Below are 56,149 nucleotides of genomic sequence, written 5' to 3' on the forward strand. Positions count from 1 at the left end.
GGACGACGTCCTTCACCACCAGTGCGCTGATATTGTTGGCGCGCATCAGCTTGGCGGCGATACCCACCGTTTCGTTCATTCGCACCGTGACAACGCGCGGTGTCTTCTTGCGCAGAATGTCTCCGACCAGCATTGCAACCTCCCTGGGTGAATGATGCGGCAAGTGTGGTATACATAATGCCAATCGTCAAGCCTTCGATTTGGCTGATCCGAAAAATCTTGCGGCAGCAATGCTGACGTTTGCCGTCAGCCAAAAAGAAAGGGGCGCATCGCTGCGCCCCTGTCTCACCCGTGCAAGGTGCGTGTTCGTTATGCCGTCTCGGTCTTGGCGTTCCCCGTCGCGGCGCTGGCGCTCTCGGCTTCCTTGCCGAGGATGAAGGAGCGGCGCATCGGCTTGATCACGAACAGCGCCATCAGGGCCGCCGTCGCGTTCAAGGCCCCCGCGACCACGAACACGGCCTTCCAGCCATACGTGGCCGAGATCACGCTGGCGAGCGGAACGAGCAGGGACGCCGTCCCCTTCGCCGTGTAGAGCATGCCGTTGTTGGTGGTTGCGAACTTCGAGCCGAAGGTGTCGCCGCAGGTCGCCGGGAACAGCGAGTAGATCTCGCCGAACACGCCGAAATAGACCGCGGTGGCGAGCACGAAGACGACCGGCACGTGGCCATAGGCCGACAGCGTCAGCAGCATCAGCGCGGCGGTGCCGAAGGCGATGAACATGGTGTGCTCGCGGCCGATCGTGTCGGAGACGAAGCCGAAGAAGGGCCGTCCGAAACCGTCGAAGATGCGGTCGAGCGAGATCGCGAACGTCAATGCCGCCATCTGGAAGCCGGCGAGCGTGACCGGCGTGTCGGCGATCTTGAAGTCGTGCGCGATCGGGGCGATCTGCGCCGCGGTCATCAGGCCGCCCGAGGCGACCATGACGAAAACGAGATACATCACCCAGAAAATAGGGGCGCGCAGCACCTGGGGCGGGGTGAAGTCGATCTTGGTTTGCGGCAGATTGAGCTGCTTCTTCTTCGGCGGGATCGAGATCCGCGGCGGCTGGATGAAGAAGGCGAGCACGAAGACGATCACGCCCTGGCCGATGCCGAAGGTGAGGAACGCGTGCTGATAGCCGCTCGTTGCGATCATGGTCGCGATCGGCACGACGGTGAGCGCGGCGCCCGCCCCGAAGCCGGCGGCGGTCGCACCGGCGGCAAGGCCCCGGCGATCGGGAAACCATTTCAGCGCGTTGCCGACGCAGGTGCCGTACACCGCGCCCGCGCCCATGCCGCCGATGATCGCGGCCGCGTAGAGCAAAGTGAGGCTATCGGCATAGGAGTTGAGAATCCACGACAGCGCGATCATGACGCCGCCGAACATGATGACGATGCGCGGGCCGTATTTGTCGACGAACCAGGCCTCGATCGGCACCAGCCAGGTTTCGGTGACGACGAAGATGGTGAAAGCGAGCTGGATCGCGGCGCGTCCCCAATGGTGCGCGTGATCGATCGGATCGACGAACAGCGTCCAGCCATATTGCAGATTGGCGATCATCGCCATGCAGACGATGCCCATGACCAGCTGGAGCCAACGGAAACCTGTGCGGAGAGGCGCGGCCGTGACAGCGCCATCGGTGCTGGAAATCATCAAAAACCTCCCGAGCGCCTGTCTGGTTCGACACCGGCCGCAAGATGACCTGATGTCGCAATATTGTGGCTTATCGTCGCAAGCGCGGTGACGAGCTTGGTATACCATATTCCAGATTGCAAGCCCTAACTTGACGCGGCGCTGACAAAATATGCGGAGTTCCGTTCGGAACGGCGGGTTCATGAAAACATCGCGCACAACGGAAAACGCCCGGCCGCGAGGCCGGGCGTCTTGCGCGAGAAGCGCTTTTGGAGTGCGTCAGACGGTCGATTGCGCGACCACGACCTTGCGCCAGGGCTTGAGCACCGCGATCGCCAGCGCCGAGGCCAGGATATTGGCACCGGCCGCGATGATGAACACGTTGTCCCAACTGCCTGACGACTGCTGCATGTAGTTGCCGATCGGGACCAGCAGCGCGGCCGTACCCTTCGCGGTGTAGAGCAGGCCGGCATTGGTGGTCGCGAACTTGGCGCCGAACGTGTCGGTGCAGGTCGACGGGAACAGCGAGTAGATCTCACCCCAGGCGAAGAACACGAAGCCCGAGAGCAGCACGAACCAGAGCGGATCGTGGCCCCAGAGGTAGAGCATCCAGATGCCGATACCTTCCATGCCGAAGGCGATGAACATCGTGTTCTCGCGGCCGATCATGTCGGAGATCCAGCCGAAGAACGGACGCGTCAGCCCGTTGAGCACGCGGTCGATCGTGGCCGCGAAGGTCACCGCGGTCATCGTCACCGCCATCAGCGTGACCGGCACGTTGTCGACCTTCCAGTCGGCCGCGATCGGCTTCAGATTGGCCGTCACCATCAGGCCGCCGGCGCCGACGATCACAAACATGAAGTACATCAGCCAGAAGATGGGCTGACGCAGCACCTCGGTCGGCTGGTAGTTGCGGCGGGTCTGCAGCAGATTGGCGTTCGCCACGATGTTCGGCACCTGGCCCGCCTTCGGCGCCAGCAGGAAGAAGGCGAGGATGCAGATGATGATGCCTTGTCCGAGGCCGAAATAGAGGAAGGTGGTCTGGAAACCGCTGTCCTTGATCATGGCCTGGATCGGCGCGACGGTCAGCGCAGAGCCTGCACCGAAGCCAGCGGCCGTGATGCCCGCGGCAAGACCGCGCTTGTCCGGAAACCACTTCAAGGCGTTGCCGACGCAGGTGCCGTAGACGCCGCCGGCGCCGATGCCTGCGATGATCATGCCGAGATAGTAGCCGTTGAGCGTGGTCGCCTGCGCGTTGATGGCCCAGCCGATGGCGCAGAGCACGCCGCCGACCAGCACGACGAGGCGCGGGCCGTATTTGTCGACGAACCATCCTTCGATCGGGACGAGCCAGGTCTCGAACAGTACGAACAGCGTAAAGGCCCATTGGATCGACGCACGATCCCAGCCGAATTTCTTCTGGATGTCGGGGACGAAGAACGTCCAGCCGTATTGGTAGTTGGCGATCATCACCATCGCCGCGACACCGACTGCCAATTGCGCCCAGCGATACGTGTCGCTAACGCGCGCGGCTGTCGGGGCGGTTGCTTGCACCATGTCCGTCATAAAGCCTCCCGTGGCGCCTCTCATTTTTCTGCGAGCGCTGGAACGGCATTCTTGTATGCATTATGCCAAGCTTCAAGCGCTGGTCCGGCCACCGTGCGCAAATGCCGCAGGACCTTGCCCGGTTGCGGCTGTGACTCAGGACAGCACAAGTAGAAATGGCCCCGTCATCCGGGGCCATTCATCAAAAGTAGTATGCGAACCGATCTAAAACCGTGCCGGTGCGCGGCGGCGCGGGAGGGGGCCGGCTTAGAGGCCGAAGCGCGGCAGGTCGCCGTTGTGATTCGAGATCTTGGCGCTCGCCATCAGGAGGCGGTCGATCGTGGCCATCAGGCGGACGAACAGCGAGGAGGAGGGCGCGAGAGCGACGGAAGCGGTCTTGGACATCGGAAATCCCTTTCTTGAGACGGTCAGCAGTGCTGTCTCATTTCGAAGGGCAATCTATGTATACCAGATGCCAATGTCTATGCATGTCATTGCATAGCAGTATTTAGCTCTTCGCATTGCAGCATAATAATCGTTAAATCGGCCGATTTGAGCGGGATGTGCCCAAACCCCGCCGAAACTGAACCATTGGCCGCCGATCTCCAAAAACGGAGCCTTGGCAGCGGCGTACGGAGCCGCTAGTGGTCTGCCCCCTTCCAATCATCTGTCAGAGTGGTTCATGTCGAGCGCCTCGCCCGCCGTCTCGATCGGCATCGATTTTGGGACCAGCAACACGGTCGTAGCCCTTGCGGCGGACGACCGCCGGGTCGAGGCCATCCGCTTCGACCATGGCGGACAACGCCACAGCGTCTTCGTGTCGGCGCTGTGCTTCTGGGAGGACCGGCCGGGAGCCGGCGCCCAGGCCGAAGGCGGCCCGTGGGCGATCGAGCAGTTCCTCGAAGGCCGCCATGTCTACCGCTTTCTCCAGTCGTTCAAGACCTTCGCGGCGAGCTCCAGCTTCAATACCACCCAGGTGTTCCGGCAGCGCTACAAGTTCGAGGATATTCTGGCGGCGTTCCTGCGGACCTTGGCGCGCCATAGCGGCGACAAATTCGGCTTCGAGACGTCCACCATCACGGTCGGCCGCCCCGTCCGCTTCGCCGGCGGCAATCCCGACGAGGCGCTGGCGATGCAGCGTTACCGGGCCGCGTTCGAGCGCCTTGGCGCCGGCCATGCGCGCTATGTCTACGAACCCGTGGGCGCCGCGTTCTCCTTCGCCCGCCGGCTGGAGCGCGACGCGACCGTGCTGGTCGCGGATTTTGGCGGCGGCACCAGCGATTTCTCGGTGATGCGGTTCTCACGTGCCGGCGGCGCCTTGCGCGCCGAGCCGCTCGGCCATGCCGGCATCGGGATTGCGGGCGACACGTTCGATTACCGCATCGTCGATCACGTCGTCTCGCCGCGGCTGGGCAAGGGCTCCAGCTTCCGCTCGTTCGACAAGGTGCTGCCGATCCCCACCGGTCACTACACCAACCTCGCGCGCTGGCATCAGCTCGCGATGATGAAGAGCAACGGCGACCTGCGCGAACTCCGGGAGCTTGCGCGCACCGCGGTGAAGCCGGCTCTGCTCGAGGATTTCATTACCATCGTCGATCTCGACCTCGGCTTTTCGTTGTACCGCGCGGTCTCCGACGCCAAGGTCGCGCTGTCGGCGCAGGACCAGGTGGAGTTCCGTTTCAAAGGCGGCGGGGTGGACATCGGCTCGACCATCACACGGAAGAATTTCGAAGCCTGGATCGCCGACGATATCGCGAGGCTCGGCGCCACCGTCGATAAGGTGCTGGGCGAAGCCGGCATCACCGCGCGCGAGGTCGAGAAGGTGTTTTTGACCGGCGGCACGTCCTTCGTGCCGGCCGTTCGAAAACTGTTCGCCGAGCGGTTCGGCAACGAACGGCTGATGTCGGGCGATCAGTTCGAGTCGATCGCCTACGGCCTTGCTTTGATCGGGCACAGCCCGGACCCCGATCGCTGGACCGCAAGCGGCGGCATTGCGCCGAGGGCGGGCGCGTAGGCTCGCTGAGATGACACTTGATCGCTGGTCCCGTTCGTGAGCTGGCCATCGCACTTGGCGACCGTTTCGGCGGCCCATCCTTCGAGACGCCCGCCTTTGGCGGGCCCTCAGGATGAGGTCGGAATATGTGGCCGCAGTCTTGACGAACGCTGTTGCCGCTAGCCTCATCCTGAGGAGACCGCGGAGCGGTCGTCTCGAAGGACGAGGCGCTCGCTCCGCTTCGGTCGCTATTGCTTGATCTCAGGCTCGACGAGCTTCGCCAGATTGCGCAGCGATTCCTGCCAGCCGAGATAGCAAGCCTCCGGCGGGATGACGTCGGGGATGCCGGCCTGCGTGATATCCACCTCGGTGCCGACGGATACTTTCTTCAGAATCACGGTGACCTGGATCTCGCCCGGCAGATTGGGGTCGTCGAACCTGTCGGTGTAGCGGAGACGTTCGCCGGGGACGAGCTCGAGATATTCGCCGCCGAAGGCGTGGCTGTTGCCTGTCGTGAAGTTGCGGAACGACATCTTGAACGTGCCCCCGACCTTCGGCTCGAAATGATGGACGGTGCAGGTGAAGCCGTTCGGCGGAAGCCATTTTGCCAGCGCATCCGCCTCCAGGAAGGCGCGATAGACTTTCTCAGGGCTGGTCGTCAAAACACGGTGCAGGCGGACAGTGCTGGGCATGATCATTCTTCCTCGTAATTGCCGGGCTCGACGTCGGCGTCTATTGCCCGTTCATGTCCAAGATGACGAAGGAGATACCCCCGATCCGACAGGGCGTTTCGAATTTTTTGATGGATGACTGGCAGACTGCCGCCACGTCCTGCGGCGTCATGGTGAACGCGAGACTGTAGCCGGGGATCGTCGGATTGTTCCGTCGGCCTGCGGTGTGAAGCGCCGACGGCGAAAGCTGGCCGGCGATCACGCGCTCGACTGCATCGGTTGCACTTATTGATCGAGTCGGATCTGCGCGGTTTTGACAATGTCCTGCCAACGCGCGATCTCTTCGGTCATCCGCCGCTTGAGCGGTTCGGGGCCTCGCTGGTCCGGCGGTGGCAGGATCAAGCCTACCAGTTCGAGCCGTTTCCGCACGCCGTCATCGTCGAGCGCTGAGCGAAGCGCATCCGAGAACCGGTCGCGAATGGCGTCAGGGGCGCCTTTCGGCAGGTAGAACGCGAACCAGCTCGATGCGACAAACTGTGGAAGCCCTGCTTCCCTGGCCGTCGGTGTGTCCGGCAATTGCGGAACACGTGCGGCGGCCGAAACGGTCAGAAAATGCAGATTGTTGTCACCCAGGAAGGGAAGAACGTCGCCCAACAGTCCACAACTGAAGTCGCTGCGGCCCGCGACCAGGTCGGTCATCGCCAGCGCTGATCCTCGATATGGCACCTCCACCGGTTTGAATCCGATCACGGAGGTGAACAGCAGACAACTGATGTGGCTGATCGAACCGACACCCGCATGGCCCAAGGTGAGGTCCGGGCCACGCGCCTTGGCGATCGCGATGAACGACGCCATGCTATCTGCGGCGAGGTCGCGGCGAACGACGACGAGGATCGGCGTTTCGGCGACCAGGCCAATCGGCGTGAAATCAACCAGCGGGTCGTAACGGAGGTTCGGATACAGCGCGACCGATGCCGCATGCGTCCCGACGTGACCGCTGACGAGCGTATAACCGTCGGGCGCGCTTTTCGCGACGCGCGCTGAGCCGGTCGTGCCGCCCGCCCCGGCGACGTTCTCGACAATGATCGGCTGCCCGAGTTTTCGCGCCATGTGTTCGGACACGATCCGGCTCATCACGTCATTGGGGCCGCCAGCCGCGAACGGGACGACCAACGTGATCGGCCGTGACGGGAACGGCGACTCGGCCTGTGCCGCATTCAATAGCGTCAGCACCGCGGCTGCGACGAGGGCCGTGTGCTTGCGTTTCAGAATCATATGGCCTCACTCCGCATCGATGGCATCGCCTTGCACCGCATTGGCCGGTCGATCGGCACAGGCCGCGAGGACACGGTCGACCTCACGGCCGGACAGGCCGATGTATCGAGCCGGGTCCGCGGCCGCCTCGATCTCATGGGGCGCGATGTGGGCCGTCACGGCCGGATCTCGCGAAAGGCTCTGGGCTAGTGTCAGGCCCGAAGCGATGGCGTGCGTGCATGCCGCACCCACCATTTCGTGCGCATGATGGCGCCCGACGTGCGGAGCCAGCGCCATCATGACGGCCTCGGCGGCGATGAGCCCCTGTGTCCGCCCAAGATTGGCCTGCATCGCATCGGGTCTGACGACCAGTCCGCTGCAGAGGCGAACAGCGTTGTCCATGGCCCGGGAGACCAGCACGAATGCTTCCGGCAGCAGCAACCATTCGGCTTGCCACGGTCCCGTCGCCCGTTCGTGGTCGTGGACCGAAGCGTCGAGCATGGCGCTTGCCAGCCGGCGCAGCGACGGTCCGGTGCTGAGAATTTGCTCGCAGATGATCGGGTTGCGCTTGTGCGGCATGGTGCTGGAGGCGCCATGGCCTTGGCCGCCTGGCTCTAGCACTTCGCCGACCTCGGTCTGCGCCATCAACACGACATCGGTCGCGATCTTGCTCAGGGTCGCCGAGATCAGGCCAAGCAGGCAAACCGTCTCGGCCAAGCCGTCGCGTGCGGCATGCCATGCCACCAGGGGCTCGCCGAGTCCGAGTTCGCGGGCCAGTGCAGCGCGGACGCTGTCGCCATCGTCGCCGAGCGATGCGAAAGTGCCGACCGCACCGCCGAATTGGACCTGAAGGACTCTTGGTTTGAGTTCGGCGAGACGTTGCCTGTGGCGCAGCAGGCCCGACAGCCAGACGGAAACCTTGAACCCGAAGGTGATCGGGATCGCGTGTTGTAGCTTGGTCCTGCCGACCATGGGCGTATCGCGATGGGTACGCGCCAGATCCGCAAGCGTCGATATCAGGCGCTCCAGATCGCGGTGGATGAGCTCGAGCGCGTCGCGTATCTGCATCACGAGCGCGGTGTCCATGATGTCCTGACTCGTGGCGCCCCAATGGACGAATTCGCCATGGGGTTCGCCGGTGAGCCGGATCAACTGCTCAACCAGATTCACGACCGGCAAGCCGGCGCGCAAAGTGCCCGCGGCCAATTCATTGAGATCGAGTAGTTCAGTCCGCGCAGCGGAGGCGATCGCAGCAGCAGCCTCGGCAGGGATCACGCCGAGCTGCCCTTGAACCTTCGCCAGCGCGACCTCGACCAGAAGCATGGACTCAAGTGAATTGCGCTCACTGAAAATAGCGCGCATCGGGGCGGTGCTGAAGATATCGGCGAGGTGACGGCTGCTGAAGACCGTTCCGGGCTCGAAACTCAGCATGGCCGTGTCGCGATCATGGATGATCGAACGCGCGCGCGTTCAAACCAGCCGGCAAACCTCAATCCGAGCTCATGAATGGCGACTCTTACCTTGCGGGCGTAAGGCGACGTCTGATTAAAAAATAGCCGCATCGGTCGGTATCGGTCCCTCCGTCGTCGCGCTCCATTGCGCGCCGTACGGCTTGGCATCGATCAAGCCTAGGTTACCCCCTCGTTTTGCAAAAATGCATTATTGCGATACATGCGTTCTGAATTGGAGAACGCCGTCGAGCGCCCCCAAATACTCTGAATTCGGATATCGCGGCGTGGGTTGCAGATCGTCGCCGAGAAAATCAGAGCCGCTACGAACGCTTCATCGGACGCAATCTGGTATCGCTGCGGTGGAGCCGACGCATGTGGCGCTCGGCAGCCCTCCCAGAGCAGCTGGCGGCGAACGATCAGTGCTCGGCAGCGTGGCGTCATGGCCGTAGCGCCGGGCTCCCGAGGCGTTAAATTCGGTCAAGCCTTGCAAATGGAGAGGATTAGGTATACGTTGAGGCTGTTCGTTCAGCCGCTGTGCCTTGTTGAATGTGCCCGCGGGCTCCTTTTCCATAGACATCGACGAATAGAATTTGTTCTGCGTGACGATCACGCGGAACCTGCGCGTATGCGCTTTGGAGAAGAAAATGACGACAGGTACTGTGAAGTGGTTTAACGGCCAGAAGGGCTTTGGATTCATTCAGCCGAACGACGGCGGCAACGATGTGTTCGTTCACATCAGCGCGGTCGAGCGGGCTGGTCTTGCAGGTCTCGCTGAAGGCCAAAAGGTCAACTTCGAGCTCAAGACCGACAAGATGCGGGGCAAGGTCAGCGCTGAGAATCTCTCGCTGGCCTAAAGCCTTGGTGCCGTTTCACGGATGTACTGAAACGGCCATGCCACCCGCTCGATCCCAGGATTGAGCGGGTTTTTGTCCGTTGCAGAGCAGGGTGAATAATGAGCGCCAAGAGACCGGCCGAACCGTCACCCGAAAGCATCGCGCGTTCTAACCGTCAGCGTTTGGCCGCTGAGGAGGGCGCCCGGGCGATGGTGGATGTTGGAAAGCAAGCCGTCGATGTTCGCAAGAACATGGCGCGGCTTCGAGAGCTGCGCGAAGCCAAGGAAGCGGCAGACGCCGCCCTTCAGGCATCCTTGCCTCCGGTCACCCCGACGAAGCGCAAGAAGAAGGTGACGCCATAGCCGCCTTCCATTGCGCCGACGACAACTCGGAGAGGGCCGATCACATGCCAAAGAGTGCGGGTCGTGCCTAGAATCAAGTTGGATGGCGGTGGCACCATCACCTTCTTTCTCGCGCTTGGCGCGGGACGACAGATGTGCCGTCTTGCGACGACCTTCCTGACGCAGAAGCAGGCTTTCAGTTATCTTCGCAAGAATCGGACCGAGTTCGAGCGCATGGCGCGGGCGCAGCTCGCTTCTGGTGCAGTCGAAGACGGAATCGTCGTGCTCTCGATGCTGTAGGGACGGGCGCGGATTTCGGCGCCGCGCCCTAAGGGCAATCCGCGGTCGCAGTCTGGGACCGACGCTCTTATTCGGAGCCGCTTCCCGGCTTCGCCTCCCGGGCCAATCGCTCCGCTTTCAGCCGTTCGCGATTCTCGTTGAAGGAGTTCTGGTCCTTCGCATAGTCATTGATCGGCTTCTGCGTTGTCGCCGGCTTGAACGCCTTGTTGGCTTCACGCTTGGCGCGATCAGAGGATTGATCTTTCGACATTTGAGCTCTCAAATTTGATCAACGAGCGTGGTCCTGGCGAGCGCCGGATGCGACACCGCCCGTGCCTGAACTGAAGGGCCGACTTGCCACCCTCGGAAGCGAAGGCAACCAGTTCTTCTGCGTGGGGCAGGTTCTTTGCGAGGCGTGCTGCACTCGCTGTGGAGATGGCATGCTGACATTTCGGGCATGCTCGCATTCCCGGGAGCACGCCGGTCGAGGGAGTAACGGCCGGCCACCGCATCTGTTCCTCACGAACCAATCTTTAATCCAGCCTTGGCGGCGCGGCAAGCGCGCCGATCGTGCGATGCAGCCTTTGCGCGGCAACAAAAAGGCCGCCGAAGCCGGCGGCCTTTCGCGTCGTGAGATAAGCCCGCTTACTCGGCGGCCTGCTTTTGCGGCGGATCGAGCGCGCCGGACTTGTGGATATCGGCGACCTGATGGTCCGAGAAGCCAAGCACGGTGCGCAGGATCTCGTCGGTGTGCTCGCCGAGCAGCGGGGAGCGCTCCACCTCGCTCGGGGAGTCCGACAGCTTGATCGGGTTGCCGACCGAGATGTACTTGCCGCGGGTGGGGTGGTCGACCTCGACCACGGTGCCGGTCGCACGCAGCGACTGGTCCTCGGCGATCTCCTTCATCGACAGGATCGGTCCGCAGGGGATGTCGTCCTTGTTGAGGATTTCCATCGCCTCGAACTTCGTCTTCGTCATCGTCCACTGTTCGATACGGCCGAAAATCTCGTTCAGGCGCGGCAGGCGGACGGCCGGCTTGGCGTAGTTCGGATCGGTCTTCCAGGAGGGCTCACCGATCACGTCGCAGATCTTCTCCCAGACCGGGGCCTGCGTGATGAAGTAGATGTAGGCGTTCGGATCGGTCTCCCAGCCCTTGCACTTCAGGATGCGGCCGGGCTGGCCGCCGCCGGAATCGTTGCCGGCACGCGGCACGGCATCGCCGAACGGAATGCCCTCGCCGAACTGGCTGTATTCCTTGAGCGGTCCATGGGCGAGGCGCTGCTGGTCGCGCAGCTTGACGCGCGCCAGGTTGAGCACGCCGTCCTGCATCGCGGCCGTCACCTTCTGGCCCTTGCCGGAATGGGTGCGCTGATAGAGTGCGGTGACGATGCCGAGCGCCAGATGCAGACCGGTGCCGCTGTCGCCGATCTGCGCGCCGGTCACCAGCGGCAGGCCGTCGCGGAAGCCGGTGGTGGAGGCGGCGCCGCCGGTGCACTGCGCGACGTTCTCATAGACCTTGCAGTCTTCATACGGTCCGGGACCAAAGCCCTTGATCGAGGCGACGATCATCTTCGGGTTGATCGCCTGGATCTTCTCCCAGGGGAAGCCCATGCGGTCGAGCACGCCGGGACCGAAGTTCTCGACCAGCACGTCGCATTTCTTGATGAGCTCGGTGAGGACTTCCTTGCCCTTGGGGTTCTTGGTGTCGAGCGTGATCGAACGCTTGTTGTGGTTGAGCATGGTGAAATACAGGCTGTCCACGTTCGGGATGTCCTGCAGCTGGCCGCGGGTGATGTCACCCACGCCCGGGCGCTCCACCTTGATCACGTCGGCGCCGAACCAAGCGAGCAACTGCGTGCAGGTCGGCCCGGACTGGACGTGGGTGAAGTCGAGAATGCGAACGCCCTCGAGCGCTTTTGTCATCGTGTTGCTCCGTACTCTGATCTACCCCTGCACCCGCAGGGACCTTATGGGTTGAAGGGGAGTGCTTACTTCTTCTTCTGCAGAACGCTCTGCGGATTGAGGTTGCCGATGCGGCCGCTCTCGGATCCGGCAGCCGGATCGATCACGGCGTTGATGAGCGTCGGCTTGCCCGAGGCCATCGCTTCGTTGACGGCGCGCTTGAGCTCGTCCGGCGAGGTTGCGTTGATGCCGACGCCGCCGAAAGCTTCCATCATCTTGTCGTAGCGGGCGCCCTTGACGAACACCGTCGTCGCCGGATCGGCGTTGACGCTGTTGACGTCGGTGCCGCGATAGATGCCGTCATTGTTGAAGATCACGACGCAGATCGGCAGATTGTAGCGGCAGATGGTCTCCACCTCCATGCCGGAGAAGCCGAAGGCCGAGTCGCCTTCGACCGCGAGCACGGGATGGCCGGTCTCGAGAGCCGCCGCGATCGCCTGGCCCATGCCGATGCCCATCACGCCCCAGGTGCCGACGTCGAGACGCTTGCGTGGGCGATACATGTCGATGACGCCGCGGGCGAGGTCGAGCGTGTTGGCGCCCTCGTTGACGAGGATCGCCTCGGGATGATCCTTGATGACGTTCTTCAGCACGCCGAGCGCGCCGTGATAGTCCATCGGCGATTTGTTGTTCATGAGCTTCGGCGCCATCTTGGCGACGTTCTCTTCGCGCTTGGTCGCAATCGCCTTGGTCCATTCGGCCGGCGGGGCGGTCCAGCCCGAAGCCATGGCCTGGTTGAAGGCGGAGACGACCGAGCCGATGTCGCCGACGACGGGCGCGACGATCTCGACGTTGGAGTCCATCTCGCGCGGTTCGATGTCGACCTGGATGAACTTCTTGGGCGCTTCGCCCCAGTTCTTGCCCTTGCCGTGCGAGAGCAGCCAGTTCAGCCGGGCGCCGATCAGCAGCACGACGTCGGATTCCTTCAGCACCGTCGAGCGGGCGGCGCCTGCGCACTGCGGATGGGTGTCGGAGAGGAGGCCCTTGGCCATGCTCATCGGCAGGAAGGGGATGCCGCTCTTCTCGACGAAGGTTTTGATCTCCTCGTCGGCCTGCGCGTAGGCCGCGCCCTTGCCGAGGATGATGAGCGGACGTTTTGCGCTCTTCAAGACATCAAGCGCGCGCTTGATCGAAGCGGGCGAGGGGATCTGCGCGGGAGCCGCGTCGATCACCTTGACCAGCGACTTCTGGCCGGCATCGGCGTTCATCACCTGGCCGAACAGCTTTGCCGGCAGGTCGAGATAGACGCCGCCCGGACGGCCGGAGACGGCGGCACGGATGGCGCGGGCAAGCCCGATGCCGATGTCCTGGGCGTGCAGCACGCGATAGGCCGCCTTGCACAGCGGCTTGGCGATCGCGAGCTGGTCCATCTCTTCGTAGTCGCCCTGCTGGAGGTCGACGATCTCGCGCTCGGAGGAGCCCGAGATCAGGATCATCGGGTAGCAGTTGGTGGTGGCGTGCGCGAGCGCGGTGAGACCGTTGAGGAAGCCGGGCGCGGAGACGGTGAGGCAGATGCCGGGCTTCTTGGTGAGGTAGCCGGCGATGCCCGCCGCATAGCCGGCGTTCTGCTCGTGGCGGAACGAAATCATGCGAATACCGGCCGCCTGCGCCATGCGGCCCAAATCCGTGATCGGAATGCCCGGCACATTATAGATGGTATTGATGCCGTTCAGCTTGAGCGCGTCGATGACGAGATGAAAACCATCCGTCAGTTCCTGCTCGGTGCCCGGTGCTTCGGACTTGGTCGCGGTATTCAGCATGGGCCTTGTCTCCCTGGTCTCAAGATGCCGCTTCAGGCTTTTGGGGGCGATGCCTCGCCCTTCTGGTGAACGTTGCTGGCTAGAAGAGTTCCTGACCGTGCGCTTCGACGTAAGCGGCAAGGCCAAGGGTGTGATCGCGGGCGCGCTTCTCGGCGAGCTCGGTATCGCGCGCCTCAAGGGCTTCGATCATGCCGAGATGCTCGGGCAGCGACGTCGCGGTGCGGTCCTTGCGTCCGATGGTCAATTGCCGATATCCGCGCACGTGCAGCAGCAGGTCGTTGGTGAGATCGACCAGCACCGGTGATTCCGACAGCGAGATCAGCGCCTGGTGGAAGGCGATGTTGGCGCGCGAATATTCCTCGACGTGATCCTCGGGCAGGCGATCCTTGCCGAATTCCTTGAAGTAGTCGCGCAGCGCCGTGATGTCTTTCTTGCGCGCCGTGGCGGTGATGAGGCGGGCCGCCATGCTCTCCAGCGCCGCCCAGGCGCGGATCATGTCGACGATCTCGCTCTTGGTCCTCCGCACCACCATGATGCCGCGGCGCGGAACCGTCTTCACGAAACCGTCCTGCTCGAGCATCGCGATGGCTTCGCGGATCGGCGTGCGGCTCACGCCCAGGCGCTCGGACAACGCGCGCTCGTCGAGCATCACCGGCTCGGGCGTCGAGTAGATGTCCATCTTGAGGATGGCTTCCTTCAAGGCGTCATACGCCTTGTTCTTGAAGCTACTCTCCGGGGCAATACGAACGATTGCGATATCTGCCTCGGCCATGTTCGGCAACGCCTTGGTTGGTTTCCGCAGTGACACGACGAATCTCCTCCAGTGGGAGTCGTCTTTTACAGGATTATTAACGGGAAAGTTTTTGGCATACCAAATACCAGAATGTCAAGCTGCCTATTTTTTGCAGCGTTCTAAGGTGCGCTGCAGCTTGACAAGTTGGCTTCTGGCATACCAAATGCCATCGCCAGCCATTTTTGATCCAAGCCGGCGGAGTAACCTCGGCTTTATGCCACTCCGTTCCGCGACATGGAACAGAGCGCGGCGAATGGAAAGCATCACGGGCAGCCGCCACACGCGCGCGCTTTGAGAAACGCAAGAACCAAGGTCGAGGGAGAGCCACATGTCCAATTCCAAAGATGCCGTCCGCAAGGTGCTTGACCAGGTCAAGGCGGACAAGCGCACCAGCCTGACAGCGCCGGAAGGCAAGCTGGTCTGCGACGCCTACGGCATTCCAGTGCCGAAGGAGGGTGTGGCGAAGTCGGCCGGCGAGGCCGGCAAGATGGCCGCCTCGATGGGTTTCCCGGTGGTGATGAAGATCGTCTCCCCGGACATTCTCCACAAGACCGAAGCCGGCGGCGTCATCGTCGGGCTCAAGACGGCCGAAGACGCCGAGAAGGCTTACGAGACGATCCTATCCAACGCCAGGAAGTACAAGTCCGATGCCAAGATCGAGGGTGTCCAGGTGCAGCAGATGCTGGCCGGCGGCACCGAAGTGATCGTCGGCTCGATCACCGACGCCTCGTTCGGCAAGCTGGTGGCCTTCGGCCTCGGCGGCGTGCTGGTCGAAGTCCTGAAGGACATCACCTTCCGCCTCGCGCCCGCGACCAAGCAAGACGCACTGTCGATGCTCGACGGCATCCAGGCGCATGAAATTTTGAAGGGCGTTCGAGGCGGCGAGCCGGTGAACCGCACCGCGCTTGCGGATGTCATCGTCAAGGTCTCGCAGCTCGTCACCGATTTCCCTGAGATCGTCGAGCTCGATCTCAACCCGGTGTTCGCGATGGCCAAGGACGCGATCGCGGCCGACGTCCGCATCGTCGTCGACTTCGCTTACGTGCCCAAGCCGAAGCCGCGCCCGACCGAAGAGATCCTCGCGGCCATGAGCCGCATCATGCAGCCGAAGGCGGTTGCCGTGGTCGGCGCTTCGGCCGAAGACGGCAAGATCGGCAACTCCGTGATGAAGAACCTCATCAATGGCGGCTACAAGGGCGACATCTACCCGATCCATCCCAAGGCCGCCGAGATCCTCGGCTACAAGGCCTATAAGAGCGTCAAGGACGTGCCCGGCGTAATCGACACCGCGGTGTTCGCAATTCCCGCGAAGTTCGTGGCCGCGGCGCTGACCGAATGCGGCGAGAAGAAAATTCCCGGCGCGGTGCTGATCCCGTCGGGCTTCGCGGAAGCCGGCGCGCCGGAGCTCCAGGCCGAGATCGTCGAAGTCGGCAAGAAGTACGACATCCGCCTGATGGGACCGAACATCTACGGCTTCTATTATACGCCTGCCAATCTCTGCGCGACCTTCTGCACCGCCTATGACGTCAAGGGCCACGCGGCGCTGTCCTCGCAGTCGGGCGGCATCGGCATGGCCATCATCGGCTTCTCCCGTTCGGCCAAGATGGGCGTGTCGGCGATCGTCGGCCTCGGCAACAAGTCCGACATCGACGAGGACGATCTGCTCGCCTTCTTCGAGCAGGATCCGAACACGAACCTGATCGCGCAGCACTGCGAAGACCTCAAGGACGGCCGTGCCTTTGCGGAAGCGGCGAAGCGCGTTTCCAAGAAAAAGCCGGTCATCGTGCTCAAGGCCGGCCGCACCTCGGCCGGTGCGAAGGCGGCCTCGTCGCACACCGGCGCGCTCGCCGGTAACGACAAGATCTACGAGGACGTCCTGGCGCAGTCCGGCGTGATCCGCGCCCGTAGCTTGCGGCAGCTGCTCGAGTTCGCGCGCGGCGTGCCGGTGCTGCCGACGCCGAAGGGCGAGAACGTGCTGATCATCACCGGTGCGGGCGGCTCGGGCGTGCTGCTGTCGGACTCCTGCGTCGACAATGGCCTGTCGCTGATGGCGATGCCGGCGGATCTGGATGCGGCCTTCCGCAAGTTCATTCCCCCGTTTGGCGCGGCCGGAAATCCCGTGGACATCACCGGTGGCGAGCCGCCGATCACCTACGTCAACACCGTGAAGCTCGGCCTGACGGACGAGCGCATCCATTCGCTGATCCTCGGCTACTGGCACACCATCGTCACGCCGCCGATGGTGTTCGCCCGCAACATGGTCGAGGTGAAGAAGGAGATGGAGGCCAAGGGCTTCGTGAAGCCGATCGTCGCCTCCCTTGCCGGCGACGTCGAGGTCGAGGAGGCCGCCGAGTATCTCTACCAGAACGGCATCCCGGCCTATGCCTATTCGACCGAGCTGCCGGTCGAGGTCCTCGGTGCCAAGTACAAATGGGCGCGCGGGGCAGGGCTGCTCTGAGCTACTACTTCACCTCTCCCCGCGCTTGCCCGCTGAAGGCTTGGCGAAGGCGGATGCGGGGAGAGGTGAGAACAGTCAGGTCGCGATGGGCAAGAACGTGATCCGGCGTAAATCTCTTGAGCCTCGATCGCCATCGGACGCCGATCACGACGCGCGTGACGGCGGCGTGCAGTCGGTCGACCGCGCATTGTCGATTCTCGAAACATTGTCCGAGGATGACGAGGGCTATCGCCTCAGCGATCTCGCCGTCCGCACCGGGCTCTCCGCCTCGACCGTGCACCGCCTGCTGGCGACGCTGGAAAGCCGCCGCTTCGTGCAGTTCGACCGCGCCGAATCCAAATGGCATGTCGGCGTGCGCAGCTTCACGGTGGGCGCGAGCTTTGCGCGGCGGCGCAATTTCAGCGCCCAGGCCATCCCCTACTTGCGCAAGCTGCGCGATCTTACCCGCGAGACCGCCAATCTTGCCATGGTCGACGACGAGTTCATCATCGTGCTGACCCGCATGGAGAGCCGCGAGATCATGCGCTCGCTGACCCAGGTCGGCGGCCGCGTCCCCATGGTGACGTCGGGCGTCGGCAAGGCGGTGCTCGCGACCTATTCCGACGAGGACGTCGGCGCCGTCATCCGCCATCACGGCATGCCACGCCTGACCGAGAAATCCATCGTGCGACCGAGCGACCTGTTCAAGGAGCTCGAGAAGATCCGCAAGCAGGGTTTTGCGGTGGATGATGAAGAGGCTGAGATGGGCCTGCGCTGCGTCGCAGCCGTGGTCTTCAACGCACTTGGCGAGCCGTTGGCGGCGATCTCCGTCTCCGGCTTGACCAGCCGCGTCACCGACGCGCGGCTGCCGGAGATCGGCCGCGTGGTGCGCGAGGTCGCGGCGGAACTGACGGCTGCGCTCGGTGGTGTGACCCCGATCGTGAAGCCGGCCTGAGCCGGGTTCGCGGTCCGTCGTGGGTCGTTGAAGAAATCAGCTCTGGCGGCAATAGCCCCGACATCGGTATATCCGTCCACCGTTGTCGCGTCCTTTTGGGAAAAGTCATGCCGTCAGAGCTCCGTTCGCCCCGTCTCGCTGTCCTGATCGATGCCGACAATGCCTCGGCAAAGATCGCCGATGGACTGTTCGAGGAGATTGCCAAGATCGGCGAGGCCAGCGTTCGCCGCATCTACGGCGACTTCTCTAATGCCAGGTCGAGGGGCTGGGCCGACATCCTGTCCAAACACGCCATCATCCCCCAGCAACAGTTCGCCTACACGACGGGAAAGAATGCCTCCGACATCACCCTGGTCATCGACGCGATGGACCTGCTTCACAGCGGCCGGTTCGACGGTTTTTGCCTGGTGTCGTCGGACAGCGATTTTACCCGTCTGGCCGCCCGGATCCGGGAGCAGGGTATCGATGTCTTTGGGTTCGGCGAACAGAAGACGCCGGAGAGCTTCCGGCAGGCCTGCCGAAGGTTCGTCTACACGGAGAACCTGCTTCCCGCCCCGGCGAACACCCAGGACGCCGCCTCGCGATCGACCTCGCTTCAGCCGCTCGATGCCGCGACCCCCATCATCAAGAAGGTCATCACCCAGATGGAGAGCGAGGACGGCTGGGTGACGCTCGGGGAGGTCGGTCGCCAGCTCGCGAATCTCGCGTCCGATTTCGATCCGAGAACGTTCGGCTTCCGCAAACTGAGTGACCTCGTGCGCAAGACGAATGCGTTCGAGATCGACGAGCAGAACGGGAGGTCGATGCGGATTCGGGTCAAGGCCGCTGCCGCAGCGGCCCCGAGACGACGGAACTCGCGCAGACCCGCGAGATCAGGGGCGGCAGGCGCTTCGCCGCCTAAGGCGTAAGCAGGACGTGCCGTTATATTTGAGCTTGCCCGGTCGGGCGCAGGGCGTAACCATCGCAGGGCCATAACACCACGCGAGGGGTCCGATGACCAGACTTACCCGCTTCGCCGTCGCACCGCTGCATTCGATGACCCGGCGTCTCGCCGACGTGGCCTCGGCGCGTGTCGCGCCGGATATCGTCGTCACGGGCGCGCGCGTGCTCTCGACCTATTCGGAGCGTATCCATGCGAGCCGCGAAATCTGGATCACCGGCGGCCGCATTGCGGCGGTGAAGCCGGCCGGTGCTGCGAAGAAAGTCTTCGGCGACGTGCCGGTTTACGATGCCGCCGGCGGCATCGTCGCGCCGGGGCTGGTCGATCCGCACATCCATATTGAATCTTCGATGGTGACGGCCTGCGCCTATGCCGAAGCGGCTCTGCTCAACGGCACCACCACGATCTTCTGCGACAGCCACGAGATCGGCAACGTGATGGACGTCGCTGGCGTCGAGGCGATGCTGGAGGACGCGCGCGAGGCGCCGTTGTCGATTTTTTTGACCGTGCCAAGCACGGTGCCGGCCACCTCAGCCGCACTCGAGACCGCGGGTGGCGATCTGACGCCCGATAAGATCGCCGGCCTGTTCGACCGTTGGCCCGAAGCCGTCGCGCTCGGCGAGAAGATGGATTTTGTGCCTGTCACCATGGGCGACGAGCGCAGCCACGCCATTCTGGCCGCCGCCCTGAAGCGCGGGCGGCCGGTATCCGGTCACGTCTACGGCCGCGAATTCGTTGCGGCCTATGCGGCGAGCGGTGTCACCGACACCCATGAGGCGATCGATCGCGACATCGCCGACGATTTGCTCGATGCCGGCGTCTGGGTGTTCTTGCGAGGGGGACCGCCGACCACGCCCTGGCACTCGCTGCCGCAGGCGATCCGGACCATCACCGAACTCGGCGCTTCGCACAAGCGCACGGCCGTGTGCACCGACGACCGCGACGCCGATGATCTCTTGCTGTTCGGCCTCGACTGGGTGGTGCGGGAGGCGGTGAAGGCGGGCATGTCGCCCGAGCAGGCCTGGTCGATGGGCTCGCTGCATGGCGCGACGCGGTTCAACATGGACAGCGATATCGGCGGGCTCGGCGGCGGGCGCCGCGCCGATCTGGTGCTGATGGATGACGATCTGAAGCCGCAATGCACCTGGTATGGCGGCGAGCTCGTGGTCGAGAACCGCAAGATCACGCCGAAGCTCGATCAGGCGCTGTCGCAGCGCTATCAATACCCGAAGGCGGCCTACGCGACCGTGAAGCTGCCGGAGAAGCTGAAGCTGACGCCGGAACCGCCGGTGAAGGCCTGCACCGTCAACGCCATCAAGACCGCGTTGCCCGGCATCACGCTGATCCATGAGAAGATCGCGATCGAGCCGGCCAAGGATTGGCCGACGCTGTTTGCGCGCTACGGCCTGTGCTTCGTCACGGTGGTCGAGCGTCACGGCAAATCCGCCGGCAACGTCGCCTACGGCCTGTTGAAGGACTTTGGCCTCAAGCGCGGCGCGGTCGCCTCCAGCGTCGGGCACGACAGCCACAACATCGTCGTTGCCGGCACCAACGAGGCCGACATGCAGGTCGCGGTGGCCGCCATCAAGGAGCAACAGGGCGCCGTCTGCCTCGTCGCCGAGGGCAAGGTGAGGGCGCTGGTGCCGCTGCCGATCGCTGGGCTCTTGTCCGACAAGCGCGTCACGGAGGTGGCGGAAGAGGTCAAGGTGCTGAAGAAGGAATGGGCGGAAGCCGGCTGCACCATCCCCTACATGGGCTTCAATCTGATTCCTCTATCGGTCATTCCGGAAATTCGTATCACCGACAAGGGCCTCGTGCTGGTGCCGCAGATGCAGCTGGCGCCGCTGTTCGAGTGATCGCTTTCACGCATATCTCGATCTAACCGATTGAGACCGCCGCGATTTTTCCGCGGCTGCCGCATCGTGGAAAATAAAATCGATATCGTTGAGTGCGGGGCTTGCACGCCTGATGATCTCGCTCGCTGACTCAACTCAAGCGAGGTCCGATATGGCGAAGATGCGAGCGATCGATGCGGCCGTCCGAATTCTGGAGAAGGAAGGCATCTCGACTGCCTTCGGCGTTCCCGGGGCCGCGATCAATCCGCTTTACTCGGCGCTGAAGAAGCGCGGCTCGATCCGCCATATCCTGGCGCGCCATGTCGAGGGTGCCTCGCACATGGCCGAGGGCTATACTCGGGCCAAGGCGGGCAACATCGGCGTCTGCATCGGAACCTCGGGGCCGGCGGGCACCGACATGATCACCGGGCTCTATTCGGCGATCGCCGATTCCATCCCGATCCTCTGTATCACCGGGCAGGCGCCGCGCGCGCGGCTCTACAAGGAAGATTTCCAGGCCGTCGACATCGAATCGATCGCAAAGCCCGTGACCAAATGGGCGGTGACGGTGCGCGAGCCCGCGCTGGTGCCGCGCGTGTTCAGCCAGGCGTTTCATGTGATGCGCTCAGGGAGGCCGGGACCGGTGCTGATCGACATACCGCTCGACGTGCAGCTCGCCGAGATCGAGTTCGACGACGAGACCTATGAGCCGCTGCCGGTCTACAAGCCTACCGCCACGCGCAAGCAAGTCGAGAAAGCGCTGGAGATGCTCAATGCGGCTGAACGGCCGCTGATCGTGGCAGGCGGCGGCGTGATCAATGCCGACGCCTCGGATTTGCTGGTGGAATTCGCCGAGATCGCCAACGTGCCGGTCGTGCCGACGCTGATGGGATGGGGCGCAATCCCCGACGACCACGTGCTGATGGCCGGCATGGTCGGTCTTCAGACCAGCCACCGCTACGGCAATGCCACCATGCTCGAATCCGATTTCGTGCTCGGCATGGGCAATCGCTGGGCAAATCGCCACACCGGCTCGGTCGAGACCTACACCAAGGGTCGCACCTTCGTGCATGTCGACATCGAACCGACCCAGATCGGACGCGTGTTCAATCCCGATCTCGGCATCGTCTCGGACGCGAAGGCCGCGCTCGAACTGTTCGTCACCGTCGCCAGGGAATGGCGCCGGTCAGGCAGGTTGCGCGAGCGCCAGGCGTGGCCCGCTTCCTGCCGCGACCGGAAGAAGACCATGTTGCGCAAGAGCCATTTCGACAATGTCCCGATCAAGCCGCAGCGCGTCTACGAGGAGATGACCAAGGCCTTTGGCCGCGACACCTGCTACGTTTCCGTGATCGGCCTGTCGCAGATCGCCGGCGCGCAGTTCCTGGGCGTCTACAAGCCGCGCAACTGGATCAATGCCGGGCAGGCGGGACCGCTCGGCTGGACGCTACCCGCGGCGCTCGGCGTGCGCGCGGCGTGTCCGGATCGCGACATCGTCGCGCTCTCCGGTGACTACGACTTCCAGTTCCTGATTGAAGAGCTCGCGGTCGGGGCGCAATTCAATCTGCCCTACATCCATGTCGTCGTGAACAATTCCTATCTCGGGCTGATCCGCCAGGCCCAGCGTGGATTCGACATGGACTATCACGTCCAGCTCTCGTTCGAGAACATCAATGCGCCGGAGCTCGGCGGCTACGGCGTCGAACATGTCGCCGTGGCCGAGGGGCTCGGCTGCAAGGCGATCCGTGTCACCGATCCCAAGGATTCGCAGGCTGCGTTCGCGACCGCGCGCGAATGGATGGCGAAGTACCGCGTGCCTGTCGTAGTCGAGTTCATCCTCGAACGCGTCACCAACATCGCGATGGGCACGGAAATCGACAACATCGTCGAATTCGAGGAGGTGCTGGATCTGCCGCTCGACGAGGTCGCGACCGCGCGGCCCGGCGTGCTGCAGCCGGCGGAATAGGGAACAGCATCATGCCGAAATTCGCCGCAAACCTCACCATGCTTTTCAACGAAATGCCGTTCGTGGACCGCTTCGCCGCAGCCAAAGCGGCGGGCTTTTCCGGGGTCGAGTACCTCTTCCCCTATGAATTCGACAAGGCGCAGTTGCGCGAGCAGCTCGACAGCCATGGGCTGACGCAGGTGCTGCACAATCTGCCGGCCGGCAATTGGGCGGCAGGCGAGCGCGGCATCGCGATCATGCCTGATCGTACCAGCGAGTTCAGGGACGGCGTGTTTCGCGCCATCGACTATGCCAAAGCGCTCGATTGCGAGCAGCTCAACTGTCTCGTCGGCATCGCGCCTGTCGATGCCGACCCGCGCGAGCTCAACGAAACGCTGGTCGGGAATCTGCGCTTTGCGGCTTCGACCCTGGCGCGCGAGAACATCAAGCTTCTGGTCGAGCCGATTAACACGCTCGACATTCCCGGCTTCTTCCTCAACGGCACCGAGCAGGCCGTGCAGCTGATCTCCGAGGTGCGCTCCAACAATCTGTTCATCCAGTACGACATCTATCACATGCAGATCATGGAGGGCGATCTCGCACGTACCATGCAGGAATATCTGCCGCAGATCGCGCATATCCAGCTCGCCGACAATCCTGGCCGCAACGAGCCCGGCACCGGCGAGATCAACTATCCCTTCCTGTTCCGCCATCTCGACGCGATCGGCTATCGCGGCTGGATCGGTTGCGAATACAAGCCGCGCACCACGACGCTGGAAGGCCTGTCCTGGCACGCCGCGCAGACTTTCGAGACCTGAGGAAACGCTGACATGATCGACATCGGCTTTATCGGACTTGGCACCATGGGACGGCCGATGGCCGGCCATCTTCTGGCCGCAGGCCATCGCGTTCTCCTGCACGATGTCGGGCCGGTCGCACCCGAGCTGATCGCCGCCGGCGGCGTTGACTGCAAGTCAAGCAAGGAGGTCGCGGAGGAGGCGGATGCGATCATCATCATGGTTCCGGATACCCCGCATGTGGAGGCCGTGCTGTTCGGCAAGGACGGCGTAGCGGGCGGCATTTGCAAGGGCAAGATCGTGGTCGACATGAGCTCGATCTCGCCGCTGGCGACCAAGGAGTTCGCGAAGAAGATCGAGGCGCTCGGCGCGGATTATCTCGACGCCCCGGTGTCAGGCGGGGAGGTCGGTGCCAAGGCGGCAAGCCTCACCATCATGGTCGGTGGGCCCGAACGCGCCTTCAACACCATGAAGCCGATCTTCGACCGGATGGGAAAGAACGTCACCCGGGTCGGCGCCAATGGCGATGGCCAGACGACGAAGGTCGCCAACCAGATCATCGTCGCGTTGACGATCGAAGCGGTCAGCGAAGCGCTGCTGTTCGCGTCGAAAGCCGGTGCGGATCCGGCGCTGGTGCGGCAGGCCCTGATGGGCGGCTTTGCGTCGTCGCGGATTCTGGAGGTGCATGGCGAGCGCATGATGAAGCGCAATTTCGATCCAGGCTTCCGCATCGAGCTGCACCAGAAGGATCTCAACCTCGCGCTTGAAGGCGCCCGCGCGCTCGGCCTGTCGCTGCCGAGCACGGCAGTGGCGCAGCAATTGTTCTCGTCTTGCACCGCGCATGGTGGCAAGGGCTGGGATCACTCGGCGATGGTGCGGGCGCTGGAACTGATGGCGGGGCACGAGATCGCCGCGGCCTGAACTGTTACCGGGTAACAGTCTCCAGTTTTGGTGCAGTCTAGATCGGGCGGGGAACCGGAACAATGATCCGGCCCGGCGGTTGAAGGCGCACAACAATCACTGGAGACATAAGCACATGAAAACCCGTCTTGCGATTTCGTTGGCTGCCGCGTCGCTGCTGGCGTCGAGTGCGGCCTTTGCTCAGTCGACGACCGAAGAGGGCGCCAGGAACGGCGCACGCGCAGGCGGCGACATCGGCGGCCCGGTTGGAGCGATGGTCGGTGGTACCGTCGGTGCGGCGGTCGGCGCTGGTCTGGAAATCCCGAATGCGATCCTCGGCGGAATTCCGCGCGATGATTCCGTCGTGGTTCACGAGCGCGTCGTGGTCGGCGAGCCCCTGCCGCCGACCGTGGTGCTGCGGCCCGTGCCGAACTACACCGAATATCGCTATGCAGTCGTGAACGATCGCCGCGTGATCGTGGAGCCGCGCACCCGCCGCGTCGTCAAGATCATCGACTGATCGATCTGAGCGTGAGCTTTGAAGAGACGGGCCCTGCGGAGCGTCACTCCGCGGGGCCCTGACTCGTTAGGGCCGAATTTGCACGAAACCGCGTCATGGCCCAATCGGCGATGGCCGCCAGCGCGAAGCCGACGCAGGTGGTGCCAGCATCGACCAGAAAGTCCTCCAGCCGCGCATGCCGTCCCGGTGCCCAGAATTGCATCAGTTCGAGCAGCCCGATCAGCACCACCGCGATGGCCGTGGCCGACAGGCGGCGGCGCGGATAGGCGAGGCCGAAGGCTAGTCCCACCAGGACGAAGGCAAGGGCATGTTCGCCGTCCTGGCCGAGGTCGGAATGGGGCCGCAGGCCGGGCGGGCCGAGGGTTGCAAAGGCGACGGCGGCGGCAAGCAGCCAGGCAGAGGAGCGAACCAAAATGGACATTCGCACCGCTTAGCACGGATTGCAGCCGCCTGCCGAGGCGCCAGGATCAGATCGCCGTGTAGTTAATGACGAAACGTTAAAGCGGCTCGCGCACGCCAAGGCCGTGCATGAAGCGTTCCCGGATTTGTACGGGATCGCGTCGGGTGGCGCCGACGCCGGGCTTGTCATCGATGCGGACGGCGATCAGGCTGGGCTCGCCGACCGACATGGCTTGCTCGACCAGACGCTCGAAATCCTCCTCGTCTGCGGCCCAGGCGCTGTTGGCAAGCCCGGAGCCGGTCGCGATGGCGACGATGTCAGCTACGTTCGCGGCCGGCGTCGGCTGCGCGCCGGTGATCTGGTAGATGCCGTTGTCCATCACGATCATGACGAGGTTCTTCGGCTTCAACGCTGCAATCGTCGAGAGCGCGCCGAGCTGCATCAGCAGCGAGCCGTCGCCTTCGAGCGCAAAGACGCGCCGGTCCGGCTGCGCCAGCGCCACGCCCAGCGCGATCGGAAAGGCGAGCCCCATGCTGCCGAGCATGTAGAAATTCTGCGGACGGTGGCCGGCGGCCCAGAGGTCGAAATTGGTGTTGCCGATGCCGCCGATCACGGCTTCCTCGTGCTCGAGTTTCGCGATCAGGCGCGAGGTGACGTCGAAGCGGTTCATCACTTTGGTGTTGCGCGCGTCTGTGTTCATTTGGGCCGGCCTCACTTGTCGAACACCTTGCCGCCCGTGAGCAGCGGGTTGAGGATCAGGGCCACCGGGGCCTGCGTCGTAACGGCCTGCTTGATCGAGCGGTCGGCAATAAATTCGAGCTCGTCGAGCCGGGTGATGGTGTGATGCTCCAGCGCCAGCGAATCCAGCACCGGACGCATGGTGCGGCAGACCAATGACTGGCCGTAGTTGAACTCGCCGAGCGTGCCGCGCTCGGACACGAACATGATCAGCGGAATCTGGTAGGGCACCGCGAGCGAGGCCAGCACGTTGGCGAGCGTCGCAAAGCCCGAGGTCTGCATCAGCACCGCGCCCCGCCGTCCGCCCATCCAGGCGCCCGAGACGATGCCGACGGCCTCCTCCTCGCGGGCGGTGGCAAAGGTGGTGAAGAACGGATCGGCGTGCAGGTTCTTGATCAGCGGCGTCAGCACGCGGTCGGGCACGTAGGGGACGAGGCTGATCTCGTTCCGCTTCAGGGTTTGCAGGATGATGCCGTGCCAGCTCTTGTCCCTGGAGGTCTGCGCCGCCTCGGACGAGGTCTGTTGCTCCGCAATCGGCATTGCGTTCTCCCTTCGGCCGCGCATGCTTCTTGGTCTTTGCCATTGTCTTGGGCGTTGTCTTAGCCCTTGTCTTGGTCGTCGCGGCGGTCTGCCGAACTTGACGCAGGCAGCGGGATTGTCAACATGTCCGGGCTGCACCGTGATCTGCGCCAGACGGCCTGCCGCGGCCGGTGCCGCCGTGTCATAAGCGGCAACAACAAGAGAACGGAGGAACGCATGACAGGAGCGCGCGAAACGCTGGCCCTGCGGATCTCCTGGAGAGAGCCGGAAGGGTCCTGATGTCCGTCAACAGCAAGCGCGTCTTCTACGTCAAATATCTGGCCAACCCGATCTATATCGACATTCTGAAGGCGCGGCCCGATGTCCGGCTCGATCGCATCGAGAACGAGAGCCCCGAGGAATATTTCGCGCCGATCATCGAAGCAGCTCATGTCTACCAGATCGGCGCCGCCCGTGACGAACTGGCCCCGCACTTTCATGTCGATGCTGCCTTCCTGAAGCGCGCGCCGAACCTGCTGCTCGTCTCCAGCAACGGCGCGGGATTCGATCCTGTCGACGTCGAGGCCTGCACCGATGCCGGCGTGCTGGTCGTCAACCAGTCCGGCGGCAACGCCCACTCGGTCGCCGAGCATGCGCTGGCGATGATGCTGACGCTGTCCAAGCGCATCATCCAGTCCGATCGCAAGCTCCGCAGGGAGTCCAACGTCAACCGCAACGAACTCGTCGGCAACGAGATCGAGCACAAGACGGTCGGCATCATCGGCCTCGGCAATGTCGGTCGCCGCATCGCCGCGTTGTGCAAGGGCCTGTTCGGCATGAAGGTGCTGGCCTACGATCCGTACCTGACGGCCGAGGTGATGGCCGAGCGGGGCGGCGAGAAGGTCGAGCTCGACGAGCTCTTGCGCCGCGCCGATTTCGTCTCGATCTCCTGTCCGCTCGACAAGGGCAGCCGCAACATGATCAGCGTGCGCGAGTTTGGGTTGATGCAGCCGCATGCGTACTTTATCACCACGGCGCGTGGCTTCATCCACGATGAAGATGCGCTGCTCCAGGCCTTGCGTGACAAGCGCATTGCGGGCGCCGGTCTCGACGTCTGGTCCAAGGAGCCGCCGCCGCCGGAGCATCCGCTGCTCCAGTTCGATAATGTGCTGGCGAGCCCGCATACGGCCGGCGTCACGATTGAGGCGCGGCAGAACATGGGCCGGATCGCCGCCGAGCAAGTGCTGCAGACGCTCGACGGCAAGCGCCCGCCGCGCATCATCAATCCCGAGGTCTGGCCACGCTATGCCGAGCGATTCAAGCAGGCGTATGGTGTGACGCCGGGGTAGTCGGCAGTCGCTTTGTCCTTCCGTGGGCGGCGCTTCTGCCGCCTAATGATCGGTGGGGGGAACCGCGCCCGACTTTGATCCGCGTCAAAATCTCCCTCCCGGATTCCGCCTAAATGGGATTAGAGTGAGCGCCGCCGGGGCAGGCAGGAGGTCCCATGTCGACTTATGTGGTCAGGTTCATGAAGGACGTGCTCGGCCAGTACGGCCGGCAGATCGAGGTGTGCCAGGGCACGCTCGAGATCGACGCTTCCGACGAGGACGAAGCCAGAGAGCGGGCGAAGGCGAGGTTTTGCGAGGACCAGGCGTTGCACCACTGGTCGTTGCATGCCGACCGCATCCAGGTCAGACCGGCTGACTTTCCATCGTGAGGGCCTAGCGCCGGGGCACCGTGACAGGTGGCGCAGTGACGCCAGCGCCGAGCGAGCGCTGTACCATGACGGTGTCGGACCAGTGACCGTGGCGATAGGCGACACCACGCAGAAGGCCGGCGCGCGCGAAACCGAACTTCTCGTGCAACGCCAGCGAGGGGGCGTTGTCGGCATCGATATAGCCGATCATCTGGCGGAAGCCGGCGGCTGCACAAGCATCGATCAATTCCTGGAGCAACAGCCTTCCGACCCCGCGGCCAAGATGCTCGTGGTGGACGTAGATCGAATGCTTGGCGGTGTAGCGATAGGCTGGACGCTTGCGGAACAGCACGGCGTAGGCATAGCCCACGACTTCGCCGCGGTAGGCCGCGACCAGATGCGGCAGGCGGGTCTGCTTCAGGTTCTTGCGCCGGTCGCGCAGATCGTCCGGCTCGGGCGCACCAGTTCCCTCGACGTCGCGCGGCACGCCGTTGCGGACGTGATGGCGGTAGATCGCCAGCATCGCCTCGACATCGCTCTCGCGTGAGGGCCGGACCAGGACCGGCCCGTCATCCGGGCGCGCAATCGCAGTTTCGTTCATCGGCACCTACTCGGTAACGACGTAAGTATAGAGCCCGATGCGCCCCTGCGCATCGATCTCCTTGTAGACGCCCTGGATTTCCACGTCGAAGCCCGGGAACGTGTTGAAGCAGGTCTCGAACATCTTGAGATAATCCAGCATGGGCTTGGCCCGTTCCGTCAGCCGCTCGCCGGGCACGATGGTGGCGATGCCGGGGGGATAGACCACGAAGGGTGTGGTGGCGATACGGCCCGTGATCGCCTCGATCGGCAGATAGTCGACATCGTTGCGGAACAGGTAGCGCGCGGCATCGCGGGGCGACATCGCGATGTCAGGCATGTGCTCGGGCATGAACTGTCGCGCCTGAAGCGCGCTGACGTCGGCGGCGCGAAAGAAGCGGTGCATCTCGCCGCAGAGGTCGCGCAGCCGCACGCCGGCATAGCGCGCCTGCCGCCGCTGGGAGAACTCCGGGATAACGTCCGCAAGCAGCGCATTGTCGTCGTGCAGCCGCTTGAAGGCGACGAGACCGGAGATCAGCGTGCCCGCCTTGCTTGCCTCGACGCCCGGGGTAAGCAGGAAGAGCAGGGAGTTGAGGTCGTTCTTCTCGGGGACGATGCGGTTCTCGCGGAGATATTGCGCGACGACCGGAGCGGGGATGCCGTGATCGACATAGCCGCCGGTGATGCGATCGAAGCCGGGCGTGAGCAGCGTCAGCTTGTTCGGATCGGTCATGGCGAAGCCTTCGCTGAGGCCAGGGAAGCCATGCCAGGCGCTGTCGGGGGAGAGCTGCCACAGCGCAGGATTGGTGGCGAGCTCGTCGGTGGAGAGTGTTTCCCAGGCGACGTTGTGCGAAGCGCCGGCGTGGCTGACATCGGGGATGGCGACGCGATCGGGGACGAAGGGTTCGAAGAACCAGCGCCTGTCCGGATTCTGCTCCTTCTCCTCGAACTCCCTGCGCATCGCGCGGATCTTCTTGCGCAGCTCGATGCCGAGCCGGATGGTGTCGTCCCACAGCACTTCGCCGGAGCGGCCCTTCATCATCTGCGCGCCGACGTCGAGCGAGGCGAACAGCGGGTAGAATGGCGACGTGGAAGCGTGCTGCATGAAACTTTCATTGAAGCGGCGGTGCTCGACGCGTCGCTTCTGGCCGCGGATGTGACGATCCTTGATGTGGATTTGGGATGCCTGCGAGAAGCTCGCAAGCTGCTTGTGGGTCGACTGCGTCGCGATGATCCCGGGTGCCTCGGGGGGAAGGTTCGCCAGCCCCATGGCGAAGCGGCCCGCATAGAGCGGGTGGAACTTCATGAAGCCGGCCCAGGCCTCGTCGAACAGGATGTACTCGCAGAGATGGCCGATGCGCTTCAAGATCATCTCGGCGCTGTGGATGGTGCCGTCATAGGTGCACTGCTCGACCACGGCGACGCGGAACGGCCGTTCCTTGCGCCAGGCGTCCTTGTCCGTGACCAGGGGATGATTGCGGATTGCCTCGCGCAAGGCTTTCTCGTCCAGCATGTCCCAGCGCATCGGGCCGATCAGGCCCCAGGCATTGCGGATGGTCGGCACGTAGACCGGGACGCCGCCATTGATCATCAGCGCGCCATGATGGGCGGCCTTGTGATTGTTGCGGTCGAACAGTACGAGATCGCCGTCGGTGACGAGGGCGCCGAGCGCAACCTTGTTCGAGGTCGAGGTTCCATTGAGCACGAAGTAGGTCTTTTCCGCGCCAAAGATCTGGGCGGCTTCCTTCTGTGCCTTCAACGCCGGTCCTTCATGGGTGAGGAGGTCGCCCAGGTCGAGCACGGAATTGTCGAGATCGTCGCGGAACACGGACTCGCCGAGATGTTCGACGAAGACCCGTCCGATGGGGCTGCGGTTGTAGAACACGCCGCCATTGTGGCCCGGACAGGTCCAGAGCTGGTTGCCCTCCTCGGCATAGTCGACCAGCGCGCCGAAGAACGGCGTCTTCAGCGTCTCCGCATATTGCTTCAGACGGCTGATCAGGTTCTTGGCGATGAAGGTCGGTGTCTCCTCCGACAGGAAGACATAACCGTCGATGAAGTCGAGCACCTCGACCGGGAGATCCTCGAACCGCTTGCGCCGGATCAGGAGGATGATCGGGAAATCGAGGCCGCGTCGCCGCATCAAATTGATCAGCGCCGAGGTCTTGCCCTCCAAGCCCTTCTTGCCCCAATCCACCACCATGCAGCCGATCGCGGCATCGGTCTGCACCGCCATCTCCGCGTCCTCCAGCTTGCGGGCGCGAACGACCTCGAAGCCGGAACGCTGGATCTCCTCGATGATCTGGTTGAAGCGCACACCTTCGAGGTCGTCGGCGTCGAACACAGGTGCGGCGAACAGGAAGTTGAAGCGCTTGAAATAGTCCATTGTCCATCCCGAATGTGCGAGACCGACAGGTCTCGACACATTTGATGACAGCTGGATGACAGGGGGCGCGGTCCCGAGTGGGCCGGGTCGGATGACCGGCGGCTCAGTCGAGCAGCTTGTCCAGTGTGATCGGGAAGCGGCGGATGCGTTTGCCGGTGGCATGATAGACGGCGTTCGCGATCGCGGCGGGGACGCCGACGATGCCGATCTCGCCCAATCCCTTGATGCCGAGCTTGTTGATACGATTGTCCGGCTCGTCGACGAAGATCACGTCGATGTCGTGAACATCTGCATTCACGGGAATGTGGTACTCGGCGATGTTGGCGTTCATGATCCGGCCAAAGCGGTGATCCATCACCGTCTCCTCGTGCAGTGCCATCCCGATTCCCCAGACCACGCTGCCCATGATCTGGCTGCGGCCAGTCTTGGTGTTGAGAATCCGCCCGGCCGCGACGGCGCTCACGACCCGCGTCACGCGGATGACGCCCAGCTCTTCGTCCACCTTGACCTCGGCAAAGACGGCTGAATGGGTATTGCGCGCGTGCTTCTTGTCCTCACCGAACTGGTTGAGCTTTTCCTTCTCGATGCGTTCGACGCCGCCATGGCGCATCGCGTCGGCGATCGAGACCGCACGGCTGGTGTCGCTGGCCCCGGCAATGCTGCCGTCGATCAGGACCGTATCGGCCAACTCGGCGCCGGCAAGCGGCGAGCCTGGGATTTTCCCGGCCAGACCTAACAGCTCCTTGCGCACCTCCTCGGCGGCTGCGAGCACCGCATGTGCGCTCGAGGCGGCCATCCAGGAGCCGCCCTCGACCGGCGCCTGCGGCAGACTGGAATCTGCGAGCCTGACGCTGATGTTCTCGATCGGCAGGCCCAGCGCATCGGCCGCGACCTGCGCGACAATGGTGTAGGTGCCGGTGCCGATGTCGGATGCGGCGCAGGACACCTCGGCATGTCCGTTCGACGTCAGCACGATACGGACGGCGACCGGCATCTGCAGTGCTTCCCACACCCCCGTCGCCATGCCCCAGCCGACCAGATCCTTGCCGTCGCGCATCGAGCGCGGTGCAGGATTGCGTTTGCTCCAGCCGAAGGCGTCCGCGCCGCGCGCGTAGCATCCGCGCAACTGCTTGCTGGTGTAGGGCAGGTTTTCGCTCTGGTCGCGATCCGAGTAGCACTTCAGCCGCAGTTCGATCGGGTCGAGCTTGAGTGCCACGGCGAGCTCGTCCATCGCGCATTCGAGCGCGCAGACGCCCGACGCCGCGCCCGGTGCGCGCATGTCGCAGGGCGTGGAGACGTCAAGGTGAACCAGCTTGTGGGAGAAGCGGCTGTTCGGGCTCTTGTAAAGCTGTTCGGCCCAGCCGGTATCGTTGCGTGCAAAATCCTCATAGCGCGAGGTGACGGCAGTGGCCTCGTGCGTGACCGCATCGAGCGTACCATCTGATTTCGCGCCCAGCGCGACGCGTTCGATGGTCATCGGCCGGTAGCCGAGCCCGTACATCTGCTGCCGCGTCAGCACGACGCGAACGGACCGCTTCAGCGCGAGCGCGCCGAGCGTTGCCAGTACCACCTGATATTGCGGCCGCAAGCCGGAGCCGAAGGCGCCGCCGACGTATGGCGAGACCACGCGAATGTCATCGGGCTTCTTGTCGAACACGCTGCAGAGAAATTTGTGGACGTTCTGGACGCCTTGGGTCTTGTCGTAGATCGTGAGCTTGCCACTGCTGTCCCAGACCGCCGTGGTCGCATAGAGCTCCGTCGGGTTGTGATGCTCGGTCGGTATCACGTAGTCCGCCTCGTGGCGCACGTCAGCTCCCGCAAGGGCGGCTGCGGCGTCGCCACGAGGATTGTGCGGCTTGTCCTTCTCGGCAGCATTGCTGCGCTCGCCTTCGAGGTCGGTCGCAAAACCATACTGCTCATATTCGATCCGAACGAGCGTCGCGGCGAATTTCGCGGTTTCCCAGTCCTCTGCGACGACAAGTGCGATCGGCTGGCCGTTGAACTTGATCGTGTCATCGTAGAGCGGGCGGAAAGGTGACCCGTCCGGTGCAACCTCGTCCTTCCAGGACTCGTCGTTGTCGGCGAGCGGCGGACGGTTCGCATGCGTGAGCACGTCAAGCACGCCCTCGATCTGCAGCGCCGCATTGGTGTCGAGCCGGGCAACGCGCCCGCATGGAATGGTGGCCTCGACGACAAAGCCATGGAGGAGCCTGTCGGCCGGAAATTCGCAGGCGTATTTGGCGGCCCCGGTGACCTTGGCCCGGCCGTCGACACGCGACGTCGGCGTTCCCACATAAGCGTTCATAGGGTCCTCACGCGATCTTCTTGTGGGCCTGGGATTGCGGCGTGGCGTTCGCCGCCTGTGTCAGCGTCCGCACGATGGCGCGGCGTGCGAGTTCGACCTTGAAGCCGTTATGGGAGCGGGCCGTTGCTCCCTGGAGCAAGAGTTCCGCGACGCGGGCGAAATGGTCGGGCGTCGCGGCCTGGCCGCGCAACGCCGCTTCGGCTTCGAGGCTGCGCCAGGGCTTGTGAGCCACGCCGCCGAGCGCCACGCGTGCCCCGCTGATCGCGTTGCCCTGCAATTCGAGCGCGGCGGCAACCGAGACCACAGCAAAAGCATAGGACATGCGGTCGCGAATTTTCAGGTAGCTGTAGTTTTGAGCAAAGCCGCCCGGCGGCAGTTCGATCGCCGTGATGATCTCGCCGGTGCCGAGATTGGTGTCCACATGAGGCTTATCGCCGGGCAGCCGATGGAAATCGGTCAGCGCAATGGTGCGTTCGCCGGATGGACCCGCGATGTGCACGAGCGCATCGAGCGCGGCAAGCGCCACGCTCATGTCGGATGGATTGGTCGCGATGCAGGCGGCGCTCGTGCCCAGGATCGCATGGTTGCGGTTCAGCCCGTCCATCGCCGAGCAGCCGCTGCTGGGATGTCGCTTGTTGCAGGGCGTGGCCGTGTCATAGAAATAGGCGCAACGCGTTCGCTGCATCAGATTGCCGCCAACGGAGGCCATGTTGCGCAGTTGCGCCGAGGCGCCGGCCAGAATGGCGCTGGCGAGCAGGGGATACCGCTGCTCGATCAGCGGATGGTAGGCGAGGTCCGAGTTCGGCACCAGAGCGCCGATGCGCAAGGACCCGCCGGGTGTCTCCTCGACCTTGCGCAGCGGCAGGCGGGAAATGTCGATCAGCCGAGTGGGGCGTTCGACATTCTCTTTCATCAGGTCGATCAGATTTGTGCCGCCGGCAATGAGTTTTGCGCCGGGATCGGCGGCGAGCAAGCGGATCGCGTCGGCGACATCATTGGCTCGAGCGTACTGGAAGTTGTTCATGGCTGGCCCATTGCCTGCTGGATGGCGGCGACGATGTTCGGATAGGCGCCGCAGCGGCAGAGGTTTCCGCTCATCAACTCCCGGATCTCGTCGGTATCTCTGGCACGGCCTTCGGCGAGCAGTCCGGCCGCCGAACATATCTGTCCCGGCGTGCAATAGCCGCACTGGAAGGCGTCATGGTCGATGAAAGCCTGTTGCAGGGGATGCAGCGCGCCATCCTTGGCAAGACCTTCGACGGTCGTGATCTCCGCGCCGTCCTTCATGACGGCGAGCGTGAGGCAGGAATTGACGCGCCGGCCGTCCACCAGCACCGTGCAGGCGCCGCACTGACCATGGTCGCAGCCCTTCTTGGTGCCGCTCAGCGCAAGATGGTCGCGCAAGGCATCGAGCAGCGTGGTCCACGGCACGAGATCGAGCGTGTGACTGACGCCGTTGACGACAAGCTGAATCGGAATGCGTTCGGGAATCTGGTGCGTGAGATCGCCCATGTCCTGCTCCCTGCGACGGCGACGATGCCGGACGTCAGCCGTGTCGACGCGGGGGGCACGCCTCCGACGGCCAATAGCGCCCAACGGACCACCGGCCGGTTGGTTCCTTGGAGGCAATTCGCCTTTCCGAGAGGTTGCGGTCAGCGCTTTGCTTCGCCGAACACCACATTCGGCACGGCGCGGTTGACAACCTCGCGCAGCGCGAAGCTCGATTGTACCCGCGCGACGCGCGGCAGGCGCGACAGCTCCATGCGGTGGATGCGCTCGAAATCCTGGATGTCGCGGGCGAGCACGATCAGAATGTAGTCGTCGGTCCCCGACATCAGGAAGCAGCGCACGACGGACGGGCATTTCACCACCTCCGCCTCGAACGCCTTCAACGCCTCGTCGCTCTGGCTTTCCAGCGCGATACGGACCAGCACCGTGGTGGTGAGGCCGAATTGTGCGAGGTCGAGTGCGGCCTGATAGCCCTGGATGTAGCCGTCGTCCTCGAGCGTCTTCTGCCGCCGCGCGAGCGCGGTGCTGGACAGGCCAACCTTGTTGGCGAGCTCGGTGTGGCTGGCCCGCGCATTGGTCGTGAGTTCCGCGAGGATGGCGAGATCTTTCCGGTCGAGGGCCAAAGTTTCGTTTCCAGCGTGAAAGGGCGTTTGCGCGCCGGAAACCGGCGCAGGGAGGCCAAAGCTAGCGGATATTTGCACGAAACCAAACCGGGCACGTCGCTACGATCATGAGGTGCATCAAAAGGAGGCCCGGGATGCGCGTGGGTGTGCCCAAGGAAATCAAAGTACAGGAATATCGCGTCGGGCTCACCCCGGGCGCAGTCCGCGAATATGTCGCAGCAGGGCACGAGGTGACAGTCGAGACCGGCGCGGGCGGCGGCATCGGCGCCTCCGACGAAGTCTATAGGCGGGCAGGGGCCACCATTGCCGAGAGCGCGCGCGACATCTTCGCGAAGTCCGACATGATCGTGAAGGTGAAGGAGCCCCAGAAAAGCGAGTGGGCCCAGCTCCGCGAAAGCCAGATCCTGTTCACCTATCTCCATCTCGCGCCGGATCCCGAGCAGGCCGGGGGTTTGCTCGCCTCCGGCTGTACTGCGATCGCCTATGAAACCGTCACCGACGCGGCCGGTCACCTCCCCCTGCTTGCGCCGATGAGCGAAGTCGCCGGCCGCCTCGCCATCGAGGCCGCCGGCGCCGCACTCAAGCGTTCGGCCGGCGGCCGCGGGCTGCTGCTGGGCGGTGTTCCTGGTGTGCAGCCGGCGCGGGTCGTCGTGCTCGGGGGCGGCGTAGTGGGAACGCAAGCCGCGCGCATGGCCGCAGGCCTTGGCGCCGAGGTGACCGTGATCGACCGTTCTATCCCCCGCTTGCGCGAACTCGATGATCTCTTTGCCGGGCGCGTGCGCACCCGCTTCTCCACCATCGAGTCAGTCGAGGAGGAGGTGTTCGCTGCCGACGTCGTGATCGGCGCGGTGCTGGTGCCGGGCGCGAGTGCGCCCAAGCTCGTCACGCGTGCGATGCTGGCATCGATGCGACCGGGCGCCGTGCTGGTCGACGTCGCCATCGATCAGGGCGGCTGCTTCGAGACCTCGCACCCGACCACGCATGCCGATCCGACCTATCTGGTTGACGGCATCGTTCATTATTGCGTGGCCAATATGCCCGGCGCGGTGCCGGTGACGTCGAGCCAGGCGCTGAACAACGCGACGCTGCCGTTCGGCCTGATGCTCGCGAACAAGGGCTTCGCGGCGGTGCTGGAAAACCCACATCTGCGCAACGGACTGAATGTGCATCGCGGCCGCATCACCAACAAGGCGGTGGCGGAGAGCTTAGGGCTGGAGTTTGCTCCGGTGGAGAGTGGACTGGCGGCGTAGCGTTGCTGTTCATACCGGCTTGCGATGGCGGCTGCCGAGCGCGGCCTCGATCGTCCCGGGCTTCTCGATGCGTTCGATCAGCATGTCGATGCGGTCGCCGCCCCAGAACAGCTCGCCGTTGAACACCATGGTCGGTACGCCGAACACGCCAAGCGCTTCGGCCTCGTCGATGATGCGGTCGTGTTCGGCGCGGGCAGGGCCGTTGACGTAGGCTTCGAACTCGCTGGCTGAGCCACCGCAGGACGTGATGACGTCAGTGATTGCGGCGAGATCGTCGATCTCGAGCTCATGGCTCCAGAACCGACGAAACACCGTGTCGTGATAAGGCCGGAAGAAGCCGTGCTGCTGGGCGAATAGCATGCCGACGCTGGAGTAGAACGCGTCGTAGATCCGCCGGGGACCTTTCATGACGAGCCCTTGCGCATTGGCATAGCGCCGTGCGTCCATATAGGCGTAGCGCACCTTGCGCCAGAAATGCGGCGTGCGCTCTTCCACGGTCCCCATGAATTCGGCGACGCGTAGCGTATAGGGCAGCCATTCGAGCTCGACGCCGTGCGTCTCCTGCAGTTCGAACAGGCGCTTGTTGGCGACGAACGCGTAGGGGCTCTTGTAATCCGTGTAGATGCGCACGCGGGGGTTTGGCATAGGCAGATTCCTTTCATAGCGCGGCGCTACCTGCCAACCGGGGCGCGGGTGCTAAAATAGGCCGGAAGAAGAAAACTATTGCCCCGGGTCCGTCCGGCGGAAGGAGTTTCCCCTCCGGGAGGCAAAAAAGCCAATCGCTTCCATTGCTGTTTGGGGCCGAAACGACGACATTTCCATCAGAAATTGATGGATTGATTGCTATGGAACGCACCGGGTTTGAGCCTTTCGGCGAGCAATTGGTGTCCGCAACGGACACCCAGCCGCGCTCGCGCGGGTCAAAGCTGCTGCTGCGGGTTGGCACCGGCCTGTTCTGGTCGCTGGTCGCCGGCATCGTACTGGCGCGTGCGGCCTTCTTCGAGCCCGGCGTCTACGACGGCTTCAGCCGCGTCGCCTCGCTGGCCAAGAGCCTGATCTTCTAAGGCGCGCCTGATCTTCTAAAGGGCGCCTGACCTTCCGAGCCGGATTATTCCGGGCTGAGGATAGAACTTCCCTCGGCTCTGATATGTCGAAAACTTATTTCCCAATCGGCTGGCGCTGCGTATAAATCCTTCTCCTCTGGGAGAGATTTGTGTCGCAGAATCAAGCATCCAGCCCGGCCGACGCCAAGCCGACCACGGCCACCAGCCGCATCGTCGCGCTGATTCCCGGGATCCTCCTCTGCATCGCCGTGGCCGGCGTTTCGGCCCTGCTCGAACGGGCGGAATTGGGCGTCTTCGAACATCCCTATGTCGAGGCGCTGGTGATGGCGATCTTGCTCGGCATGGCCGTGCGCAGCTTCTGGAAGCCTGCGCCGCGCTGGCAGTCCGGCATCGCCTTCAGCGCCAAGCAACTGCTCGAAGTCGCCGTCATGCTGCTGGGGGCCTCGATCAGCTTTGCCGCGATCGCCGCATCCGGCGTCGCGCTGTTGGCATCGATCGCAGCCATTGTCGTGATCGCGCTCAGCGTCTCCTTCGGCATCAGCCGCCTGCTCGGTCTCTCGACGCGGCTCTCGATCCTGATCGCCTGCGGCAACTCAATCTGCGGCAACTCGGCGATTGCGGCGGTGGCGCCGATCATCGGTGCCAACAATGACGAGATCGCATCCTCGATCTCCTTCACCGCGATCCTCGGCGTGATGATGGTGCTCGGTCTGCCGCTGCTGATCCCGCTGCTGCAGCTATCGGCCACGCAATACGGTATCCTCGCAGGCCTCACCGTCTATGCCGTGCCGCAGGTGCTAGCCGCGACGGTGCCGGCCGGGCTCGTCTCGACGCAGATCGGCACGCTCGTCAAGCTGATGCGCGTGCTGATGCTCGGGCCGGTCGTCGTCGGCCTTTCGCTGACGGCCTCGCGCTGGCACAGCGACGCCAAGAAGACCAATGTCGGCTTCTTCCGCCTGGTTCCGTGGTTCATCCTCGGCTTCCTTGCGCTGGCGACCCTGCGATCCCTGGAGATCGTGCCGGGCACGGTGGTCGGTCCGGTGACGAAGATCACCAGCTTTCTCACGGTGGTGTCGATGGCGGCGCTGGGCCTGGGTGTCGACGTCCGTGTGCTGGCCAATGTCGGGGGCAGGGTGACGGCGGCCGTGACGTTGTCGCTGTTGCTACTGCTCGGCATCAGCATCGCGCTGGTGCACTGGTTCAAGTAGAAGCAATCGCGCGGCGATGGCAGTGCACCCTCTCCCCCTTGTGGGAAAGGGTGGCTCGCCGCGCAGCGGCGAGACGGGTGAGGGGTTCTATCCGCGAGTCAATCTGTAGCAGGGAGCACGCGAAAGCATACCCCTCATCCGGCGCTTCGCGCCACCTTCTCCCACAAGGGGAGAAGGGAAGTAACCATCGAGAAATCGCTAAATCACATCCGCGAGCGAATGCCCGTGCAGCTCGATGTTCAGCCCCTGCATGCCCATGTCGTTGAGCTCGCCGCCCATCGCCTTGATGCTCTCCTCGCGGATCAGCGACATCAGTCCGCGGCGCAATGCCAGGAATTCCGACGACATCATCATCGACTGCTGCCGCGGCCGCTCCAGCGGGATCGGAATCTCCGCCTTGATCGAGCCGGGGCGTGCGGTCATGCAGTAGACGCGGTCGGACAGGAAGATCGCCTCGTCGATGTCGTGGGTGACGAACAGCACCGAGATCTTCAGCCGCTGCCACATGTTGGTGAGAATCTGCTGCATGATGACCCGGGTCTGCGCGTCGAGCGCGCCGAAGGGCTCGTCCAGCAGCAACACTTTGGGTCCCGTCGCGAGCGCACGCACGATGCCCACGCGCTGCTTCATGCCACCTGAGAGTTTCTCGGGATAATGCTTTTCGAAGGCTTCGAGGCCCGCGAGCCCCAGCAGCGTGCGCGCGGCCCGTTCGCGCTGCGAGCGCGGCATGCCGCGCATCTTCAGGCCGAACTCGACGTTCTCCCGCACCGTCTTCCAGGGAAACAGCGAATACTGCTGAAACACCATGCCGCGCTCGGCGCTGGGGCCGTTCACCTTCTCGCCGTCGACGGTGACGATGCCCGTGGTCGGCTTGAGGAAACCCGCGACGGCATTGAGCAGCGTCGACTTTCCGCAGCCGGAGGGACCGACGATCGAGACGAACTCGCCCGGATTCACATGAATCTGCGTATCGGTGACGGCTTCGACCGGCCCCTCGATGCTGTCGTAGCTGAGGGAGAAATTCCTGACTTCGATATGGCCCTGCGGTGCCTTGACAACGATCTCGCTCATCTTGACCTCCACGGCATCACCAATTGTCCGGCCCCCCGGATCAGCATGCTCGATCCGAGGCCGAGCACGCCGATCGCGATCATGCCGAGCGCAATGTCGGCATACTGGACCAGCGAATAGGCCTCCCAGGTGAAATAGCCGATGCCGTACTGCCCCGAGATCATCTCGGCGGCGATCAGCGACACCCAGGCCACGCCCATGCCGACGGTGAGGCCGGTGAAGATGTGCGGGAGCGAGGCCGGAAAATACACGTCGCGGAAGATCGAGCGCTCCCGCGCGCCGAGACATTGCGCGGCGCGCACCAGCACGGGATCCACCAGCGACATGCCGTGCAGCGTGTTGACCAGGATCGGGAAGAACGAGCCGAGGAACGTGATGTAGACGATGCTCTGCTCGTTGGTCGGCCACAGCATGATCGCCATCGGCACCCATGCGATCGCCGGGATCGGCCGCAGCACCTCCGCCACGGGGAAGATGATCTCGTGGGCGAGCTTGAAGCGGCCCATGATCAGGCCGAGCGGCACGGCGACGATGGCCGCGAGCGAGAAGCCGAAGAAGATGCGCCGGCAGCTCAAGAGCACGTGCAGCAGGAATTTGGGATCGTGGATCGCCTTGGTGAAGCTCGCATAGACCGCGAGCGGCGAGGGCACGTTGGTGAAGCGCACGAAGAACACGACGCGATAGGTCGTCAGCAGATGCCAGACCAGCAGAAAAGCGAGCAGCGAGATGATGCCGATCGCGGTCGCGCGCAGCCCGCCCCGGTTGAGCCGGTACCAGCGCAACGCGAGCGTGCCGAAGGAGGGTGGGGATGCGGGTGGCGTGGAGGCAGGCAAGGCGCTTGCCTCCGCGATTGCACTTGCCGGCATGCTGTCCTCGGGATGTCTGAGGAGGGCGGGACTGCTCACGTCTTGCCCCCGCCGACCGCCGCCTTCACTGCGTCGTCGAAGCCGAGCACCTTGCCGCTGGTCTTGGCGGCATAGGCTTCGGCGTCCTTCTTCAACAGGAACGGCGCAACCTCGCCATTGCCGACCGCGAAGAAAGCCTGGTCGGCGAACAGCTTGATGCCGCGGGTGGTATCGAAGACGTAGGCGACGTTGATCTTCTTGCCCTTGGCCTTGTAGTCGGCATAGGCGGCGAGCGTGCAACTGGCCGACGAGAAGGGCATGATGCCTGCCTCGTCGATCCAGACCTCGCCGGCCTTGCGCGGATCGGCAATCGGCTTCTTGCAGAAGGAGTCTTCGCCGGAGATCTCGTAGTTGCTGGCGCTCGCGAGCCGCGCGTCGTAGTCGAGCTTCATCTCGGCATAGGCTTTGCGGATGTAGCTGTCGTCGACCCACTTCTTCGGGTCGAACTCCTTCATCCGGCCGAGGTTCTGCAGCACCTTGACGTCGGCCGCAGCGGCGTCGATCAGCGCCGGCTTGATCGAGGGATCGGTGGTCATGTTGCCGCTGGGGCCGAGGAAGATGTAGACGACCTCCTTGTTGATGCCGGTCCATTCCTGGATTTTCTCCGCGGCGAGCTTGGGATCGTCGCGCAGCCACTGATTGGCGGCGATCAGGGCCTTGAAATATGCGACGACGACTTCGGGATATTTCTCGGCGAAATCGGTGCGCACCACGATGCCGTGGAAGGTCGGCAGATTGGTCTCGACGCCGTCAAAGATCTTTCGCGCAAAACCGCGGAACGGCAGCAGCTCGGCGAACGGAACGAAATCGGCATGCGCGTCGATCTTCTTCTCCTGGAGATTGGTCGAGCCGACCTCCGGGCTCTGGCTGACCAGCTGGAAGAAATCCGACGCGTAGCCGCGGTCCTGCATCGCCTTCAGCACCATGCCGTGCGCGGCCGAGCCAAACGGCACGCTGACGAGCTTGCCTTTGAGATCCGCGAGATCGTAGTAGGGCGAGTCCTTGTGAACGACGATGCCGTTGCCGGAGCCCGACAGGCTGTAGGCGGCCATGCCGACCAGCCGGCTCTTGCTCTCCGGATTGCTGTCGAACGTGAAGCCGTTCACGATCAGCGGATAGTCGCCCATCATGCCGATCTGCAGCTTGTTCGCCATCATCGCATTGGTGACGGGCGGACCGGAGGTGAAGTTCTGCCACTCCAGCTCGAACTTGATGTTGGCGTATTTGCCGTCCTTCGGCAGATATTTTTCGAGGAGATGGAGCTGGCGGATGACGACGCCGGCGGTCACCGTGTTGGTCGTGGTGTCCTGCGTTCCAATGCCGAGCGTGACGGTTTCCGCCGCGGCCGGCTGCGCGAGGAGAAGCGCCAGCGACGTCACCGACATCGCGATCGAGAGCGTGGGAAGATGGCGGACCATTCTCATCCTCATTCGGTTGGATGTGCTGTGGTTGCCATGATTGGGTGAGGGCGTGGGCAGGGCAAATCCGGAATGAGCGCCACAGTCGATTAGTTGCCGGGAAAAGTTGATTGCATAGTCCTTGGGCAGTCCTGCACTATAAAGCCGCTTGCATGGGCACCAGCCCTGGTCGCAAGCTCCATCAGTCGGCCGCCTGGCCTCGCATCTCTTCCAGCACGTCGGACCGGCAGACCACGATCTGCGAGCGCTTTGTCAGCACGATCCCCTTTTCCTGCATGCGCTTCAGGCTGATCGTGACCCATTGCCTGGTGGCGCCGACCATGTGGGCGATATCGGCATGGGTGAAGGCGGCCGCGATCACCCGGCCGTCGGCGTCATCGACGCCATAGAGGTCGACGAGATGGAGCAACAGATGCGCAAGGCGCTGTGTGATCGAGCGCGTTCCCAGCATCTGGGCCAGCGCCGAATAGCACTTGCCCTTGAAGGTCAGGCCTTCAATCAGGCCGATCGCGAGGTTCGGAATCTCGACCGCAAGGGATCGCAGCTCCTTTCCGGGCAGATGCACCACGCTGCAATTGCTGGATGCAACGCCGGACCATTGATGCACGGTACCTTCGAACACTTCGGGGCCGCCGACGAAATTGCCGACATGCCAATAGGCCAGCGTGATCTCGCGGCCGAGCGGGGAGGTGTAGAACACCCGGATACGGCCGCTCTCGATCAGCCAGATACCGTCATGCTTGCCACCCTGGCTGAATAGCGTCTGGCCACGGTTGAGCACTTTTCGGCGGCCCTGCTTCAGCACCAGCTCCCGTTCGCGCTGGCTGAGCTTGTCCATCAACGCCGGCGGTCCGCCGATCCATTGCTGGTTCTCGGTGAGCAGCAGCGAGGAACCGCCCGCAGGCCGGGCCGTTGCGGGGCCCGTCCCGCGAACCACATTGGCCGCCTGCAACATCGTCTGCCTCCGGAACGTTCAAACCGTTCTAAAGAGGAGCAATGTCCGTGCCAGATGGCCGCGTTCTCCCTGTCATCGCCCGCGAAAGCGGGCGATCCAGTATTCCAGAGGCGTCAGTGGGAGACGGTGAGGGCGCGGCGTACTGGATTCCCCGCTTTCGCAGGGAATGACAGCGGAGTTTGTGGCCGCGGGGTGCCAATCTCACGGCTGCGTCGTGCCTAGCGCCCCGCCAAGCTCAGCAAATACGGCTTCGGGTAAATCCCCCGATTGTGCCCATCCGAGAACGAGATGTTCAGCCCGTAACCGAGATCGCCGATCTCGGTGATTGCGATGCCTGGAAACCGCTCGGGGAAGCGGCCGTCGAAGCGGGCGCGGGTGCAGTGGGCGCATTTGCAGGAGAGGCGGAGCGTTTCCGCCGGCAAGTCCAGCGTGTCGTCCTCAGCGGTGCGGACGCGCAGCGTCGCGAGGTCGGCGCTTGCTTCGTAATCTGCCACGGTCGGTGCCACCAAGGTCATGACGTGTCTCCGACCCTTCTCTACGTTGCCGCAGTGCTGCGGCGATAGCAACTAATTGCCAGGCGCTGATCGTCGCTGCCTGCCGTTCGATCATCGCCCACGAAATGTGAAACTAATCGACCGGGAATTTCAGTTCGGCGTTGCCGGATTCCTGTCTCTCCGAAACCTTGTGCGCAATCGAGGTCAGGAGAGACAATGAGCGCATTTCAGAAGGAAACGGTCCTGTCGGTCAGGCACTGGACCGACAGCCTGTTCAGCTTCACCGCGACGCGCGATCCGGGCTTCCGCTTCCAGAACGGCCAATTCGCGATGATCGGGCTGGAAGTCGAGGGCAAGCCGTTGCTGCGGGCCTACAGCATGGCGAGCGCCAATCACGAGGAGGCGCTCGAGTTCTTCTCGATCAAGGTGCAGGACGGTCCGCTGACCTCGCGGCTTCAGAAGATCAGAGAGGGGGACGTCATCCTGGTCGGCCGCAAGGCCACGGGCACGCTGATCACCGGCAATCTCATTCCCGGCAAACGCCTGTTGCTGCTCTCGACCGGAACGGGACTCGCGCCGTTCGCCAGCCTGATCAAGGACCCCGACGTCTACGAGAATTACGAGACCATCGTGCTCGCCCATGGCTGCCGCCAAGTCTCCGAGCTCTCCTATGGCGAGCACCTCGTCGAAGGCTTGCGCGATCACGAGTTCTTCGGGCCGCTGATTCGGGACAAGCTCGTCTACTATCCCACCGTTACCCGCGAGCCGTTCAGGAATCGCGGCCGCATCTCCGACCTGATCGCGTCAAACCAGCTCTTCGACGACATCGGTCTATCAGGCCTCGATATCGAGACCGACCGCATCATGCTGTGCGGCAGCCCGGCGATGCTGGAGGAACTTCCCGCGATGTTGTCCGCACGTGGCTTTGTCGAGGGCAATCACAGCCGGCCCGGCCATTTCGTGATCGAAAAGGCCTTTGTCGAGCGCTGAGGCGCAAATCGCAGCCCGGCGACAACTAATTGCTATCGCCGGGACGCCTGCTGAACAAATCTGATGCAAAGGCGCCGGACCTGCCGGCGAGCCAGGAGCAAGCGATGTCACTAGATCAGATCGTCGACGGACTTTCGGAGGTTTCCTGCGACGTGCTCGTCATCGGCGGCGGCACTGCCGGCCCGATGGCGGCGTTGAAGGCGAAGCTGAAGAATCCGAAGGCCAACGTCGTCCTGCTCGAGAAGGCCAACGTCAAGCGCTCCGGCGCGATCTCGATGGGCATGGACGGCTTGAACAACGCCGTCATTCCCGGCTACGCGACGCCGGAGCAGTACACCAAGGAAATCACCATCGCCAATGACGGCATCGTCGATCAGAAGGCGGTCTACAAATACGCGCAGAACTGCTACTCGATCATCGAGGAACTCGACAGTTTCGGCATCCGCTTCCTGAAGAACGAGAACGGCGACTACGCCGTCAAGAAGGTCCACCACATCGGCACCTACGTGCTGCCGATGCCGAACGGCGAGACCGTGAAGAAGGCGCTGTATCGCCAGCTCCGTCGCGCCCGCATCCTGATCTCCAACCGCTACATGGCGACGCGGCTCCTCAAATCCGCCGACGGACGTATTGCCGGCGCGATCAGCGTCAACACCCGCACCGCCGAGATGCTGGTGATCAAGGCCAAGGCCGTCATCCTGTGCATGGGCGCCGCCGGCCGTCTCGGCCTGCCGACCTCCGGCTACATGTTCGGCACCTACGAGAACGCTGCCAATTCCGGTGACGGCTATTCCATGGCCTATCACGCCGGTGCGGCACTGGCGAACCTCGAATGCTATCAGATCAATCCGCTGATCAAGGACTATAACGGCCCGGCCTGCGCCTATGTCGCCGGTCCCTTCGGCGCCTTCACCGCCAACAACGAGGGATCGCGCTTCATCGAATGCGATTACTGGTCCGGCCAGATGATGCTGGAGTTCTACAACGAGCTGCTGTCCGGCAAGGGCCCGGTGTTTCTCCAGCTCAAGCATCTCCATCCCGACACCATCTCGGAGATCGAATCGACGCTGCACAAGGTTGAGCGTCCCACACGCGGCCTGTTCCAGCAGGGGCGCGGGGTCGACTACCGCAGCGAGTCGATCGAGATGCATATCTCCGAGATCGGCTTCTGCTCCGGTCACAGTGCGTCGGGCGTGTTCGTCGACGACAACGCGCGCACCACCGTGCCGGGCCTCTATGCCGCCGGCGACATGGCCAGCGTGCCGCACAATTACATGCTAGGTGCCTTCACCAACGGTTCGGTCGCCGGCATCGACGCGATGGAATTCGCGGACAATCACGACTTCGCGGAATTCGACGCGGCCGATGTCGCCAGCGAACGTGACCGCGTCATGGCGCCGACCAAACGCGAGGACGGCATTCCGCCGAACCAGATCGAGTACAAGACCCGGCGCCTCGTCAATGACTATCTCCAGCCGCCGAAAGTCACGCGCAAATACGAGCTCGGCATGCGCCGGCTCGCCGAAGCGAGGGAGGACATGCAGGAGCGCATGATCGCGCGCAATGCGCACGAGCTGCTCCGCGCGCTCGAAGTCCAGTCGATCATGGACTGCGCGGACATGGCAGTGCATGCCTCGCTCTACCGCGAGGAAAGCCGCTGGGGCCTATACCACTGGCGGACGGATTTCCCGGAGAAGGACAACGAGAACTGGTTCTGCCACACGCTGCTGAGCAAGCAGGACGGCAAGATGACCAGCGAGAAGCGTGCCGTGGAGCCCTACATCGTACCGATCGCCGACGATGAGAAGGATCTCTACGACAAGCAGCGCATCCGCGCGACAGCCTGACCCGCCGCACAAATACTAGGAGACATACGATGCCTCTCGCTTCCTATCAGACATCGGTTCCGGTGGTCGTCGACGACGCCAAATGCATCGCGGACAAGGGCTGCACCGTGTGCGTCGACGTCTGTCCGCTCGACGTACTGCGGATCAGCGATATGACCAACAAGGCCTACATGGCCTACGACGAATGCTGGTACTGCATGCCCTGCGAGGCGGATTGCCCGACCGGCGCCGTCACCGTCAACATTCCCTATCTCCTGAGGTAGCCATGGCGAGCCCGTTCGAATCCTACGACGATCTCGAAGATGCCGACGAGCGGCTCCAGGCCGCCGATCCAGGGGAGCGCCGCGTTGCCATCATCGCGCTCGGCCATTCCGGCGATCCCGCCGCCGTCGGGCATCTCGCCAAAATGGTCGCCGATCCCGATGCCGGCGTCCGCCAGCAGGTTGCGATGGCGCTTGGCGAGTTCGACGGGCCGGAGGCCGCGAGCGCGCTGGTGAAGCTGCTGGTCGATCCTGAGAGAATCGTTGCGTCCGCCGCGGCCGACAGCATGGCGGAGTTCAAGGATCCGGCTTGCGCCGAGATCATCCTGCCGCTGGTTAGGCATGCCCACGCCTTCGTCCGCATGGGCGCGTTGCGTGCACTGAAGGAGCTGCGCTGCAGGGATACGCTGAAACCCGCGCTGGAAGCGCTCCAGGATTCCGATGCCGCCGTACGGGTGCAGGCGATCGGGGTGATCGGGTTCCTCAAACTGGAGGAATCCATTCCGGCGCTGACCGCGCTGATCAACGATCCCGACGCGCATGTGCGCCGTGCCGCTGTCAGCGCGCTCGCCTTCTCGCAGATGAAGCCCGCGGCCGAGATGATCACGCGCGCGTTGAAAGATTCGGACTGGATGGTGCGGGAGATGGCCGCGGAAACGCTGGGCCTCAACGTCAACGGCTCGATCGCCGTCGACCCGCTCATCGCTTCGCTCACTGACGAGTTCTGGCAGGTGCGTCTGAAGGCAATCCGCAGCCTTGGCCGGATGAAGATCGAGCGCGCGGTTCGCCCGATCGGCAATTGCGTCAACCACGACCAGGCCAATTTGCGGAAAGAGGCGGCTGCTGCGCTCGGCGAGATCGCCCACCACGACGGCGAAGCCTTCCTTGCCGTCATCGCCGACGATCCCGATCCCGAGGTGCGCAAGAACGCGCGCTGGGCGCTTCAGCAGATTGCGGCCCGGAAAGCGCGGGCGGGGGCATAGGAGCGCGGCGGGCTGCCGCGCTGGACTTCCCGTCCCAGACGTTTATTGGTCTTCGCCAATGTGATAGGCCTCCGCGAGCGAGGCCGATCCGAAAAGAGCGAGGATACGCCCATGACCACATTGACGGTAAAGGACCTTCTTCCCGAGGACGGCACGCGGGGAACGCTCGTCGGCCGCGTCTGGCTGCCGCAGGCGAATGGCCCGGCCGTGGTCGCCGTGCGCGGCGATGGTGTGTTCGACGTCACCGCAAAATTCCCGACCGTCAGCACGCTCTGCGAGGAGGACGATCCGGCGAAGGCGCTTGCCGCGACCAGGGGCGAGCGCATCGGCGATCTCGATGCTATGGTCGCCAACACGCCCCTCGATCAGCGCGATCCGAAAAAACCGTGGTTGCTTGCACCCGTCGATCTCCAGACGCTGAAGGCGGCCGGGGTGACCTTCGCCATCTCGATGCTGGAGCGCGTGATCGAGGAGCGGGCGAAAGGCAATCCGGCCTCGGCCGAAGCGATCCGGACGGAAGTGACGCGGCTGATCGGCGATGATCTGTCGAAGCTCAAGCCCGGCTCGGACCAGGCGATGCACCTGAAGCAGGTGCTGATCGACCAGAACGCCTGGAGCCAGTATCTCGAGGTTGGCATTGGCCCCGATGCCGAGGTCTTCACCAAGGCGCCGACCTTGTCGTCGGTCGGCACCGGCATGGATGCGGGGCTGCATCCGAAATCGACCTGGAACAACCCCGAGCCCGAGCTGGTGCTGTTCGTCTCGAGCCGTGGCAAGATCGTCGGCGGCGCGCTCGGCAACGACGTCAATCTGCGCGACTTCGAGGGCCGTTCGGCACTGCTGTTGTCGAAGGCCAAGGACAACAACGCCTCGTGCTCCATCGGCCCTCTGCTGCGCCTGTTCGACGACAGCTTTACCCTCGACGACGCCCGCAAGCTCGACATCAGCCTGAACGTGAAGGGGCAGGACGGTTTCGTCCTCGACGGCCATTCCTCGATCAGCATGATCAGCCGCGATCCGACCGATCTGGTCGAGCAGACCATCGGCAAGGTGCACCAATATCCAGATGGCTTCGTGCTGTTCCTCGGGACCATGTTCGCGCCGGTCAAGGATCGCGACGCGCCGGGACAGGGGTTCACCCACAAGCGCGACGACATCGTCACGATCTCGGCGCCCCAGCTCGGCAAACTCGTCAACCGCATGCGAACCAGCGACGAGTGCGAACCCTGGACCTTCGGCATCGGCGCGCTGATGAAGAACCTGGCGCAGCGGAAGCTGATCTAGAGCCGGCTTCGTTGCCCGGCCGACAGCGGGCGATTGCACATCGAAATCAGAGAAGATCGTCCTGCCCGGGCTTGTCCCGGGCATCCACGTTCTTGATCCCGCACGGCAAGGCCGTGGATGGCCGGGACAAGCCCGGCCATAGCGATGTGGCGCTGCTAGGCCGCATCGTTTCATTCATCTCCCCGTTGCATCGGCGGAACTAAATCGCTCCGAGTGTGTCGTACAACGGCCGTCAAGCCTTGCTCGCGCTGCGTATAAATAGTCAAATAATATGACTAGTCGGAACCAAACTTCCGTGAAATAGTCCCTCCCGCCGCCTCAAAGGTCGGCCTGTGGGTGCGATGCTACCAATCAGCGCCCCGGATAACATTTTGGGAGACACGCCTGATGATCCTCAAAGCCCTCTTTGCGGCCAGCGCCACGGCCGCGTTGCTGCTCGCGCTGCCGGCGAATGCCGCCGAGCTCACCATCGGCTTCTCGCAGATCGGATCGGAATCCGGCTGGCGCGCGGCCGAGACCTCGGTCTCCAAGCAGGAGGCTTCCAAGCGCAAGGTCACTCTCAAGATCGCCGACGCGCAGCAGAAGCAGGAGAACCAGATCAAGGCGATCCGCTCCTTCATCGCGCAGAATGTCGATGCGATCTTCCTCGCGCCCGTCGTCTCGACCGGCTGGGACTCGGTGCTGAAGGAAGCTAAGGAGGCCAAGATCCCGGTCGTGCTGCTCGACCGCGACATCGATCCCTCCGGCAAGGAACTCTATCTCACCGCCGTGACCTCCGACAGCGTGCATGAAGGCGAGGTCGCCGGCGACTGGCTGGCGAAGACCGTCGGCGGCAAAGCCTGCAACATCGTCGAACTGCAGGGCACGGTCGGCGCCAGCGTCGCCGCTAACCGCAAGAAGGGTTTTGACACCGCCATTGCCAAGCATGCGAACCTGAAGGTGGTGCGCAGCCAGACCGGCGACTTCACCCGCGCCAAGGGCAAGGAAGTGATGGAAAGCTTCATCAAGGCCGAAGGCGGCGGCAAGTCGCTTTGCGCGGTCTATGCGCACAACGACGACATGATGGTCGGCGCGATCCAGGCGATGAAGGAAGCCGGCCTCAAGCCGGGCAAGGACATCCTCACCGTCTCGATCGATGCGGTCCCCGACATCTTCAAGGCGATGGTCGCCGGCGAAGCCAATGCCACGGTCGAGCTGACGCCGAACATGGCAGGCCCCGCACTCGATGCCATCGCGGCCTTCAAGGACAAGGGCACCGTTCCGCCGAAATGGATCCAGACCGAGTCGAAGCTCTACACGCCCACCGATGATCCGCAGAAGATCTACGACAGCAAGAAGGGCCTCGGTTACTGAGGCGAGAGTGCCGCCGGACGGCCGTGTTTCGGCCGTCCGGCGATCCCGCTCGAAACCGCCACGCGAACGAACAGGCTCCGTGTCCGCATCGTCAGCGGGCGCCGCTGGGAGTGAATTTGTCATGGAGAACAGCCCGGATTCCGCTGCTTCCCTGCTGGAGGTGCGCGGGATCAGCAAGAGTTTTGGTGCTGTGCGTGCGTTGCAGGAGGTCGACTTCACGCTTCGCGCCGGCGAGATCCATGCACTGCTTGGTGAGAACGGCGCCGGCAAGTCCACGCTGATCAAGGTGATCACCGGCGTGTTCCCGCGCGATGCCGGCGTCGTCAGGATCAGCGGCGGAGAGGTCGCGCCGCGCTCGGCCAAGGCGGCGGTTCAGGCCGGCATTGCTACCGTCTACCAGGAAGTCAATTTGCTGCCGAATCTCTCGGTGGCGCAGAACCTGTTCCTCGACCGGCAGCCGATGCGCTTCGGCATCGTGCGCGAAGGCGAGATGCGACGCCGCGCGAAGGCGCTGCTCGCGGATTTCGGACTCGACATCGACGTATCAGCGCCGCTTGGCAATTATTCGGTGGCGATCCAGCATGTCACCGCGATCGCGCGCGCCGTCGATCTCTCGGCGCGCGTGCTGATCCTGGACGAGCCGACCGCGAGCCTCGATCGCCACGAGGTCGAGATTCTCTTTCGCATCATGCGTCAGCTTGCCAAGCGCGGCATTGGAATCGTCTTCGTCAGCCATTTCCTCGACCAGGTCTACGAGATCTCCGATCGCATCACCGTTTTGCGAAATGGTCGCCTGGTCGGCGAGCGCGAGACCGCGTCGCTGTCGCGGCTCGAGTTGATCCGGATGATGCTCGGCCGCGAGCTGGCCGAGACCACCAGCGCGCGGGCGTCGACAGGCGCACAGACTACGCGTGAAGTCTGTGCGAGCTTCGAGGGTTACGGCAAGGCCGGCTATGTCGCGCCGTTCAATCTCGAGCTGCGCCATGGCGAGGTTGTCGGTCTCGCCGGCCTGCTCGGCTCGGGGCGGACCGAGACGGCCCGGCTGGTGTTCGGCGTCGAGCGCGCGGATGGCGGGCAGGCGAAGGTGGAAGGCGCGCCTGTCCGGCTTCACTCGCCGCGGGACGGCGTGCGCCACGGCTTTGGCTATTGCCCCGAGGAGCGCAAGACCGACGGCATCGTCGCTGAGCTCACCGTGCGCGAGAACATCGTGCTCGCGCTCCAGGCCAAGCGCGGTCTGCATCGGCCGCTGTCGCGACGCGAGCAGGACGAGATCGCAAGCCGTTATGTCAAGATGCTCGACATTCGCCCGCCCGATCCGGAGCGTCCCGTCGGCCTGCTGTCCGGCGGCAATCAGCAGAAGGTCCTGCTGGCACGGTGGCTTGCGACCTCGCCGCGGCTCCTCGTCCTGGACGAGCCGACCCGCGGCATCGACGTCGGTGCGCATGCCGAGATCATCCGCCTGATACGCGAGCTCTGCGACGACGGGCTTGCGCTGCTCGTGATTTCCTCCGAGCTAGACGAGATCGTGACCTATTCCGATCGCGTGGTGGTGCTGCGCGACCGGGCTCATGTCGAGGAGCTCACGGGCGAGGCCATCGACGTCGGCAGCATTCTCGCCGCCATCGCCGCCGATGGCGCCAGTGTCGCCCATGAGGGCCGGGCATGACCGCGCTGTTGCCGCGCCGCGGCCTTGCCCAGATCCTCGCGTTGATCGTCATCCTGGCGGTCGATCGCGTGGTGTCGCCGCAATTCTTCGATCTGCGCCTCCAGGACGGCCGGCTATTCGGCAGCCTGATCGACGTGCTCAACCGCGGCACGCCGGTGGCGCTGCTCTCGCTCGGCATGGTGCTGGTGATCGCGACGCGCGGCATCGACCTGTCGGTCGGCGCTGTGATGGCGATCTCAGGCGCGATCGCGGCGAGCCTCGCCGACAACCACAGTCTGGCAGTGGTGCTGGCGGCTGCGCTCGGCGCGGGCCTGATCTGCGGATTGTGGAACGGATTTCTCGTCGCGGTGCTCGGCATGCAGCCGATCGTGGCGACCCTGATCTTGATGGTGGCGGGACGCGGCATCGCCCAGCTCATTACCGAAGGCCGCATCGTGACCTTCTCCTCGCCCGATCTGGTCTGGCTCGGCAACGGCTCCATCCTCGGCGTGCCGGTGCCGGTCGCGATTGCGCTGGGCATGCTGATCCTCACCGGCGCGGTGGTGCGAGGCTCGGCACTTGGGTTACTGATCGAGGCAACCGGCGGCAATGCGCGGGCGAGCGAGCTTGCCGGCGTTGGCACGCGCGCCATGATTTTGGCGGTGTATGTCTGGTGCGGCGTTTGCGCCGCGCTTGCCGGCGTCATCGCGGCGGCCGACATCATGGGTGCGGATGCCAACAATGCCGGCCTCTGGCTCGAGCTCGACGCCATCCTCGCGGTGGTGATCGGCGGCACCTCGCTGTTCGGCGGCCGCTTCAGTCTCGTGCTGGCCGTACTCGGGGCGCTGATCATCCAGACCATGAATACCGGCATTCTGCTGTCGGGCTATCCGCCGGAGTTCAATTTGCTGGTCAAGGCGGTGGTGGTGCTCGCCGTGCTGCTGCTGCAATCGCCGAAGCTGTCCGGCTTTGCCGGCGTCGTGGCGCGGCTGCGGAGGACCAAGGCATGAAAGGCCTGCCGCCCGTCCTCATCACGGCGATCGTGCTCGTCGTGGGATTCGCGCTCTGCGCGATACAGTTTCCCAACATCGCCTCCACCCGCGTGGTCGGCAATCTCCTGACCGACAACGCCTTCCTCGGCATCGTCGCGACCGGTATGACCTTCGTCATCATTTCCGGCGGCATCGATCTCTCGGTCGGCTCGGTGATCGGCTTCACCACGGTGTTCGTCGCGCTGGCGATCGAGCGCTGGGGAATGCCGCCCCTGGTCGCCTTCGTCGCCATTCTCGCGCTTTCGGCCGCCTTCGGAGCGGCGATGGGCGCGGTGATCCACGTCTTCGATTTGCCGCCTTTCATCGTGACGCTCGCCGGCATGTTCTTGGCCCGGGGTGCCAGCTTCCTGCTCTCGACGGAATCGGTGCCGATCACAGCACCGGTCTATTCCACCGTGTCGGACTTCGCACTGCGACTACCCGGCGATGGACGGCTGACGGCGGTCGCGATCATCATGCTTGCGATCGTGATCGGCGGCGCATTGCTGCTGCAGCTCACCCGGTTCGGCGCCAATGTCTATGCGCTCGGCAGCAGCCGGGCGACCGCGAGCCTGATGGGTATCGCCGTCGGCAGGATGACGGTGAAGATCTACATGCTGTCGAGCCTGCTCGCGGGCATCGCCGGCATCGTCTTCTCCTTCTACACCAGCGCTGGCTACTCGCTGTCCGCCGTCGGCGTCGAGCTTGATAGCATCGCGGCCGTCGTGATCGGCGGCACGCTGCTCACGGGCGGGCAGGGCTCCGTGATCGGCACTTTCCTCGGTGTGCTGATCCAGGGCATGATTCAGACCTACATCAATTTCGACGGGACGCTGTCGAGCTGGTGGACCAAGATCGCGACCGGCGTGCTGCTGTTCGCCTTCATCGCCTTGCAACAGGGATTGGTCGCGCTCGCGCGCCGGCCCGTGCCAAAGCGCGCGGGAGCAGTCTCATGACCACCTCACGCATCCTCGCCATCCCGACGCGCCGGGCGCACTCCAATCACGCGGAGGTGGCCCGTTCGATCGGCGTTGACATCATTGCCGGCCGCTACGCGGAGGGAACGCGCCTGCCGGGCGATGCCGAAATGATCGCCATGTTCGGGGTGTCGCGGCCGGTATTGCGGGAGAGCGTCAAGACGCTGGTCGCCAAGGGCCTGCTCACCACCAAGGCCCGCGTCGGCACCGTCGTGCGCGAACGCGTCGCCTGGAACATGTTCGACGCCGACGTGCTGGCCTGGCACCTGGACGCCGGGATCGACAAGCGTTTCCTCAACGACCTCGCCGAGATTCGCCTTGCGGTCGAGCCGCGCGCGGCGATGTTGGCGGCGGCGCAGCGGTCGGAGCAGGATCTCTCCGAGCTCCGGCGCTGCATGGAGCGGATGCGACTTGAAGCCTCCGACTCCATTGGCTTCGCCGATGCCGACCTCGCGCTCCACGTGGCGGTGGCGCGCGCCTCCGGAAATCTGTTCATGCGCTCGATTGGGCACGTCATCGAGGCTGCGTTGCGCGCCTCATTCCTGCTCAGCGCACCGGTCGAATCGGAGGACCGCGACACCGTTCTGCTGTGGCATCAGAAGATCGTCGATGCCATCGCCGCCGGTGATGCTGCGACTGCGTCGGAGGCGATGGTCTATGTCATTCACAACGGCATGCGCCGCCATGAGGGTACAGTGATCGAGACTGTACCGGCCGAAGCGCTGCCGTCCGCGGAAGCTGGAGAAAGATCGTGACTGAACTTCGCATCGCCATCGTCGGCTTCGGCAAGATCGCGCGGGATCAGCATGTCGGCGCCATCGCAGCAGTTCCCGGCGCGACGCTGGCAGCCGTCGCCAGCCGCAATGCCTCGTTGCCGGATCTGCCGCATTTCGCGACCATCGAAGAGCTGTTGGAGAAAGGTCCGCCGATTGACGCGGTGTCGCTCTGCACGCCGCCTCAAGTGCGCCGCGCCCAGGCCGTCGCAGCGCTCGGGGCCGGCAAGCATGTCATGCTGGAGAAGCCGCCCGGCGCCGGCGTTGCCGAGCTCGATCCGTTGATCGCGATGGCGGGTGAGGCCAAGCGAACGCTGTTTGCGACCTGGCATTCGCGCCATGCGCCGGCCGTCGAGCCGGCGCGCGAGTGGCTCGCCGCGCGCCGCATCCGTTCCGTGCACATCAACTGGAAAGAGGACGTCCGCGTCTGGCATCCCGGGCAGGCCTGGATCTGGGAGCCGGGCGGGCTCGGGGTGTTCGATCCCGGCATCAATGCGCTGTCGATCCTGACCAGGATCCTGCCGAAGCCCGTGTTCGTCACCGCGGCCGAGCTCGCCTTCCCCGCCAATTGCCAGGCGCCGATCGCCGCGAAGCTGACGCTGACCGACATCGACGGCCTGCCTGTGGCCGCCGAGTTCGATTTCCGCCAGACTGGGCCGCAGAGCTGGGATATCCTCGTCGAAACCGACCAAGGCCGGATGACGCTATCCCGCGGCGGCCGGATCATGGCGATCGACGGCAAGACCGTTGCCGAGGCGCCCGATGAGGAATATCGGGAGCTTTACCGGCGCTTCGTCACGCTCGCCGCGACAGGCGCGAGCGACGTCGATTTGGCGCCGCTTCGTCTCGTGGCGGACGCCTTCCTGCTTGGCAGGCGCACGATCGTCGAACCGTTTGTGGATTGATCATGGCTGGATCGAAAGCAGAAAGAGACGTCTTCGGAACGCTGCCGGACGGCCGCAAGGTGGACCGCATCATGCTGCGCGGAGAGGGCGGGTTCGAGGCACGCATCATCACCCATGGTGCAGTCTTGCAGGCCTTGATCGCGCCGGACGCCAAGGGTGGCT

General features: G+C 63.9%; 55 protein-coding genes (2 of these 55 only partly in view). 29 read left to right on the forward strand and 26 right to left on the reverse strand.

Annotated elements, in window-relative coordinates:
- The 4 genes from AC0L2F_RS20370 to AC0L2F_RS20385 form a co-directional block, all read right to left on the reverse strand.
- Nucleotides 1-133 carry the 5' end (the start) of a CBS domain-containing protein gene (locus AC0L2F_RS20370; RefSeq protein WP_007593342.1) on the reverse strand. 293 nt of this gene lie to the left of the window's left edge, so 133 of the gene's 426 nt are visible here — the first part of the coding sequence; it begins with the start codon at nt 131-133; its stop codon lies off the left edge, out of view.
- 176 nt (nt 134-309) lie between these two features.
- Nucleotides 310-1,632 (reverse strand): oxalate/formate MFS antiporter, encoded by a 1,323-nt coding sequence (oxlT, locus tag AC0L2F_RS20375; RefSeq protein ID WP_473249625.1) that lies wholly within the window; start codon nt 1,630-1,632, stop codon nt 310-312.
- A gap of 258 nt (nt 1,633-1,890) precedes the next feature.
- Nucleotides 1,891-3,177, reverse strand: a complete 1,287-nt coding sequence (gene oxlT, locus AC0L2F_RS20380; protein WP_007608346.1) for an oxalate/formate MFS antiporter — start codon at nt 3,175-3,177, stop codon at nt 1,891-1,893.
- Between the two features lie 246 nt (nt 3,178-3,423).
- A complete protein-coding gene (locus AC0L2F_RS20385) occupies nt 3,424-3,561 on the reverse strand; it encodes a hypothetical protein (protein ID WP_473249626.1) in 138 nt (45 codons plus the stop codon).
- 277 nt (nt 3,562-3,838) lie between these two features.
- Between AC0L2F_RS20385 and AC0L2F_RS20390 the strand changes: the two genes are divergently transcribed.
- Complete coding sequence (locus AC0L2F_RS20390; protein WP_473249627.1) at nt 3,839-5,170, forward strand: Hsp70 family protein; 1,332 nt, start codon at nt 3,839-3,841, stop codon at nt 5,168-5,170.
- Between the two features lie 227 nt (nt 5,171-5,397).
- On the opposite strand, the gene AC0L2F_RS20395 is transcribed toward AC0L2F_RS20390, so the two are convergent.
- The 3 genes from AC0L2F_RS20395 to pcaB form a co-directional block, all read right to left on the reverse strand.
- Nucleotides 5,398-5,841 (reverse strand): SRPBCC family protein, encoded by a 444-nt coding sequence (locus AC0L2F_RS20395; RefSeq protein WP_473249629.1) that lies wholly within the window; start codon nt 5,839-5,841, stop codon nt 5,398-5,400.
- 264 nt (nt 5,842-6,105) lie between these two features.
- Nucleotides 6,106-7,095 carry a Bug family tripartite tricarboxylate transporter substrate binding protein gene (locus AC0L2F_RS20400; RefSeq protein WP_007608351.1) on the reverse strand — a complete coding sequence of 330 codons (990 nt, stop codon included), beginning with the start codon at nt 7,093-7,095 and terminating at the stop codon, nt 6,106-6,108.
- 6 nt (nt 7,096-7,101) lie between these two features.
- Nucleotides 7,102-8,505, reverse strand: coding sequence for a 3-carboxy-cis,cis-muconate cycloisomerase (gene pcaB, locus AC0L2F_RS20405; RefSeq protein WP_473249630.1), 1,404 nt, complete (start codon nt 8,503-8,505; stop codon nt 7,102-7,104).
- 664 nt (nt 8,506-9,169) lie between these two features.
- Here pcaB and AC0L2F_RS20410 point away from each other — a divergent pair.
- The 3 genes from AC0L2F_RS20410 to AC0L2F_RS20420 all read left to right on the forward strand — a co-directional run bounded on the left by AC0L2F_RS20410 (nt 9,170) and on the right by AC0L2F_RS20420 (nt 9,999).
- Nucleotides 9,170-9,379: a cold-shock protein gene (locus AC0L2F_RS20410; RefSeq protein WP_007593324.1), complete on the forward strand. Its 210-nt coding sequence runs from the start codon at nt 9,170-9,172 to the stop codon at nt 9,377-9,379.
- Nucleotides 9,380-9,477: 98 nt separating this feature from the next.
- Nucleotides 9,478-9,720 carry a hypothetical protein gene (locus AC0L2F_RS20415; protein WP_007608356.1) on the forward strand — a complete coding sequence of 81 codons (243 nt, stop codon included), beginning with the start codon at nt 9,478-9,480 and terminating at the stop codon, nt 9,718-9,720.
- A gap of 54 nt (nt 9,721-9,774) precedes the next feature.
- Nucleotides 9,775-9,999, forward strand: a complete 225-nt coding sequence (locus AC0L2F_RS20420) for a hypothetical protein (protein ID WP_007608359.1) — start codon at nt 9,775-9,777, stop codon at nt 9,997-9,999.
- Between the two features lie 67 nt (nt 10,000-10,066).
- On the opposite strand, the gene AC0L2F_RS20425 is transcribed toward AC0L2F_RS20420, so the two are convergent.
- From AC0L2F_RS20425 to AC0L2F_RS20440, 4 genes are all read right to left on the reverse strand, one after another.
- Entirely contained in the window at nt 10,067-10,249 is a 183-nt protein-coding gene (locus AC0L2F_RS20425; RefSeq protein WP_007608360.1) for a hypothetical protein, read from the reverse strand.
- A gap of 374 nt (nt 10,250-10,623) precedes the next feature.
- Nucleotides 10,624-11,901: a formyl-CoA transferase gene (gene frc / locus AC0L2F_RS20430; RefSeq protein ID WP_007608365.1), complete on the reverse strand. Its 1,278-nt coding sequence runs from the start codon at nt 11,899-11,901 to the stop codon at nt 10,624-10,626.
- A 65-nt stretch (nt 11,902-11,966) separates the two neighbouring features.
- Nucleotides 11,967-13,700 (reverse strand): oxalyl-CoA decarboxylase, encoded by a 1,734-nt coding sequence (gene oxc / locus AC0L2F_RS20435; RefSeq protein ID WP_473249632.1) that lies wholly within the window; start codon nt 13,698-13,700, stop codon nt 11,967-11,969.
- Nucleotides 13,701-13,779: 79 nt separating this feature from the next.
- Nucleotides 13,780-14,472, reverse strand: a complete 693-nt coding sequence (locus AC0L2F_RS20440; RefSeq protein WP_162496371.1) for a GntR family transcriptional regulator — start codon at nt 14,470-14,472, stop codon at nt 13,780-13,782.
- A 349-nt stretch (nt 14,473-14,821) separates the two neighbouring features.
- Between AC0L2F_RS20440 and AC0L2F_RS20445 the strand changes: the two genes are divergently transcribed.
- The 8 genes from AC0L2F_RS20445 to AC0L2F_RS20480 all read left to right on the forward strand — a co-directional run bounded on the left by AC0L2F_RS20445 (nt 14,822) and on the right by AC0L2F_RS20480 (nt 24,819).
- Nucleotides 14,822-16,951 carry an acetate--CoA ligase family protein gene (locus AC0L2F_RS20445; RefSeq protein ID WP_473249633.1) on the forward strand — a complete coding sequence of 710 codons (2,130 nt, stop codon included), beginning with the start codon at nt 14,822-14,824 and terminating at the stop codon, nt 16,949-16,951.
- 85 nt (nt 16,952-17,036) lie between these two features.
- Nucleotides 17,037-17,885: an IclR family transcriptional regulator gene (locus AC0L2F_RS20450; RefSeq protein WP_473249718.1), complete on the forward strand. Its 849-nt coding sequence runs from the start codon at nt 17,037-17,039 to the stop codon at nt 17,883-17,885.
- A 107-nt stretch (nt 17,886-17,992) separates the two neighbouring features.
- Nucleotides 17,993-18,793, forward strand: coding sequence for an NYN domain-containing protein (locus AC0L2F_RS20455; RefSeq protein ID WP_007608371.1), 801 nt, complete (start codon nt 17,993-17,995; stop codon nt 18,791-18,793).
- A gap of 85 nt (nt 18,794-18,878) precedes the next feature.
- Nucleotides 18,879-20,681: an adenine deaminase gene (locus AC0L2F_RS20460; protein ID WP_473249634.1), complete on the forward strand. Its 1,803-nt coding sequence runs from the start codon at nt 18,879-18,881 to the stop codon at nt 20,679-20,681.
- Between the two features lie 151 nt (nt 20,682-20,832).
- Nucleotides 20,833-22,623, forward strand: coding sequence for a glyoxylate carboligase (gene gcl / locus AC0L2F_RS20465; protein WP_473249635.1), 1,791 nt, complete (start codon nt 20,833-20,835; stop codon nt 22,621-22,623).
- An 11-nt stretch (nt 22,624-22,634) separates the two neighbouring features.
- The gene (gene hyi, locus AC0L2F_RS20470; protein ID WP_473249636.1) at nt 22,635-23,420 is read left to right on the forward strand and encodes a hydroxypyruvate isomerase; all 786 of its coding nucleotides are present in this window, start codon (nt 22,635-22,637) and stop codon (nt 23,418-23,420) included.
- A 12-nt stretch (nt 23,421-23,432) separates the two neighbouring features.
- A complete protein-coding gene (locus AC0L2F_RS20475; protein WP_473249637.1) occupies nt 23,433-24,320 on the forward strand; it encodes a 2-hydroxy-3-oxopropionate reductase in 888 nt (295 codons plus the stop codon).
- A gap of 115 nt (nt 24,321-24,435) precedes the next feature.
- Nucleotides 24,436-24,819: a DUF1236 domain-containing protein gene (locus tag AC0L2F_RS20480; protein ID WP_007593296.1), complete on the forward strand. Its 384-nt coding sequence runs from the start codon at nt 24,436-24,438 to the stop codon at nt 24,817-24,819.
- A 43-nt stretch (nt 24,820-24,862) separates the two neighbouring features.
- Here the strand turns inward: AC0L2F_RS20480 and AC0L2F_RS20485 are convergent, their stop codons facing one another.
- The 3 genes from AC0L2F_RS20485 to AC0L2F_RS20495 all read right to left on the reverse strand — a co-directional run bounded on the left by AC0L2F_RS20485 (nt 24,863) and on the right by AC0L2F_RS20495 (nt 26,497).
- Nucleotides 24,863-25,240: a VanZ family protein gene (locus AC0L2F_RS20485; RefSeq protein WP_063993022.1), complete on the reverse strand. Its 378-nt coding sequence runs from the start codon at nt 25,238-25,240 to the stop codon at nt 24,863-24,865.
- Nucleotides 25,241-25,316: 76 nt separating this feature from the next.
- A complete protein-coding gene (locus AC0L2F_RS20490) occupies nt 25,317-25,919 on the reverse strand; it encodes a thiamine pyrophosphate-dependent enzyme (protein WP_007608378.1) in 603 nt (200 codons plus the stop codon).
- 11 nt (nt 25,920-25,930) lie between these two features.
- A complete protein-coding gene (locus AC0L2F_RS20495) occupies nt 25,931-26,497 on the reverse strand; it encodes a thiamine pyrophosphate-binding protein (protein ID WP_007608380.1) in 567 nt (188 codons plus the stop codon).
- A 278-nt stretch (nt 26,498-26,775) separates the two neighbouring features.
- On the opposite strand from AC0L2F_RS20495, the gene AC0L2F_RS20500 reads away from it, so the two are divergent.
- On the forward strand, nt 26,776-27,825 hold the full coding sequence (locus AC0L2F_RS20500) for a hydroxyacid dehydrogenase (protein WP_473249638.1): 1,050 nt from the start codon (nt 26,776-26,778) through the stop codon (nt 27,823-27,825).
- Between the two features lie 155 nt (nt 27,826-27,980).
- Nucleotides 27,981-28,193 (forward strand): hypothetical protein, encoded by a 213-nt coding sequence (locus tag AC0L2F_RS20505; RefSeq protein WP_007608382.1) that lies wholly within the window; start codon nt 27,981-27,983, stop codon nt 28,191-28,193.
- 4 nt (nt 28,194-28,197) lie between these two features.
- Here the strand turns inward: AC0L2F_RS20505 and AC0L2F_RS20510 are convergent, their stop codons facing one another.
- The 6 genes from AC0L2F_RS20510 to AC0L2F_RS20535 all read right to left on the reverse strand — a co-directional run bounded on the left by AC0L2F_RS20510 (nt 28,198) and on the right by AC0L2F_RS20535 (nt 35,574).
- Entirely contained in the window at nt 28,198-28,773 is a 576-nt protein-coding gene (locus tag AC0L2F_RS20510) for a GNAT family N-acetyltransferase (protein WP_473249639.1), read from the reverse strand.
- 6 nt (nt 28,774-28,779) lie between these two features.
- Complete coding sequence (locus AC0L2F_RS20515) at nt 28,780-31,137, reverse strand: Orn/Lys/Arg family decarboxylase (RefSeq protein WP_473249640.1); 2,358 nt, start codon at nt 31,135-31,137, stop codon at nt 28,780-28,782.
- A 103-nt stretch (nt 31,138-31,240) separates the two neighbouring features.
- Nucleotides 31,241-33,442, reverse strand: coding sequence for a xanthine dehydrogenase family protein molybdopterin-binding subunit (locus tag AC0L2F_RS20520; protein WP_473249641.1), 2,202 nt, complete (start codon nt 33,440-33,442; stop codon nt 31,241-31,243).
- A 7-nt stretch (nt 33,443-33,449) separates the two neighbouring features.
- Nucleotides 33,450-34,466: an FAD binding domain-containing protein gene (locus tag AC0L2F_RS20525; protein WP_063993017.1), complete on the reverse strand. Its 1,017-nt coding sequence runs from the start codon at nt 34,464-34,466 to the stop codon at nt 33,450-33,452.
- Nucleotides 34,463-34,954: a (2Fe-2S)-binding protein gene (locus tag AC0L2F_RS20530; protein ID WP_473249642.1), complete on the reverse strand. Its 492-nt coding sequence runs from the start codon at nt 34,952-34,954 to the stop codon at nt 34,463-34,465. Before AC0L2F_RS20530 ends, AC0L2F_RS20525 begins: the two co-directional genes overlap by 4 nt.
- A 140-nt stretch (nt 34,955-35,094) precedes the next feature.
- Nucleotides 35,095-35,574, reverse strand: coding sequence for an Lrp/AsnC family transcriptional regulator (locus AC0L2F_RS20535; protein ID WP_007608389.1), 480 nt, complete (start codon nt 35,572-35,574; stop codon nt 35,095-35,097).
- Nucleotides 35,575-35,708: 134 nt separating this feature from the next.
- Between AC0L2F_RS20535 and ald the strand changes: the two genes are divergently transcribed.
- A complete protein-coding gene (ald, locus tag AC0L2F_RS20540) occupies nt 35,709-36,824 on the forward strand; it encodes an alanine dehydrogenase (protein WP_473249643.1) in 1,116 nt (371 codons plus the stop codon).
- Between the two features lie 9 nt (nt 36,825-36,833).
- Here the strand turns inward: ald and AC0L2F_RS20545 are convergent, their stop codons facing one another.
- Nucleotides 36,834-37,469 carry a DsbA family protein gene (locus tag AC0L2F_RS20545; protein WP_473249644.1) on the reverse strand — a complete coding sequence of 212 codons (636 nt, stop codon included), beginning with the start codon at nt 37,467-37,469 and terminating at the stop codon, nt 36,834-36,836.
- Between the two features lie 239 nt (nt 37,470-37,708).
- Between AC0L2F_RS20545 and AC0L2F_RS20550 the strand changes: the two genes are divergently transcribed.
- Together AC0L2F_RS20550 and AC0L2F_RS20555 are read left to right on the forward strand one after the other, a co-directional pair.
- Nucleotides 37,709-37,888 carry a hypothetical protein gene (locus AC0L2F_RS20550; protein WP_231171117.1) on the forward strand — a complete coding sequence of 60 codons (180 nt, stop codon included), beginning with the start codon at nt 37,709-37,711 and terminating at the stop codon, nt 37,886-37,888.
- Nucleotides 37,889-38,037: 149 nt separating this feature from the next.
- On the forward strand, nt 38,038-39,096 hold the full coding sequence (locus AC0L2F_RS20555; protein WP_063993013.1) for a YeiH family protein: 1,059 nt from the start codon (nt 38,038-38,040) through the stop codon (nt 39,094-39,096).
- Between the two features lie 198 nt (nt 39,097-39,294).
- Here the strand turns inward: AC0L2F_RS20555 and AC0L2F_RS20560 are convergent, their stop codons facing one another.
- The 5 genes from AC0L2F_RS20560 to AC0L2F_RS20580 form a co-directional block, all read right to left on the reverse strand.
- The gene (locus tag AC0L2F_RS20560) at nt 39,295-40,167 is read right to left on the reverse strand and encodes an ABC transporter ATP-binding protein (protein WP_007608401.1); all 873 of its coding nucleotides are present in this window, start codon (nt 40,165-40,167) and stop codon (nt 39,295-39,297) included.
- Nucleotides 40,164-41,072, reverse strand: a complete 909-nt coding sequence (locus AC0L2F_RS20565) for an ABC transporter permease (RefSeq protein ID WP_088931024.1) — start codon at nt 41,070-41,072, stop codon at nt 40,164-40,166. The genes AC0L2F_RS20560 and AC0L2F_RS20565 overlap by 4 nt, the downstream gene beginning before the upstream one ends.
- A complete protein-coding gene (locus AC0L2F_RS20570; protein ID WP_007608404.1) occupies nt 41,069-42,490 on the reverse strand; it encodes an ABC transporter substrate-binding protein in 1,422 nt (473 codons plus the stop codon). The genes AC0L2F_RS20565 and AC0L2F_RS20570 overlap by 4 nt, the downstream gene beginning before the upstream one ends.
- A 181-nt stretch (nt 42,491-42,671) precedes the next feature.
- A complete protein-coding gene (locus AC0L2F_RS20575) occupies nt 42,672-43,445 on the reverse strand; it encodes a Crp/Fnr family transcriptional regulator (RefSeq protein WP_007608405.1) in 774 nt (257 codons plus the stop codon).
- A gap of 218 nt (nt 43,446-43,663) precedes the next feature.
- The gene (locus AC0L2F_RS20580; RefSeq protein ID WP_007608406.1) at nt 43,664-43,960 is read right to left on the reverse strand and encodes a gamma-butyrobetaine hydroxylase-like domain-containing protein; all 297 of its coding nucleotides are present in this window, start codon (nt 43,958-43,960) and stop codon (nt 43,664-43,666) included.
- Between the two features lie 195 nt (nt 43,961-44,155).
- Here AC0L2F_RS20580 and AC0L2F_RS20585 point away from each other — a divergent pair, with 195 nt between their 5' ends.
- The 12 genes from AC0L2F_RS20585 to AC0L2F_RS20640 all read left to right on the forward strand — a co-directional run.
- Nucleotides 44,156-44,929, forward strand: coding sequence for a ferredoxin--NADP reductase (locus AC0L2F_RS20585; protein WP_247288901.1), 774 nt, complete (start codon nt 44,156-44,158; stop codon nt 44,927-44,929).
- Between the two features lie 104 nt (nt 44,930-45,033).
- Nucleotides 45,034-46,776, forward strand: a complete 1,743-nt coding sequence (locus tag AC0L2F_RS20590; RefSeq protein WP_007608408.1) for a fumarate reductase/succinate dehydrogenase flavoprotein subunit — start codon at nt 45,034-45,036, stop codon at nt 46,774-46,776.
- Nucleotides 46,777-46,805: 29 nt separating this feature from the next.
- Nucleotides 46,806-47,039, forward strand: coding sequence for a 4Fe-4S dicluster domain-containing protein (locus AC0L2F_RS20595; RefSeq protein ID WP_007593252.1), 234 nt, complete (start codon nt 46,806-46,808; stop codon nt 47,037-47,039).
- Between the two features lie 2 nt (nt 47,040-47,041).
- Nucleotides 47,042-48,019: a HEAT repeat domain-containing protein gene (locus AC0L2F_RS20600; protein ID WP_007608411.1), complete on the forward strand. Its 978-nt coding sequence runs from the start codon at nt 47,042-47,044 to the stop codon at nt 48,017-48,019.
- A 111-nt stretch (nt 48,020-48,130) separates the two neighbouring features.
- Complete coding sequence (locus tag AC0L2F_RS20605) at nt 48,131-49,303, forward strand: fumarylacetoacetate hydrolase family protein (RefSeq protein ID WP_473249646.1); 1,173 nt, start codon at nt 48,131-48,133, stop codon at nt 49,301-49,303.
- A 387-nt stretch (nt 49,304-49,690) separates the two neighbouring features.
- Nucleotides 49,691-50,656, forward strand: a complete 966-nt coding sequence (ytfQ, locus tag AC0L2F_RS20610) for a galactofuranose ABC transporter, galactofuranose-binding protein YtfQ (protein ID WP_473249647.1) — start codon at nt 49,691-49,693, stop codon at nt 50,654-50,656.
- A 121-nt stretch (nt 50,657-50,777) separates the two neighbouring features.
- Nucleotides 50,778-52,322 (forward strand): sugar ABC transporter ATP-binding protein, encoded by a 1,545-nt coding sequence (locus tag AC0L2F_RS20615; protein WP_473249648.1) that lies wholly within the window; start codon nt 50,778-50,780, stop codon nt 52,320-52,322.
- The gene (locus tag AC0L2F_RS20620) at nt 52,319-53,311 is read left to right on the forward strand and encodes an ABC transporter permease (protein WP_007608426.1); all 993 of its coding nucleotides are present in this window, start codon (nt 52,319-52,321) and stop codon (nt 53,309-53,311) included. The genes AC0L2F_RS20615 and AC0L2F_RS20620 overlap by 4 nt, the downstream gene beginning before the upstream one ends.
- A complete protein-coding gene (gene yjfF, locus AC0L2F_RS20625) occupies nt 53,308-54,288 on the forward strand; it encodes a galactofuranose ABC transporter, permease protein YjfF (protein ID WP_473249649.1) in 981 nt (326 codons plus the stop codon). The genes AC0L2F_RS20620 and yjfF overlap by 4 nt, the downstream gene beginning before the upstream one ends.
- Nucleotides 54,285-55,064 carry a FadR/GntR family transcriptional regulator gene (locus AC0L2F_RS20630; protein WP_473249650.1) on the forward strand — a complete coding sequence of 260 codons (780 nt, stop codon included), beginning with the start codon at nt 54,285-54,287 and terminating at the stop codon, nt 55,062-55,064. Before yjfF ends, AC0L2F_RS20630 begins: the two co-directional genes overlap by 4 nt.
- Nucleotides 55,061-55,987 carry a Gfo/Idh/MocA family protein gene (locus AC0L2F_RS20635; RefSeq protein ID WP_473249651.1) on the forward strand — a complete coding sequence of 309 codons (927 nt, stop codon included), beginning with the start codon at nt 55,061-55,063 and terminating at the stop codon, nt 55,985-55,987. The genes AC0L2F_RS20630 and AC0L2F_RS20635 overlap by 4 nt, the downstream gene beginning before the upstream one ends.
- Nucleotides 55,988-55,989: 2 nt before the next feature.
- Nucleotides 55,990-56,149 carry the start of an aldose epimerase family protein gene (locus AC0L2F_RS20640; protein ID WP_007608438.1) on the forward strand. The gene runs 917 nt beyond the window's last position, so 160 of the gene's 1,077 nt are visible here — the first part of the coding sequence; it begins with the start codon at nt 55,990-55,992; its stop codon lies off the right edge, out of view.

The sequence above is a fragment of the Bradyrhizobium sp. Ken64 genome (assembly GCF_055807555.1).

Coding starts and splice junctions, on each gene's coding strand:
- ald (WP_473249643.1), top strand. CDS start 35,709: ATGCGCGTGGGTGTGCCCAAGGAAATCAAAGTACAGGAATATCGCGTC.
- AC0L2F_RS20590 (WP_007608408.1), top strand. CDS start 45,034: ATGTCACTAGATCAGATCGTCGACGGACTTTCGGAGGTTTCCTGCGAC.
- AC0L2F_RS20480 (WP_007593296.1), top strand. CDS start 24,436: ATGAAAACCCGTCTTGCGATTTCGTTGGCTGCCGCGTCGCTGCTGGCG.
- AC0L2F_RS20580 (WP_007608406.1), bottom strand. CDS start 43,960: ATGACCTTGGTGGCACCGACCGTGGCAGATTACGAAGCAAGCGCCGAC.
- AC0L2F_RS20585 (WP_247288901.1), top strand. CDS start 44,156: ATGAGCGCATTTCAGAAGGAAACGGTCCTGTCGGTCAGGCACTGGACC.
- AC0L2F_RS20515 (WP_473249640.1), bottom strand. CDS start 31,137: ATGGACTATTTCAAGCGCTTCAACTTCCTGTTCGCCGCACCTGTGTTC.
- AC0L2F_RS20440 (WP_162496371.1), bottom strand. CDS start 14,472: ATGGCCGAGGCAGATATCGCAATCGTTCGTATTGCCCCGGAGAGTAGC.
- AC0L2F_RS20410 (WP_007593324.1), top strand. CDS start 9,170: ATGACGACAGGTACTGTGAAGTGGTTTAACGGCCAGAAGGGCTTTGGA.
- AC0L2F_RS20560 (WP_007608401.1), bottom strand. CDS start 40,167: ATGAGCGAGATCGTTGTCAAGGCACCGCAGGGCCATATCGAAGTCAGG.
- frc (WP_007608365.1), bottom strand. CDS start 11,901: ATGACAAAAGCGCTCGAGGGCGTTCGCATTCTCGACTTCACCCACGTC.
- AC0L2F_RS20505 (WP_007608382.1), top strand. CDS start 27,981: ATGTCGACTTATGTGGTCAGGTTCATGAAGGACGTGCTCGGCCAGTAC.
- AC0L2F_RS20525 (WP_063993017.1), bottom strand. CDS start 34,466: ATGAACAACTTCCAGTACGCTCGAGCCAATGATGTCGCCGACGCGATC.
- AC0L2F_RS20520 (WP_473249641.1), bottom strand. CDS start 33,442: ATGAACGCTTATGTGGGAACGCCGACGTCGCGTGTCGACGGCCGGGCC.
- AC0L2F_RS20600 (WP_007608411.1), top strand. CDS start 47,042: ATGGCGAGCCCGTTCGAATCCTACGACGATCTCGAAGATGCCGACGAG.
- hyi (WP_473249636.1), top strand. CDS start 22,635: ATGCCGAAATTCGCCGCAAACCTCACCATGCTTTTCAACGAAATGCCG.
- AC0L2F_RS20530 (WP_473249642.1), bottom strand. CDS start 34,954: ATGGGCGATCTCACGCACCAGATTCCCGAACGCATTCCGATTCAGCTT.
- oxc (WP_473249632.1), bottom strand. CDS start 13,700: ATGCTGAATACCGCGACCAAGTCCGAAGCACCGGGCACCGAGCAGGAA.
- AC0L2F_RS20475 (WP_473249637.1), top strand. CDS start 23,433: ATGATCGACATCGGCTTTATCGGACTTGGCACCATGGGACGGCCGATG.
- AC0L2F_RS20545 (WP_473249644.1), bottom strand. CDS start 37,469: ATGCCAAACCCCCGCGTGCGCATCTACACGGATTACAAGAGCCCCTAC.
- AC0L2F_RS20575 (WP_007608405.1), bottom strand. CDS start 43,445: ATGTTGCAGGCGGCCAATGTGGTTCGCGGGACGGGCCCCGCAACGGCC.
- AC0L2F_RS20445 (WP_473249633.1), top strand. CDS start 14,822: ATGTCCAATTCCAAAGATGCCGTCCGCAAGGTGCTTGACCAGGTCAAG.
- AC0L2F_RS20415 (WP_007608356.1), top strand. CDS start 9,478: ATGAGCGCCAAGAGACCGGCCGAACCGTCACCCGAAAGCATCGCGCGT.
- AC0L2F_RS20495 (WP_007608380.1), bottom strand. CDS start 26,497: ATGCCGATTGCGGAGCAACAGACCTCGTCCGAGGCGGCGCAGACCTCC.
- AC0L2F_RS20390 (WP_473249627.1), top strand. CDS start 3,839: ATGTCGAGCGCCTCGCCCGCCGTCTCGATCGGCATCGATTTTGGGACC.
- AC0L2F_RS20500 (WP_473249638.1), top strand. CDS start 26,776: ATGTCCGTCAACAGCAAGCGCGTCTTCTACGTCAAATATCTGGCCAAC.
- AC0L2F_RS20605 (WP_473249646.1), top strand. CDS start 48,131: ATGACCACATTGACGGTAAAGGACCTTCTTCCCGAGGACGGCACGCGG.
- AC0L2F_RS20510 (WP_473249639.1), bottom strand. CDS start 28,773: ATGAACGAAACTGCGATTGCGCGCCCGGATGACGGGCCGGTCCTGGTC.
- AC0L2F_RS20450 (WP_473249718.1), top strand. CDS start 17,037: ATGGGCAAGAACGTGATCCGGCGTAAATCTCTTGAGCCTCGATCGCCA.
- oxlT (WP_007608346.1), bottom strand. CDS start 3,177: ATGACGGACATGGTGCAAGCAACCGCCCCGACAGCCGCGCGCGTTAGC.
- AC0L2F_RS20595 (WP_007593252.1), top strand. CDS start 46,806: ATGCCTCTCGCTTCCTATCAGACATCGGTTCCGGTGGTCGTCGACGAC.
- AC0L2F_RS20630 (WP_473249650.1), top strand. CDS start 54,285: ATGACCACCTCACGCATCCTCGCCATCCCGACGCGCCGGGCGCACTCC.
- AC0L2F_RS20570 (WP_007608404.1), bottom strand. CDS start 42,490: ATGGTCCGCCATCTTCCCACGCTCTCGATCGCGATGTCGGTGACGTCG.
- AC0L2F_RS20490 (WP_007608378.1), bottom strand. CDS start 25,919: ATGAACACAGACGCGCGCAACACCAAAGTGATGAACCGCTTCGACGTC.
- AC0L2F_RS20460 (WP_473249634.1), top strand. CDS start 18,879: ATGACCAGACTTACCCGCTTCGCCGTCGCACCGCTGCATTCGATGACC.
- AC0L2F_RS20395 (WP_473249629.1), bottom strand. CDS start 5,841: ATGCCCAGCACTGTCCGCCTGCACCGTGTTTTGACGACCAGCCCTGAG.
- AC0L2F_RS20425 (WP_007608360.1), bottom strand. CDS start 10,249: ATGTCGAAAGATCAATCCTCTGATCGCGCCAAGCGTGAAGCCAACAAG.
- yjfF (WP_473249649.1), top strand. CDS start 53,308: ATGAAAGGCCTGCCGCCCGTCCTCATCACGGCGATCGTGCTCGTCGTG.
- AC0L2F_RS20400 (WP_007608351.1), bottom strand. CDS start 7,095: ATGATTCTGAAACGCAAGCACACGGCCCTCGTCGCAGCCGCGGTGCTG.
- oxlT (WP_473249625.1), bottom strand. CDS start 1,632: ATGATTTCCAGCACCGATGGCGCTGTCACGGCCGCGCCTCTCCGCACA.
- AC0L2F_RS20485 (WP_063993022.1), bottom strand. CDS start 25,240: ATGTCCATTTTGGTTCGCTCCTCTGCCTGGCTGCTTGCCGCCGCCGTC.
- gcl (WP_473249635.1), top strand. CDS start 20,833: ATGGCGAAGATGCGAGCGATCGATGCGGCCGTCCGAATTCTGGAGAAG.
- AC0L2F_RS20385 (WP_473249626.1), bottom strand. CDS start 3,561: ATGTCCAAGACCGCTTCCGTCGCTCTCGCGCCCTCCTCCTCGCTGTTC.
- ytfQ (WP_473249647.1), top strand. CDS start 49,691: ATGATCCTCAAAGCCCTCTTTGCGGCCAGCGCCACGGCCGCGTTGCTG.
- AC0L2F_RS20615 (WP_473249648.1), top strand. CDS start 50,778: ATGGAGAACAGCCCGGATTCCGCTGCTTCCCTGCTGGAGGTGCGCGGG.
- pcaB (WP_473249630.1), bottom strand. CDS start 8,505: ATGCTGAGTTTCGAGCCCGGAACGGTCTTCAGCAGCCGTCACCTCGCC.
- AC0L2F_RS20455 (WP_007608371.1), top strand. CDS start 17,993: ATGCCGTCAGAGCTCCGTTCGCCCCGTCTCGCTGTCCTGATCGATGCC.
- AC0L2F_RS20620 (WP_007608426.1), top strand. CDS start 52,319: ATGACCGCGCTGTTGCCGCGCCGCGGCCTTGCCCAGATCCTCGCGTTG.